Raw genomic sequence first — 51,745 nt, 5'->3', positions numbered from 1 at the left:
GCGAAGTGGAACCACCTGATCCATTCCGAACTCAGTAGTGAAACGCTTCAGCGCCGATGGTAGTGTGGGGCTTCCCCATGTGAGAGTAGGACACCGCCAGGCTTCAAATACGACGAGACCCCGAGCTAACGCTCGGGGTTTTTTCGTTTGGGAAAACCAAAAACGTGACTCGTGGTTCGTGCGCTGCGCTGTTCGTGCGTTCGGCTTCGCCTCTCTGTTCGATAACGAACAGTGCGTAGCACGGACGAGCAGTGAACGAAGTGAACGCACGAATAACGAATAACGAATAACGAATAACGCCCTTCGCTCTTCTAATATCTAATATCCAACAGCTAATATCGTCCTTGCTCTACTTCTCGATTGTGTAGAAGATGTCACCACCTTGCGCTTCACTACTTGCTGTCGTCTCTATAATGAGTTTCTCAGATAACAAATAACGCACTAAAAAGGTATTGGTATCTTCAAATAACCCGACGCCATACTTCACATAAAGTTTAGGTGAAAGGTACTTACCAATATAAAAGGAGGTATCGTTGGGATTCATTGTTGAGTCAATTCCAAACTCATCAAATCCGAAGGTATCTTGCAATGATTCGCCGATAAAATCAGTGCCTTTAGAGCCAAGTAAAATAAGCGCTTGGAGCTGGAGGTTCTCATTACCGGCTGTAGCGGTTCCAGAGCCGCGGCCAAGAATTAAATAAGATAATACTTCACTGTCAGGCATTGCTGGCGTTGAGTACAAACGAAAGTCTGGCTCTTGCAAAGTACCACTGACCTGGGCGCCGACGCGGACATCTTCAGTTGCCAACATGTTCTCTGATGAGCGTTCTACACGCAGATCTAACCCGGGGTTATCAATTGGTCCGCCGTTATAAATAAAGGAACCTCGCTCTATCTCTAAGCGTTGGCCATAAAGCTCATAAAAACCTTTATTAACGGATATATTACCGCTAGCAGTTAATGCACGTTTTGGTGTTTCTGTAAGTCGTAAACTTCCGGCTAAATCGCCTTCAAAGCCAAAGCCTTTAACTTTTACATCATCTCCAAGTGTAACTCGGACATCGGCATATATTGGGTAGAGGCCAGCTTCCTGAGCTCTAAGCGGCTCGCCGTTTTGATAGACTTCGACATCGGTTGATGTTGTAACGCCCATATCAGCGATTTCTGGTTGATCAATACGTACATACGGAATGTCGACTTCGCCTGTTACATCGATGCGTTCGTTAAGTAAGGTGATTTTGATATTAGGACTAATATCAACTGTGGCAGTTGGTATCTGGATTGCACGGAACTCTTCACCTTGAATAGTCAGTGTCAGCTCCGGTTTTAATGGTTCGAGTAACCCAGCAATACTGATCCAACCTTGTCCAGACTGAGCTTGACCGTCGAGCGTAATCCCATTATCGACTTCGGCGGTATCGAATGCTGCAATTCGAACGTTTGTAAGCAACAAACCACTTTGTGCGAAACCGATCTCTTGAGCTGCCAACTCAATTGAACCAGTAACGCTAGGAGCCTGGGTACTTCCACTGATATTTATTTGTGCTAGTGCATGTGCATTCTCGTAACGAAGGTCGGGTAGCGCCCACTGTAGGACAGTGAGATCACGCAATTCGATAATAATATCACCACTTAGGTCAGCGCCATCGGCGATATTACTGGCGACCAGATCGCCAATAACTAACCCTTTATCTTCTTCCAATTCCGCTGTAATAGACGTTTCAAGTTTGTCTAAATTACCCTGCCAATCTAATTGCCAATAGTTAAAGCGTGTGGATATTTCTTCATCAAGCGCAAACAATATAGTCCGCTCGCTGCGAAGTGCACCCTCAGTTTCCACTAACGACCATGTACTGGTATCGTAGCTAATGCTGCTGTTTAAATTTGCAAGTCCCCAAATTCGTTCAGCGACGTCGGATTCTCGGAATCGGTTGAGTAAAGCTAAAGGTAGATTCTGGCCGGTAATTTGCGTGGTCTGTATAGAGTTATTTGCCGTTGTATCAAAGCAAAGATTAGCAGGTGCCCGTTGGGTATTCGCCGTTAGGCATAAGGAGTCTACTGAGGTTGCAAGTGGTGTTGCGACCGGAACCGAAATTAATCCTTGATCGGTATTAGTCCAATTACCAAAGTCAGGATGATTAAGAACCAAATCCTTTACTTGGATATCGATACGTTCATCAATTGTTCCAGTGATGGCTAAGTTAGCTTTAACATCGCCAGAAAAGTATTCGTTATTCGATAATGTAGATAAATCCGGTACGTCTAAGGATAGATTTAATTCTGAGCTTTCAGTCATCGCACCATTCAAATTAATGCTGTTCTCACCCCAGCGAATTAGCAGGTTTTCCGCCGCTAGCCGTTGCTCCTTATAGATAACATTGCCTTGCGCGCGCAGTTCGTAATCGGCTAATTCTTTTAGCTGTTCCAACTGAGCTGAAAACGAATGTATCGACGCTGAAACTGCAAGTTCAGAAGACCAATCAACAGTCGAAGTTATATCGGCAGTAATTGCATCAGAGTTGATTTGTGCGTGTTCAACTGTAAAGTGTGACGCACTCCCATTCCCCGAGAATTTAACCTCTGCAGGCAATTTATTATCATAAGTTGCGTTGATATCTAGATTGTGTGAAAAAGATTCAAGGCTGCCTTCAACGTTACCCGTAAGCTCATTAATATCAAGTTGCAGACCAATCGCCTCATGGGGCAATGATAACTTGGAGCTATTCAGCGCTCCTCTTAAACTGACCTTAGATAAACTTTCGTTAAACGCTAAATAGTTATTAAGAACACCGTCGAATGCCACATAACCTTTATTGGCGCCAATATTTGAAAGTAAGAACTCTTCTATTGCTACTTGCTGATTATCAATCGTTGCATCAAGAGTCAGAGATGAGCTATTCAGCCAGCTATACCATGGTGAATCGTTTGCCAATATTATCGGTATTAATGGCGAGGTAGATAACTGATTAATTGCTACCTCAGCAAGCCACGAGCGGCTATTAGAGAGTGTATCTTTTACTTGCAAATGAATGGTGTGTTGCTCAGTTTGTGGCGGTACTGTAAATGTCGTGACCGCGTCAATGTTGGCAATACTTCCGCGAACATGGGTGTTACCGGTGATACCTTCAATAGCTGATTTGTCAATTGGATCGCTAAGTTGCCATCTTAATTCAAGATTAATTGGATAATCATTTCGAGTTGTTATTGAACCTGCGATGAAGGTGCTAATTTGCTGATAATCGAGGTGCAGTTGTTTCATGTTGAGTTTCGTACCGCGCCAATCTAAGCGACCATCAATGTCTGGCAGTTGTTGGCGATTATTATCGAGAACCAAGTTACTATTAATGGCGCTGAAATCGTTAACCATCAAAGTAATAGGTAACTTTAATTGCGGTAAGGTAATTGCCTCAGATGAAGTTGAGTTGTTATCTGCTGTGGCAATTTCAAATAGTAACGAGCGGGTTTCAATTTTTTTAAAAACGAGCGCCTGATCTAACAGTTGCGATGGTTGCCATTCAAGAGTTAGTGATTCAACACTAGCTTGCCAAGGTGATTTGGCCACTTTGAGGTTCTTAAGGGTCAATTGGCCGACTAAATTGCCACTTAATGAATCAAACTCTAAATCGATATCCGCTAATTGAGCCGACCGCTCAATGATAAACTGTGAGCCAGTGGAGGTCATGACCAATACCGCCAACGTACTCGGTATTAGCACGAATAACGCAACAATTGTCCAGGCGAGATATTTAACAAACTTCATAAATCAGGCCCCAGCGTTAAGTGAAGACGCCACGGTTTACTTGGCTCATCTAATGCCATGGCTAAATCAAGTCTGACTGGACCAATCGGAGAAACCCATCGAAAGCCAAATCCGACCGATTGTTTAAGACCCTCATCCCATTGCATCATACTATTCCCAATATCGGTAAACAGTGCCACGCGCCAGTTTGGTTTGAACGAATAATCAACTTCTACTGAACTCGCGGTCATGTATTTACCACCAACAACTACACCATCGGCGTTCTCGGGCCCCAATTGTTGATAGGCATAGCCTCGGACATTATGATCACCACCCGCAAAAAATCGAAGCGTAGGACCAAGCGCTTCAAAGTTGTCAGCTCGCAAGGCTCCAATTTCGCTACGAACCAGAACACGCCAGCTTTCGTTTAGTCGATGAATCCACTTTGCTCCAACTTTGACTGAAGCAAACGTGGTATCGGAAAGAGCACCGTCATAGCCACCCTGCAACATAATTGATAACCGATAACCGTCATCAATGATGTTACGATTTGCCGGCAGGTTTGAACTTTCAATTAGGCTCCATTCGACGGATGGAATTAAGAAATTCGATGATTCAGTTGGTTCGTCACCAAAGGCAAAGTCTTCGCGTTGATAGGCGAGTTGATAGGTACGGTGCCAACGATCATAATGGCGAAGATCTTTGAAAGAGGTGCGATATAACGTCGAGCGTTGTTCTTCAAAGGACCGATCAGTGATCTCGCCGTTAAAGCTATAAGAGTCTCGTGCTGGATTATTTCCGGGAATGATATAGCTAACAAAACCGGTGTTTTGAACTTCTGATAACCGTATAACACTACTTAAACGATGACCTCGATCATTGACCCAACGTCTATCAAAACCTAACGTGATGCGTGCGCCAGTGTCGGTTCCATAGCCTAAGCCGACTTGATAACGGTCGCGTTCGTTGGGGGTTAGTGCGACATCGATTGGAACATGATGATCACTCGTATTTTGCCACTGAGGCGATACTTCCACACGGTTAAAATAGTCGCTACCGGCTAAATCAACCTGTAAATCCAAGAGTGCACGTGTGTTGAACGGCTCACCAGTTTCGTATTGAATGAATCGATTGAGTAAAGAATCACCAAGGAAGGCGCAGCAAAAGGTCGTTTCGCCAAACAAATAACGCTCACCAGAATCAAAAACAAGCGAGACATCAGCAAGCTGTTGCGACGTTTCTACTTTGACTGAGTGCTCGGTGAAGGTCGCATCATAATAACCGCGCTCAGCTGCGAGATTTCTCAAGCTAGCTTTGAAACGCTCATATGCTTGATGGTTAAATACTTGCCCTGAATATGGCTGTTGCGACTCAATAAGTTTTTGAAAAGCAGTATCGTTTTGTGCGTTTCCGATCAGCCTAACATTCACATTATTGTAGGTTGTAACGGGGCCAACATCGACGACATAACGAACGGTCCAAATGTCTTCGCCTTCATTAATCTCGCTAGTTACACTAGCATTATAAAAGCCAAAGGGTTCAAGTGCGGAACGGATTTCTTGTTCACCGGTTCGACTCAGATAGCGAACTCGAAAAATGGAAGGTACTTTCTCACCTTCGAGGGCGGTGAGACTGAGAAAAATACGCGCGTTTGTTAAAAGTGCCCCTTCAATGCCATCAATTTCAATTGCCAATTTAGCATTAGGTGGTTGCCATGAAGTCTGCGAGAGTGCTGGCAGGCTTAATAGCATGAGGAAGATAGCAAGCAATCCTTGCACATAACGCACACTCATAAATCAGAAATACCTTTCAGTAAGTGTCTAATACAATTTAGTATAACACCGCACTTTGCGATAAGTGGTGAAAAATCCCGCAGTTGGCAATTTGGAGCGCATAAATCGCTTGCCAGTGCCAGATTGGACAGTATAATTCAGACCTTGATTGCAGGGGTGTAGTTCCAATTGGTAGAACAGCGGTCTCCAAAACCGACGGTTGGGGGTTCGAATCCCTCCACCCCTGCCATTTCCTTTCAAGATCTTCCTAAAAGAAGGCGTTTGGGCTAGGCTAAGCGCATGACAGAAAATATCTTCAATAAATCTCAACAAAAAGCGCTTGCTGCACTTGGTTTGCCGTTGTGGAAGCTGCGTGCAAGTGTGGCTGAAGCTCAAGAGAACTTAGCTACAGAAAATCCCGTTGCACAAAATTCCGAAGCAGGCGTATCTCACTGCTATCGTTTAGGTCCGTGGCTATTGTTATTTACTGAACGCCTTCCGGTAAAACATCCACAGTGGCTCGTGGATATTGCACTAGCGTTAGGCCAAGCTTCATCCTCTGCTATCGCTGAAGTTCCAAGCGCAAGCAAAGAGCAATGGGATAGCGCGTTTATAGTAACCTTTAACGTCGATATTCAAGATACTATTCCAGCTTCGATGAAAGCCAAGATATGGAATCAGATTCAAAATCAACTCTCATGAACAGCGCTATAGCTATTGTTGAGTTAAAAACTTGGACTCCCGATGTCGCGGCTATTGAAACCGGAACAAACCAGCTTCCATGGTCGGTAGAGACGCTAAAGTCGTGTTTTTCGAATGGTTATCAAAATTTTGGGTTGTACCGAGATAATGGTCAGCAGTTGCTGGGATTTATTATCGTCCATCAACCAATGCCAGATGAATGGACCATTATGAATGTTGTTGTTTCATCAGCTTTTCAAAGGCAGGGATTAGGCGAGGCGCTCGTTCGACACGTTTGCGAGTTGGCGCAAAATAAGCATGCCAGTGTGTTTCTTGAAGTGCGCGAATCGAACCAACCAGCTATCGCCCTATACACCAAGCTCGGCTTTAAAACTCTTGGGCGTCGTAAGGGATATTATCCAACCGCATCTGGTAAACGCGAAGACGCTATCGTTATGCAAAACTGATGATCTAATCAGTGAATGTCGGGCAGAATTTGCTACGAAGCAACTGCATGAATTGCATTGTATCCGGATCGTTAATTGAATAATAAATTGTTTGCGCCTGCTTACGAAACTTCACTAGACCTTGTTCGCGCAATACAGCTAAATGTTGAGAGAATGCTGATGGACTGAGCGGGAAATGCTTGTTCAATTCACCGACACTCTTTTCGCCACCCGCTAGATGACACAAAATTTGTAAACGGTGTTCATTGGCGATCGATCGCAAAAATGCCGCAGCATTTTGTGCTTCACCTGTTTGCATTTCAGCATCCATCAGCATGCTCATAGCGTTTCTCTCTATTATTTCTGTAGCGCTAACTCGCGCTCGGTTTTTAATTTAAATACTTTCTTTAAAAAGATACTGGCGGGACAAAAGCCAGTGAATGATTGCTGGAATAAATTAGCACCAACAAACACAGTTAACCATACCCAATTTGGATGGACCCAAACAGTCAAGGCGACAGATAATAACACCATAAAGCCGGCAAAGGCAGTTAAAGCTTTTTCAACACTCATGAGAATCTCCTTAATTTAGAAACTACTAAATTAATATAGCTCTAATTTTTCCATTCGGGAAGTGATCAGAGTCATTAATTTAGTAACTCCTTAATTAACCTCCCCCTTTTGGTGTACTTGGATTCGCGCGAATATCGGGGTAAGCTTTACTGCCATACATTAATGTAACGTCTTATGACCATTGAACAAGATAAAATTAGTCCTATTAAGACATTAGCAAAAGCTGCAGCCGAGCATGCTTATGCTCCGTATAGCCAATTTAAAGTTGGCGCCGTTCTAGTCACTGACACTGGCGAAGTAATTAGTGGCTGTAATGTTGAGAACGTTTCTTACGGGCTATCCAACTGTGCTGAACGCACGGCTATATTCGCCGCCATTGCGCAAGGCCTCAACCCTAAGTCAATTAAGCAAGTGGTTATCTATACGCCGAGTGAAAAAGTATATTCACCGTGTGGTGCATGCCGCCAAGTTTTAGCCGAGTTTTTGAACCCCGAAACACCGGTTATATCAACTTGCGACAATGACTTTGAACAGTGGACGGTCGCAAGTTTGCTACCGCAAGCCTTTCATTTTGATATCAACGAATACAGAAATAGCTAATGATGACAATTAAAGAAACTGCCCAGCGTGCAATTCAATTGATGGATTTAACATCGTTGAATAATAACGATTCAGTAGAAGTCATTTCGAACCTATGTGCGGCGGCAAAAACTGATTTTGGCTCGCCAGCCGCTATTTGCGTTTATCCAGAGATGATTGTATGGAGCAAGCTAGAGCTTGCTCGGCTCGGTCTGCACTCGGTTAAAGTTGCTACGGTAACCAACTTTCCAGAAGGCTCTGAGAATGTCGATAGAGCTCAAGCCGAAACCGAGCGAGCTGTTGCTGCCGGCGCCGATGAAGTGGATGTGGTATTTCCATATAAAGCACTTATTGCCGGTAATGCGCAAGTTGGCTTTGAATTGGTCAAGGCTTGTAAAGAGGCGTGCGCGGATAAAGCTAAATTAAAGGTGATTATAGAGAGTGGCGAACTGAAGACCGCTGCGTTGATTCGCCAAGCAAGTGAAATAGCTATTTCTGCTGGAGCAGACTTTATTAAAACGTCGACTGGAAAAGTACCAGTTAACGCAACGCTAGAAGCAACCGAAATTATGCTCAAGGCAATTCAAGCGAGTGGCGCAAAGTGTGGTTTTAAGGCTGCCGGTGGCGTTCGCACCGCAGACGATGCAGCGCAGTATTTAGAGCTTGCGGCCTCGATTATGGGAATAGACTGGATTAGTGCAGATAACTTCCGCTTCGGTGCGAGTAGTTTACTTGGCAATTTGCTCAGTACTTTAAATAATGCCGAGGCAGTGGAAAAGGACGGCTACTAATGTATTTACCGCAAGAAATTATTCGCATTAAACGCGATGGTGGTGTGTTAAGCGATGAACAAATTCGGTTTTTCGTCAATGGGCTTACAACCGGCGCTATTTCAGAGAGTCAAATATCAGCGCTGGCAATGGCTATATATTTTCAGGGAATGACCGCAGATGAACGCGTCGCCTTAACGCTGGCAATGCGCGACTCTGGTACTGTTCTTGATTGGCAGTCGATGGCACTTGATGGGCCAGTGTTAGATAAGCACTCAACGGGTGGGGTTGGCGACGTGGTGAGCTTAATGCTTGGCCCAATTGTAGCTGCCTGCGGTGGTTATGTGCCAATGATCTCCGGTCGTGGCCTCGGTCATACTGGCGGTACACTAGATAAAATGGACTCGATACCAGGCTATCAAACGATACCGACTCTGGATGAATTTCGTCGCGTGGTTAAAAGTACAGGTGTCGCAATTATCGGACAAACGGGTGACTTGGCTCCGGCGGACAAACGTTTTTACGCAACGCGCGATATTACAGCGACGGTTGAATCTGTTCCACTTATCACAGCTTCGATTTTATCAAAGAAATTAGCCGCAGGCTTGGAAGGTTTGGTACTCGACGTAAAAGTTGGTAACGGCGCCGTGATGCAGGATATTGAGCAAGCGACCGAATTAGCAAATAGTCTTGTAACTGTGGCTAATGGTGCGGGTTTGCCGACATCAGCAATTTTGACTGATATGAATGAGGTCCTAGCTAAATCAGCCGGCAATGCGATTGAGGTGCGTGAGGCGATACGATATCTCACCGGTGATTATCAAGCGCCGCGCTTGCATGAAGTAACAGTGGCCCTTTGCGTTGAAATGCTGGTGCTCGGTGGTCTTGTCGATACCGAAGAGCAAGCTCGTAAAAAGGTACTCAATGCCCTTAATAGCGGTGCGGCAGCTGAAAGATTCGCTAAAATGGTAAAAGAACTCGGTGGTCCATCGGATTTGTTGACCAATTACTCAAATCACTTGCCACTTGCACCGATTGTCAAACCGGTGTTTTTGACTGAATCAGGATATGTTGAACACATCGATACCCGTGCAGTTGGCATGGCAGTGGTTGCCTTAGGTGGAGGTAGACAACGTAGTTCTGATGTACTCGATTTTGGTGTTGGCTTGGATAACATTGTTGGGCTTGGTGACTATGTTGATCAGCAAAAACCAGTCGCCATGTTGTACGCACGAGATGATGCATCATGGGACAGTGCCGCTGAACGTTTACGTCGCGCTTTTACTGTCGCTAATGAAGCAAACAATCACAATGTTGTGATTCATCAGTACATTCGCAATTAGTCGATTCGCAAGCAGTAAATTCGTCATAAGAGGTTAATCATATGTCCCGTGCCATCATTGTAGTACTTGATTCATTTGGTATTGGTGCTGCCGCCGATGCAGATAAGTTTGGTGATGAAGGTGCGGACACATTCGGACATATTGCAGCGGAAGCGGCAGCGGGGCGAGCTGATAATGGCCGCTCCGGCGCACTGAAAATACCAAACCTAGTCAAGTTAGGTTTAGCCGAGGCGTATTACGGTGCAACTGGCGAGCAGCCGGCTGGTATTGAGCCAGCGGATGAAATTGTCGGACGTTTTGGCTGGGCGCAGGAATTATCTTCGGGTAAAGATACGCCGTCGGGGCATTGGGAAATGGCAGGTGTACCTGTTTTATTCGACTGGGGATATTTTTTAGAACCCAAGAATTCGTTTCCACAAGATTTGCTCGACAAAATTGTCGAAAAAGCCAATTTGCCGGGATATTTAGGTAACTGTCATGCTTCAGGAACGACAATTATTGCGGAGCTTGGTGAAGAACATATGCGTACTGGTAAGCCGATTTTCTATACTTCGGCAGACTCAGTATTCCAAATAGCCTGTCATGAAGAAAGTTTTGGATTAGAGAAGCTATATCAACTATGTGAGTGTGTACGCCAATTGCTAGAGCCATACAATGTTGGCCGAGTTATTGCGCGCCCGTTTGTTGGTGAGAATAGCGCCAACTTCAAACGCACTGGAAATCGCCGAGATTACGCAGTACCACCACCTGAGCCAACGGTTCTTGACCGGCTGGCTGACGCCGGCGGAGAGGTTATTAGCATTGGGAAAATAGCCGATATCTTTGCGCACCAAGGCATAACCCAAAAATACAAAGCGACAGGTATTCCAGCTTTAGTTGATGCGACAATTGAGCAAATTCAAATCGCACCGGCAGATTCGATTATCTTCACGAATTTAGTCGATTTTGATAGCGATTATGGGCATCGACGCGATGTTAGTGGTTATGCGGCAGCGCTCGAAGAGTTTGATCAGCTTTTACCGGCATTGATGTCATCGTTACAACCGCAAGACATATTAATTTTAACTGCCGATCATGGCTGTGACCCAACGTGGCCAGGAACCGATCATACTCGCGAATATGTGCCAGTTCTTGCCTTTGGTAACGCTATCGAACCTGGTTCAATGGGGCTTCGAGAAAGCTTTGCTGATATTGGTCAATCGATTGCGACGTGGTTAGGGTTACCATCAATGAATTATGGTCAATCATTCATAACGAAGTAGCTAAAACTATGACAACACCTCATATTAATGCGCCGGAAGGTGCCTTTGCCGAATTGTGTTTATTACCTGGAGATCCGCTACGAGCCAAATTCATAGCTGAACAGTTTCTCGAAAACGCGCGGTGTGTCACTGATGTTCGCAACATGCTGGGCTTTACTGGTACCTACAAAGGCCAACCTGTATCCGTTATGGGTACAGGCATGGGTATTCCATCTTGCTCAATTTATACCACTGAGTTAATTCGCCATTATGGCGTGTCAAAGCTAGTTCGCGTTGGTAGTTGCGGCGCGATCATGCCAGAGATTCAGTTGCATGACATTATCGTGGCGCAAGGTGCTTGCACTGATTCTGGTGTTAACCGGCAACGCTTCAATAACTTTGATTTTGCCGCCATTGCAGACTTCGAATTATTGCGCCGAGTTGTCAATCACGCAGAGAGTACCTCGGTTGATGTGCGCGTCGGCAATGTTTTTTCCGCTGATCTGTTTTATCAGGCAGACACAGCATTACGACAACGATTCCAACAAATGGGAATATTAGGCGTCGAAATGGAAGCTGCCGGATTATATGGTGTTGCTGCGGAACATGGTGTTGCAGCGCTAACAGTACTAACTGTATCCGATCATATAATGCGTGGCGAAGCGATGAGCTCGGATGAACGCCAGCTAGGCTTTAAAGCCATGGTCGAATTAACTCTTGATGCACTAATTTAATTGTTAAAAAATAAAATTATCCATAAATTTAACTAATCATTACTCCTCTTTCATACTATCGGTAATAGAGGGTTTAACCTAAAAGTGGTAGCCCTCGTTTACTCCTTCATTTCACTCGTAAAAGCCCGTCAATTCGCTAATCTATAGTCATCAACTAAAGACTTCGAATAAGGGGTATTACGATGACTAACGTTAATAAATTTAAATCAGGCATTTTTGCAGCAGCTTCTGTTCTCGCTTTATTTTCTGCTGGCGTCCACGCCGATGCAGGTGAAGCGGTTTATAAGAAAAATTGCATGGCATGCCATCAGGCTAATGGCCAGGGTATGGCGGCTGTATTTCCTCCACTGGTGGATAACTCAAACATCACCGATAAGCCTGCCTACATTGCAGAAACCATCGTGAAAGGTAAGTCCGGCAAAATCACCGTTAATGGCGCTGAGTTCAACGGCATGATGCCACCAATGGCTTATATGACTGACGCAGATATAGCTGCGGTAGTGAACTACGTCAATACAAAGTTTGCTAGCGGAAGCAAAGAAATTTCAGCGGCTGAAGTAAAAGCAGTTCGCTAACAGTTTTAGATTAAATACATCGGAGAATAACTATGAAAACCTTCATTAAAAGTGCAGTCGCAAGTGCCTTAGTCGTTTCTTTTGCCGGCTTACCCGTTATCGCAGAAGCAAACGTACCATTAAAACACGATAGCGAATATGTTATCGACGGTAAAATCTATGGCATGCCAAAAGCTAAAATCTATCGCGATGATTACAATGGTCCAGCGGTAGTTGGCGACTATGTGACTATGGTTCCGCATTTAGCTGAACTTGACTATAAAGGCAACAAAGAACACGAAGTGCGCATGGACGTGTTTTCACAGAAAGTTGAAGTAGCACCAGGTGTGAGCTACAACGCATGGACTTTCGGTGGCAGCGTACCAGGCCCAGTACTGCATGTTCGCGAAGGTGACCGCGTTGTCTTCAAAATGAAGAACCGTTCAACTGAAGAAGTTGTGATTACCAAACCATTCAAAGGTGCTTCACCATACTTTGATCAAATTGCTGCGAACCAATTGCAGAAGCATCAACCGGTTGTTGCGCCAATGCCACACTCGATGGACTTCCATAGCGGTACTGTAGCGGCAGATGATAAATGGGCAACAATTGCTCCGGGCGAAACCATTGAGTTTGAATGGATTGCGAACTACGCCGGTACTTATATGTATCACTGCGGTACTTCAAGCGTACTTATGCACACTGCAATGGGCCAATACGGTGCCGTAGTTGTATCACCAAAAGAAGGTTACCCAACTGATAAAGAAGTTGACCAAGAGTACGTGATTGTTCAGTCAGAGATGTACCTTGAGCAGATGGGTGATGAATATATCTACGACCACTCAGCGGCGTTAGCACGTGATCCGAGTCATGTTGTCTTCAACGGTCACGTTTCTGCGTTGAGCGAGAATCCGCTGAAATCTAACGCTGGTGACCGTGTGCGTATTCACTTCTTGAATGCTGGTCCATCAGGCACTTCAAGCTTCCACGTTATCGGTGCAATTTTCGATAAAGTTTGGGCTGAAGGCGACCCGCGTAACACTTGGTACGGTATGCAGACTGTGTTGCTGGGTGCTAGCAGTAGCGCAACTGTTGAATTCATTGTTCCTGAAGAAGGCGTTTACAAACTGGTAGACCATGAGTTTGCAGATGCTGAACGTGGTGCTGCTGGCGCGTTATACGCAGGCCCACGTAAGAAATAAGGCAACAGGAGTTGATCATGTATAAGTGGCTGAGTGTTTTGAGTATGGTGGTGGCTGCGCAAGCAGCCGCCGAGCCGGTCATCATTCCCGCCGGTGAATATAAACCTGCGGTACTCCTTGATGAAACCGTTGAGGTTGTGGTGATGCCAGCGTTTAAGCTAGATGCAGCACCAGTCACTTATGCACAGTATCTTGAATTTGTATCGGAAAACTCGAAATGGCAACGCGATAACATTGCTGCCATTTTCCATGATGGTAATTATTTGAAGAGCTGGCCTGGTAATGAACAAGTACCGGCTGAGTACGAAGATAAAGCCGTCACGCAGGTTTCTTGGTTTGCCGCTCGTGCGTATTGTGATGCACAAGGCGGGCGCTTACCGACGCTCGATGAATGGGAATATGCATCGAATTATTACCTGCAACAACAAAACTTGAGCGACAAAGCATACGCGCAGATGTTGTTTGCACGAAACAGCAATCCAACCGCATATAGCAAGCAACATGTAGATGCGAATATTGAGCATCTTGAATACATGCACAACCGTGTTAACGAATGGGTTGAAGATTATCAGTTGTTGCTAACTAACGGCGACGACAATGATTTACTCGCCGGTTCTTGCGGAGATAGCGCAAGATTTATGGCTGATTTTGGTGATGCGAGCTACGCAACGTTTTTTCGGTATCAATCGCGTAGTAACTATCGCCCACAAAGTACAACGAGCACTTTAGGCTTCCGTTGTGCTTACGATATGGAGAAATGATTATGAAAAACATCATGTTTGCTTTATCCGTCATTTTTTTGAGTTCTGGTGTCGCTGTGGCACAAGATCACAGTCAACATAATCATCATGATCATAAAAATCACACAACGTTCAAAGCTGAACCGGTGAATCAAGAACACTCGATTTATCACTTAGATGGTGAGTGGCAAGCACACACTGGCGAGTCATTGACGCTGGCCAACTTCCAAGGGAAACCAGTTGTTGTTTCCATGATTTATGGTAGTTGCACCACCGCATGTCCAGTGCTAGTCAATGATGCACGCCGCATCTTCGAAGCGTTACCGGAAGCTTATAAACGTGAAGTGAAATTAGTCATGATAAGCTTTGACGAAGACCGCGACACCCCAGCAGCATTGGCAGAATATGCGGAGAAATATAATTTGGGAGACGATGTTTGGACATTTCTTCACGGTGAAGACACCAACATTCGCGCCTTAGCTACTTTACTCGGCGTTCGTTACCGTAAACGCGCAGATGGAGATTTTGATCACAGTAATTTAGTTACCGTACTCGATGTCCATGGTCGGGTGGTAGAACGTGTAGAAGGCTTGAACCGACCTGTTGACGATGCAGTGAAGGCTTTGGTGAAAATTATTGACGAGAATCATTTGTTGCACCACTAAACCCGCTGACTCTCTATTTGAGTTAATCGTACAAAAGTGCCGCGAATTCGGTTAGAATTCGCGGCACTTTCGTATTTATTGTCTTTATATTGACTTATCCATTAGGAAAAAGAGTTCAGCATGTCAGATCTGGCCAAAGTTATCGCCAAAGAAGTCGCCAAGCGACGCACGTTCGCTATTATCTCGCACCCTGATGCGGGTAAAACGACCATTACTGAAAAAGTATTGTTACACGGTCAAAAGCTTCAAAAAGCTGGTACGGTGAAAGGCAAGAAATCGGGTCAGCATGCGAAATCTGACTGGATGGAAATGGAAAAAGAGCGGGGGATCTCGGTGACCACCTCGGTGATGCAATTTCCCTATCGAAATGCCTTGGTCAACTTGCTTGATACTCCAGGTCACGAAGACTTCTCTGAAGATACCTACCGCACCCTGACAGCAGTCGACTCTTGCCTCATGGTGATTGACGGCGCAAAAGGTGTTGAGGATCGCACAATTAAATTGATGGAAGTAACACGTCTGCGTGATACACCAATCATCACCTTCATGAATAAACTCGACCGCGATATTCGCGATCCACTTGAGTTATTGGACGAAGTCGAGAATGTTCTGAATATCATGTGCGCGCCAATTACTTGGCCAATCGGTTCTGGCAAGAATTTTAAAGGGGTTTACCACCTTCTTAAAGATGAGGTTATTTTTTACAAAACCGGTCAAGGTCACCGCATTCAAGAGGTCGACGTAATCAAAGGCTTGGATAACCCTGAACTGGATTCGCGAATTGGCGATTTTGCCGACGAATTACGCATGCAAATTGAGTTGGTGAAAGGGGCTTCGAACGGTTTTGATCTTGAGATGTTTTTGGCTGGCGAATTAACACCGGTCTATTTTGGTACAGCATTGGGTAACTTTGGTGTTGACCACATGCTGGATGGCCTTGTGGATTGGGCGCCAACGCCGCTTGCGCGTGAAACCGATGACGGGAAGGCTATTGCAGCGACTCACCCAGATTTCTCTGGTTTCGTTTTCAAAATCCAAGCGAATATGGATCCGAAGCACCGTGACCGTGTGGCATTTATGCGTATCGTTTCAGGCAAGTATGAGAAGGGTATGAAAATGCACCAAGTACGCATTGGTAAAGACGTTCGTATTGCCGATGCGTTAACCTTTTTGGCCGGTGATCGTGAGCAGGTTGAAGAGGCATATCCGGGGGATATTATTGGCTTGCACAACCACGGTACCATTCAAATTGGTGATACCTTTACTGGCGGTGAGCAGTTTAAGTTCAGTGGCATTCCGAATTTTGCGCCAGAACTCTTCCGCCGTATTCGCTTAAAAGATCCGTTGAAGCAAAAGCAATTGCTCAAAGGATTAGTGCAGCTATCTGAAGAAGGCGCGGTACAGGTTTTCCGCCCACTGAGTAATAACGATCTGATTGTTGGCGCGGTGGGTGTGCTGCAGTTTGATGTGGTTGTTCATCGATTGAAGTCGGAATATAACGTCGATGCGGTTTACGAGAATATTAATGTTGCGACGGCGCGTTGGGTCAGTTGTTCTGATGCTAAAAAACTCGACGATTTTCGCCGTAAAGCGGAATCAAATCTTGCTCTCGATGGTGGTGACAATCTAACTTATATTGCACCGACCATGGTGAATCTGAGCTTGGCTACCGAGCGTTACCCAGATATCGTCTTTAGCCATACGCGGGAGCACTAAATAACGGCTCATCAAAGGGGGCGTCGTGAAATTGTTTGATAGTCACTGTCACATTAATTTTGACGCCTTTCAACAGGATCGAGAAGCTGTGATGCAACGGGCTGCGCAGCAAGGTGTAAAGCGGCTTTTCGTTCCTGGTGTCACCCGCCAATTAAGCAGTGATAAACGATGGATTGATGACTGTCTGCCGATAGAGATTATTGAAGGATATGGCCTGCATCCTTATTTTATTGAAGAACATCAAGCTTCAGATCTTGATTGGTTAGCGCGACAACTCGACAGCGCTCCGGGCGCTGTCGTGGGAGAAATTGGCCTCGACGCTAATATGAGCGACTACAAAAAACAATACGAGCTATTCTCTGCTCAAGTTGATTTAGCCGTAACGTTTAAGCGCCGTGTCGTTTTACACCATCGAAAAACCCAGCCCGAATTACTTCGAATTTTAAAACCTGTGCGAGATAAGCTACCTGAAGTTCCCGGGGTCATCCATGCCTTTTCTGGCAGCGCAGAGCAAGCCAATGAATGGATTAATCTAGGATTTATGCTGGGAGTTGGCGGAACCATTACCTATTCACGAGCCAATAAGACACGTCAAGCCATTCAACAAGCCAATATCCATCATCTAGTGCTTGAAACTGACGCACCGGATATGCCATTGAAAGGATTTCAAGGCCAGCGGAACGAGCCTGCACAATGCTTTAGAGTATTGGAACAACTCAGTGAGCTACGAGGCGAGCCGATAGAGCAACTAGCAAAAGTTATCTGGAATAACACCTGTCGTCTATTTGGCGCGTCTATTCGGTAGTTTCAGGAAGCGCAGAACGTCGGTATCGCCAACGATTAAAGGTGATGGCCATAAAAATACCTGCCAGAACCGCAAATCCTAATAAAAACTGACCGTAGAAGGTTAGATAGGCGTGCGTTTTAACCGGCGCTTCAAGCAACAATGACTCATCAACAGTTAACGTCAAATAACCGATAACTCGATCACCATCCATAACTTCTTCAACGAGAACTAGTGCTTGCTCAACTTGGTCACTTTCGGCCTGGGCAAGCGAAGAGGTGATTGCTTGACCAAAGCGGTTTTGAATTTGTGCTGCCGCAATAAACGGTTTAAGTTGCAGTTGTGACACTAATTGTTCGAGACTCTCGGTATCGTCTACCGTTATCCAATAACGAGCTTCGGCAGCGGCTTGTTCAGCGGTTAAACTCATTAATTGGTGGCTGTGTGATTGAAACTCCTGCAGACTAGTGGTGTGCATGGCACTCCACAACTGCTCAATGAGTAATATCAACAGTATCGCGAGCCCGAATCGGCGCCCTCGCCGATAGACAAGTTTGAATAGACTGTTAACATGAGTAGGGATTTTTATCATGCGGCAAATATACGTTGAATTGCTTGTGCTTAGCAACCTACTTAACATTTAAGGCGAACCCTTCATGCCCGATTTTTCAAAACCCGGTCTCGTTGTTTTTGATATGGATTCGACCCTAATCACTATCGAATGTATTGATGAAATAGCGGCACTTGCTGGTTGTAAGGATACGGTGAGCGCAATTACTGAGAGTGCGATGCGAGGTGAATTGGATTTCTCTGAAAGCTTGCGGGCGCGAGTTGCAGCGTTAACTGGAGTGACAGCAAAGCAATTAAGTACACTCTTCGAGCCAATCCCATTCACGCCAGGCGCAGAGGACCTCGTACGTTGGTTGCAGCAGCATCACTGGCATGTCGGGCTGGTATCTGGTGGCTTTACTTGGTTTACAGACAAGGTACAGGAGCAATTGAGCTTACGTTTCTGTCGCGCTAATACGTTGCTGTGGAACGCAGACCGGTTAACTGGGGAGGTTGCGGAGCCGATTGTTGATGCAAAAACGAAAGCTGAATGTCTCGTGAACTGGGCTAATGAACTCGGCATAGACAAACGGCAAACGATTGCAATCGGTGATGGTGCAAATGATATTCCTATGCTTGAAGCTGCCAACTTTGGCATCGCGTTTTGCGCCAAGCCGGCGCTACGAAATGTGGCCGACCTGTGTATCGATGTTCCCGATTTATCAGCTGTTATCGATTATTTTGAGCAACAGACTTTAGCTACGAAATAAGATCGAACAGTTTTAAAGGAAAAATTTAAACGATGGCAAAAACGAAAACAGCATATGTCTGCAATGATTGTGGCGCTGACTTTGCTAGATGGCTGGGGCAGTGTCCTGAGTGCAAAGCATGGAATACCATCACTGAGGTGCGATTAGGAAGCGTCAAAGCAACTGGTGCTGAACGCCGCGGCTATGCTGGCGCTACGCTTGCAAAAGTGCAGACATTGAATGAAGTGGATTTAGAAGAGCTACCTCGATTTAGCAGTAGCTTCACCGAATTCGACCGAGTTCTTGGTGGCGGCATTGTGCCAGGCTCTGCCATTCTTATTGGTGGCTCGCCGGGCGCTGGTAAAAGTACTTTGTTACTACAAACCATGTGTCGCTTGGCAGACCAGATGAATGTTTTGTATATCACTGGTGAAGAGTCATTGCAGCAGGTAGCTTTACGCGCGCAACGTCTATCGTTGCCAACAAACAAACTTCGCATGTTGGCCGAAACTTCGGTTGAGACGATTTGCGACCTTGCTGACCAAGAACAACCTCGGGTGATGGTTATCGACTCTATTCAAGTGATGCATTTGGCTGATATTCAGTCGGCACCTGGCAGTGTTTCACAGGTTCGTGAATGCGCTGCTTATCTCACGCGGTATGCGAAACAAAAGGGCGTTGCGATAATTATGGTTGGCCATGTTACCAAGGATGGCTCGCTAGCTGGACCAAAGGTGCTGGAGCATTGTATCGACTGCTCAATATTGCTGGAAGGCGATACTGATTCCCGGTTTAGAACGCTTCGTGGTCATAAAAATCGCTTTGGCCCTGCCAACGAGCTCGGCGTTTTTGCGATGACAGGACAAGGTCTCAAAGAAGTCACGAATCCATCGGCGATATTCTTACAGCGTGGCGAGCAACACGGTAGCGGTTCGGTGGTGATGGTTATCTGGGAAGGAACGCGTCCCTTGTTGGTTGAATTGCAAGCGCTGGTTGATGTGAGTCAGCTTGCTAATCCAAGACGCGTTGCTGTGGGTATGGAAACAACGCGCTTAGCTATGTTATTGGCAGTGCTGCACCGTCATGGCGGGTTGCACATGTCAGACCAAGATGTTTTTGTAAACGTTGTTGGTGGTGTGCGTGTGATGGAAACTGGCGCCGACCTTGCGCTATTGCTCGCAATTGTTTCCAGTTTTCGCGAAACCGAGTTGCCTCGTGATCTTATCGTGTTTGGCGAGGTTGGTTTGTCCGGAGAAATTCGGCCAGTACCGAATGGTCAAGCTCGACTCCACGAGGCGGCTAAACATGGTTTCACTAAAGCTATCGTTCCGGTCGCCAATAAACCTAAAGATAAAATTGAAGGGATGGAAGTGATCGGTGTGAAAAGTTTGCAAGAAGCGCTTGAGGCAACTTAATTGTGCATTCAAAGCTCGGGCAACGGAAAGTATTAGGCTATATCAGTCTTTTATTAATCGGATTAACAACGGGTACCACTGCCGCAGCACAGCGTTTAGTGTCGCTCAACCCATGCTTCGATGATTGGGTACCTCAATGGCTACCTGCAAATTGGGAGTTCATTCCGAGTACAGCCCATGGAAATCGCTTAGAGCGAGTGCTTCGAGCTTCGCCGGATGTTGTGCTGTACGGAACTTATACGAACCCGCGGTTAGTCGCGCAGCTGACTGCGACAACGCGCGCTGTTCTGGTGGAAGAGCCAAATACGTGGATGCAATGGCAGCAAACGCTTCAGCAAGTTGGTGTAGCGCTTAACCTTGAACAACCTTTGCAGAGCTGGCAACAGCAGCAACAAGAGCAATTAGCTCAGTTACCTAGCTTGATTGAGTCAGTTTTGGTGATTATGCCGAATCAATACAGTTGGGGTGGTGAAAGCTTTATCGTCGACATGCTGAGAACTAACCAGATAACCGTCGTAGTGGCCGATGAGTCGAATCAACTTGTACAGCTCAACTTAGAACAATTACTGCAATTAAAGCCTGAGCGAGTGGTACTTGACGGTTTTTCTAACGACTATGCTCGCGCCAATGAATGGTTGTGGCACGGCGCGCTATCACCATGGCTCGCCAAGCGCAAAGTAGTGCAAATTCCGTCGACCGTGAGTGGCTGCCCAGCCCAGCGAGCCCTTGAATATATTACTCTGGTAGTTATGCCATGATGACTCGTAGTTTCTTAATTCTAGTCTTCGCGTTATTGATGATGTTGTGGCACCTCGGTAGCGGCGGTGAAACTTGGTCGTTATTGCCGAGCAATGAGTTAGAAAGCTTTATTCTTACTGAAATTAGGTTACCTCGCGTATTGTTAGCCTTCTGTAACGGTGTTGCTCTGGGATTAGCGGGAAGCATCTTGCAGCTTTTACTTCGGAATCCACTTGCCGAACCCGGCATTACAGGAATTGCCGGTGGAGCGGCACTTGCAACCGTTGCGACATTGTATTGGGGGGCAGTCGGGCCGGTGTCCTGGTGGCTACCAGCTGTTGGACTACTCGGCGGCATGGTCACATTAGGCCTATTATGGTTATTGTCGGGGCGACAGCCGCAAGGTGTTCGAATCATTTTGGTTGGCGTTGCTCTTTCAGCTATTTCGGGTGCTCTCATTGCGGTGGTGCTTAACTTAGCCCCGAATCCATTTGCCTTTCAAGAATGGGCGCTGTGGTTAATGGGCTCGGTTGCCAACCGTGGCTGGGCATACGTTTGGATAATTCTGCCACTACTTATTGTTAGTCTATTGATACTGGTCACGCAACGTCGTTATATTCAAGCTCAAATTTTTGACGAGCCGACAGCTCAAACTCTTGGATTCAATGAGTATTGGTCGAGGTTTTTGCTGTTACTGGTTACGGCACTGCTTGTATCAGCATCGGTTGTTACCGCAGGTATTATTGGCTTTATCGGTTTGGTGGCGCCGCATTTGGTTCGATTATTGGGGATACGTCGGCCAAACTCGCTTATTTATAGCAGCGGATTTGTTGGTGGAATGCTATTAGTTGGGGTTGATGCGCTCGTACAAACCATCAATACTCGAGTTGAACTACAACTGGGGGTAGTCATTGCCTTAATTGGCGCGCCCTGGCTGTTGTTGTTACTTCATCGCTCAGGACGTATGTAATGCTTGAACTTTCGAATATCTCTTATCCTCGGCGATTACAAAGTGTCTCTTATCGTGCACCTGCTGGGCGATTAGTAGGTGTTATTGGTGCCAACGGCTCCGGAAAGTCGACGTTGTTATCGATATTAGCGGGTGGCCTGAAAAAGGCGAAAGGAGCTGCGTTATGGCACAGTCACGATCTGTTTCGATGGTCGCCTTCAGAACAACGCCAGCAACTCGCATACCTTTCGCAAAAAAATGAATTTCATGAGCCTGTTCGGGTTAGTGATTTGCTTATGACGAGCCAAGTTAATCTTGAGGAATCTTCGCAAACATTAACGGCATGGCGTGAACGAAGTATCGACGACTTTCATTTGCAAACGTTGATGAATCGTTCGATTACCGAATTATCCGGCGGAGAGCAACGCCGTGTGATGCTGGCCTGCGTCAACGCGATGAATCGGCCATTGATTCTGGCTGATGAACCAATAGCAAGCCTCGATTTAAACTATCAGTTGTTAGTGATGGACTGGCTAAAAGCGATGAGCGGGCAGGGTAAACTGGTTCTCGTTGCGCTGCATGACCTCGCACTTGCCGCGCAATATTGCGATGAATTGATGTTGTTACACGAAGGGCAATTACTTGCAAGTGGTGAGCCTAACCAGGTGTTATCCGACACTAACCTTGCACTGGCATACAAGGTTAGTGTGGATTGGTTATGCAATCGAAATGGCGTTGCAATGCTTGCTCGCCGTCTTTAGTGTTCTTGACGCCACAAATCTGGCAGTTTCGTTGGGCGACGTTGCTCATCTAACTGCTGTTCAGTGAGCGAGCGACGTGTGTCTTTGTCAGAAATTGTGGCAGCCGGCTGACACTGTCCGTATGTAATGTGATAAGCCGCAGCTTGCAACATCGGATCATTTTCGTCGCCCCAGTCACCAACGAGTACATCGTCTGCACTACAATTCGGCGCTAAACCGTCATAATAACGACCTTCGTCGATAGCATTCACGGTTTCGAAATTCACCACAAAAGCGCGTTTGTCGCAAATCAACTCAGGAATCTGTCCAACCGGCTTACCACAGGTAGGTTGGCCAATAACAAGGACGTCAATGTACGGATCTAAAGAGTTAATGATTAACTCAGATGAGGAACAACTCGCACCCGTAGTCAAAATATAGACACGGTTCAAATTTAGTTGTTGAATGCCATCATATAGTTGAAATTGCTCGATGAAATTGGAGTCAGTATTATTGGCATTGAACAGATATTTGGTGAATACCTCACCAATGACTGTATCGCCAGCAGCTTGTGTCGATGCTTGGTTTGCATAACGAGTAAGACCACCGCCGTTATAACGAAGGTCAATCACCAACTCATCGACGCCCATAAATTGGTCATAAGCACTATTTAAGTCTTCACCGGTGCGGTTAATAAAGCTGTTCAATACGTAATAACCAACTTCTTTGCCGTCGATTAAGAAGCGCTCAGTCGCTAGTACCGTATTGGTTTCGACAATTTCTTTGGTGAGTACATCGGTGTAGCTGACACCATCCATATCTCGCCAAGTTAATTCAACGCTTACGCCAGTTTCATCGCCACCGAGGGCTTCTTGATAACGATTTTGCTGAATCAGTGTTTGCACCGATTCGCCATTGATATGTGTTATCTCATCGGAACGTTTCATACCGGCAATTTCGGCCGGAGAATCTGCGTAGACATAATTGATGAATACACGGTCATCGAGCGTTAATCTTGAACTGAAACCAAAACCAGCATACTCAGCGTCAACAAAGCGACTTTGATATTCCTCTTCGGTAAGAATAAAGCTGTACCGGTCTTCCGGTACCACCAAAGCTTCCAGCAAATCATAAATATTATTGTAATTATCAGGATTAACATTGGTCGGCATATCTTCGTTCCACAAGTAATCCTCTTGCATATAGTCGTAGAAGGTGTCGACTTGTCCGCGAGCGCTGCACTGTTCAACGATAGGACCTACAGTTACATCGCCGTCACCCCCACAGCCGGCTAAAACTAAACAACTAGCAATACTTGTTAAGACGAGTTTGGCGGATGATTTCATAAGAATAATCTCTATGTTGATAATCGACGTATTCATAAGATGACAGATTTTTAACTAAATCTCCAAGATTTGACTAGTGACGGATGATTTTTATTTTGGCACACTGCCTGCCGACACGGAGATAAGAGATAGCTATATGACCGCAGTAATGATTGATCTTGAAGGCACTGAATTAACCGACTCAGAACGTGAGCTATTAGCTCATCCTGCAGTGGGTGGCGTGATCTTCTTTAGTCGAAACTTCGAAAATCATCAGCAATTGCTGGAACTTGTCCGTCAAACTCGTGCTGCGGCTCGCAATCCACTCATTTTAGCTGTGGATCATGAAGGTGGACGGGTGCAACGTTTCCGCGAAGGTTTTAGTGCTATTCCGGCAATGGCTGAAATTGGTCGCTATGCTGACAGTGAACGGCAAGCCCAACACTGGGCGCAAGAGTTGGGTTGGTTAATGGCGGCTGAGGTCTTAGCGTTGGATATCGATATTAGCTTTGCTCCTGTGCTCGATGTGAACGGCATAAGTGAAGTTATTGGCGATCGCGCATTTGCGCAGAAAGCTGAACAGTTAACGCCAATTGCTCGTGCTTTCATTCGTGGTATGCATCAAGCGGGTATGAAGGCAACCGGTAAGCACTTTCCTGGGCACGGTTCTGTGCGCGCCGACTCGCACATTGAAATACCTGTTGATGAACGTAGTTGGGAAGAAATTTTAGCAACTGATTTGCCGCCGTTTATCGAACTTGCCAGCTGCCTCGATGCTGTCATGCCTGCGCACGTTATCTATCCGGCAGTCGACGATAAGCCAGCTGGGTTTTCAAGTTATTGGCTGCAAGATATTTTGCGCGCGCAATTGCAATTCAACGGTATTATTTTTAGTGACGACTTAGGTATGGCTGGCGCGACAGTTGCAGGAACCATGAGCGAACGCGCCCATGCGGCGCTGGATGCTGGTTGCGATATGGTGTTGGTATGTAACGATAGGGCTGGCGCAATTGAAGTAATCAATGCCATTGAGCCACGGCTTGAACAACTGAAGAAAAACGCGGCTCGTTGTTATCAGCAACTCAGTAAACCCGCCGGTATGACGATGAATGTGTTGCAGAATCATCCTCGCTGGCATGGCGCTCAGGCGGTACTTACTGAAATGAGTAATGCGAAAGACAAACGTTAACTCACGATTCATATTGCAGCGGATCAGTTACCTGATTCGTTGCAAAAGCCTCAAGCCGTTCAACACAGGCTCCACATTTACCACACGCCTTTTCACGACCGTTGTAGCACGTCCAGGTTTGGCTGTAGTCAAGGTTCATGCGTAAACCATCCGCCAATATTTCTGCTTTGTTGTTGCGCAAATATGGTACTTCAATTCGAACTGGCTCGTAGTTAGCAATGAGGCTGACAGCGTTCATTTTTTCGACAAACTCAGGGCGGCAGTCGGGGTAAATGGCGTGGTCGCCTGAGTGTGCACCATAGTAAACGGCTTCGGCGCCCAAACTGACGGCGTAACCAATCGCTAACGACAATAAAATCATATTTCGGTTAGGAACGACTGTTGATTGCATCGATGCTTCAGCGTAATGACCTTCAGGAATTTCAATATCGGAGGTGAGAGAACTTCCTGCTAATAGACTATTTATCGCTGTGATATCGACCACTTTATGCGGAATTCCAAGCTGCTGACAAACACGTGCTGCAGCATCAAGTTCTCGCACATGGCGTTGTCCGTAGTTGAAGCTAAGTGCATAAACTTCATGCCCGTGGCGTACTGCATGGTGCAATACGGTAAATGAATCCATACCACCAGAGTAGATAACGACAACTTTTGCCATGTTACGATCCTAATTTGACTCAATTTACGCTAAAATTCGCTGAATATTGTAACCTAAATTATTTTCAAGATGTTGGAGAATCCTATTAATACGCTCTATCCAATTAATGAAGTGTTCCAAACCATTCAAGGTGAGGGCATTTTCACCGGAGTTCCAGCAGTTTTTATTCGTTTGCAGGGGTGTCCTGTAGGGTGTCCGTGGTGCGATACGCAACATACTTGGGAACAGCATGTGAGTGATGAGGTGGCATTATCGCGGGTTACGGAAAAAACTCAGCCAACAGCGCAGTGGGCGAATGCAACGGCCGAACAGCTGGTCGAGCTTATGCGGCAAAAAGGCTATAGCGCGCGTCATATCGTTATCACTGGTGGTGAACCAGCTATGTATGATTTAACCCAGCTCGGTGAGGCACTCGAACAAGCTGGCTTCAAATTACAGATTGAAACCAGTGGTACTTTTCCATTAAAGGTTACTGATGCAACCTGGGTTACCGTTTCGCCTAAACTCGACATGCCAGGTGGCTATATGGTGCGCCCGGATTGTATGAAAAGAGCCGACGAGATCAAGTACCCAGTGGCGATGCAAAAGCACATTGATCAACTTGACAAGTTATTAGCCAGCTGTCCGCCGCGAGAGGGCGTTAGTATTGGATTGCAGCCAATTAGTCAGCGTCCTCGCGCAACCGAGTTAGCGATGAAAGTTTGTATTGAGCGCAACTGGCGTCTGTCCGTTCAGCTCCATAAGTATCTTAATATTGAGTAAGTGAAAACCGACTACCAAATGCCTCACTAATTTGTAGCGCTACACTGAGTTTCCTAACTAACCTTCGATAAGGAAACTCAGATGCGAACTACCCAAAAGCTTTCCTATCCTTCCGCGTTACGTCGCAGCCTCGGTCAGGGTATGACCGAATACATTATCATCGTTGCGCTAATTGCAGTTGCTGCCATTGGTGTCTATTCGTTGCTTGGGAAAACTGTACGTGGCCAAGTAGCGGGCATGGCCAGCGAAATAACAGGGCAAAGCTCAACCAATCAGCTGAATAGTGCTCGAAGTGCGGCGAGACGAGCAAGTACGCTTGGGCGTCAAGATGTCAGTTTGGGTAATTATGACGAAGTTACTGAGTCTGGTAATTAAGATGCAAGGTGATCGTGGATACGTCAGTGTTCTGATATTACCGGCCATTGCGGGATTGTTAATTTTATTAGTGTTGATAGTGTCGCAGCAGCAACGACTTCAGCAACGTTGGCATCTGCAAAGTGCGGCGGACAATATGGCCATAAGCGCGGCAACCATTATTGCGCGCGAGTTTAACCTCATTGCGATTATCAATCGTGCGTTAATTGCGAATCACGTTGCCCAAGGGCAATTATTGGGATTAGCGAGTTGGTTGAGCAACCTCAACTCAGCTACTGAAAGGCTCGCATTAGTGAGTAGTATCATCCCCTATGTGAATGTCATTACACGTCATTTAGCAACGGCGGTAAACCATATAGAGAGGCCTATAAATAGGATTATTAACAGCGCGTTAATGATGCAGCGAGCGCTGCTAGCCTCGCTACAAACCGCGCAATGGATGATTCGGGCTTCATTCGCCATGATGATACCGAAGAGTCTTGCAGAAATCGCCCAGGTTCAAAAAATTGAGCAGCATTCATGGACGTTATTGCATGCTCCAGGAATTTTAAAGTTTCCATGGTTGTGGTGGCGATACCTGCCGCTCCAACATGCCTCCAGAGATGATGGGTTGTTGTTGGAGATGACACAGAATAGCCGTGACCCTTTCTCTAAAAGCCGCAGCTATAAATGGTTTGATGGCGGTTTAATTAAAGCGCAAAAAGCGGGTGGTAGTGAACTTGTTGCCAGTAAAAATGGGCAGTGGGCATGGCAGTCTATGGATACGGTAGCACTGCATCTGCGCCTACTGTTTAAGCGAGAGGAAATTCCTTGGGGTGACGGCACGACCTATCAGAATAGATTATTAAACAACGTCAATGAAAATCAATTTGGCGAAAGCCGCCGACTTAATCCTCGAGCGACGCAACTGGCGCTGATTAATCAGCAACGATTGGGAACTACAGATACACCTTACTATTTTAGTCGTGAACGGTTAGATCCGAGTGATTGGCCTTCCGTCATTATTAAATTCGATCACGTTATCTCGAAAGCAGGAATTCGATTTTCACGGCCGCAAACAATCATGCCAAGAGCCAAAATCTCAATTGAGCGAGCGAACATGTTTAATGCGCTTTGGGAACCAGAACTACAGTCACTTAGTGCACAAGAAAAACTAATTTTGAGCCGCTTTGCGCAGGATTCTCTATGAAATACACGTCATTAAATAACGAATATGGGCAAGGTATGGTTGAGTTTATTCTAATACTTGGGCTCGTTGCTGTTACTTTGTCCTTCAGTATTGAAAAGGTGCACGGAACTTTGTTTTCGCAGCACCAGGAGCTTAATGAATTACGAGGCAAGATCTTACAGCCGATATCTGACAGCTCCTGGCAACGTCAGCCGTCAGATGCATTTAGTGCGCAAGTCAAGCCGGTACTAGCGCCTTTGAATCGCTATACCGCACTAAATTTAGGTTTGGACAATCTTTATTATGTCGCATCCGAACAATCACCTTATCAATTAGCGCGATTAACAGATGGGTGGCAGCTAGATAACAATGCTGAACTGTTATCTTATCCACAATCGCTAACTTTGAGCCACTATTTAAACCAAGTTGGCTTGAGTAATGTACTCGATGTTGTTGGGGTATTGCCGATTGCCAAGGAGCTTAGTCATGACTCGCTGGTTCTTGGTAAAGTGGATGCGGATATCACGCCCTACGAATTGCGCTGTGTCGACCCAGTATGTCGCTAATTGCATCGTGGATGTTAGCTCATGCGCAATTGGTGGCAGAGAATAGCCATGGCGCACTGTGGCAGTTAAACGAGGCAAACTTGGTGGCGCAGCTTGTGGAACATTTTTCCTGTGAACCAATCGCTGATTTACGCGCGAACTTCTATTGTCGCGCGAGCGAACATGAAATTTGGCACATCCAGATACTTAATGGCGCTTACTTCGCGCAATCGTTTAAATTGCGGGATCAACCATTACAACCGCAAAATACCTGGCTTGGTACGAAGCTTGTGACGCAGCAATTTGAAAAGTATCGGATTGAAATCTTTGCGTCTCCTCACCGGTCAAAAACTTTAGCTGATGGATTTAGCTTTCGATATGGTGCTCGCCTTGCATCTGTTAAGGAAATAGAACATGGACGTTATCACATACTCTTGGAAAACCCAGAAACCTCGGTGCTGTTGGTACAACAGAAAACAGTTACCCATAGCATCCAAATTACAGCAAGGGCAAAGCCTCGTTGAGAGCATAGTGGTGATGTTGTTGGGGAGTATTATTTGGATTATCCCAGTAACATCGGCCGGACACTCAATTGTGACGATGGTTAAGCATATCGTTCAATCGACAGCGGCACACGTTGATTGGATTTGGCAGTATTTTGTCCTGAATCCGTTGGTTTGGTGACGCCTCATGTTGACCTTAACTCCGAAAGCAAAGCTCGCTGCGCTGGTTATGCTGAGTTTGGCTCTGAGTCTTGCAAGCTATCAGTTAGTCACTGGCTATGTTGCCGAGCAAGCGTCGATTGAAGTCGAAGAGCAACGTGAACAAGAGCTTGGCATATTAGTTACCCAACGCGACATTTTAGTTGGGGAAATTATTAATGCTGATACGTTGGTGATTCGAAACTTTCCGCAAAGCTTAGTACAAGATGGATGGCTCCGCCCCGAAGATGCTCCGAGTATACTCGGGTTAGCCTCCAGCCGATTTATTGATCGCGGAGAGCCGCTTACGGCTAATGCAATTGAGCCCTATCAAACACCGCGATTTGCGGCGAAATTACGCCCTGGATTTTATGCTGTAACAAGTCTAGTTTCCGTGCAGCAGTTGCACAACGGACTGGTCAAAATTGGTGACAAAGTAACGCTTCGAGGGAGTAACTTCCAAGAAAATAATAAGCCATTAGTCTTGGTTAATATTCCCGTGATTGCAATGGACAACTTTGATGACCATGCACAGATCGACGTCAACCCCTCGCACTATTTGCCTAGCACAATGACATTTGAATTGACCGCGGAGCAAGCTGCTAAGTTTGAGACGATGAGAATGCAGAATTTTGAAGTTTGGTTGCAACACGCCGAAAGCTCATATGTTTCAGTAGCGCCATCACCCCCAATAAAGATACATCGATTTTTTGCCAAGGAGGTCGAGCTCGATGCGATCTATTAATCTATTTCTCGCGATCATTCTGGTGATAAGTGTCAATTCCGCTCATGCCTTAAATACCTTGAGCCTGAAAGTAGGAGAAACGCAAATTATTTCGCTCAAGGGCGTTTCTGATGTTGTCGTGGGAAATGAAAACTTACTGAAAGTGGAATTATTGCCACCACATGATTTGGTTATTAAAGCTATCTCTTCTGGATATACCGAGCTGCTGGTTCGTTACGAGTCTGGGAGTAATGATAAAATTCCAATAGTCGTTAATGCGCCGTTGGATAAAAAAGAACAGCTTCACTTACAGTGGCTTAAGCAACAGTACTCGCAATTACAGTTTGACGAGAAAGCGGGTACGACAGTCATTTCTGGACAATTACCCCAACTCGAACTGGAGCAATTTAAGCGGGCGATAATTGATTATCCGGATTGGTTAATTCAGGTGAGTGAAGTGCCTGCCGCTATCGATCAAATGATCGAGTTGCAGGTCACCATTCTTGAAGTGAAACGACAAAGCGCTCAACACCTGGGAATTAAGTGGCAGCATTCAATAAGTGGCCCAACCCTTAGTGATGCGAGCGCGCAGTGGGTAACGTTTCCGATTACTTTACTCTCGACGGTAAATTTACTTGTCCAAAATGGACATGCACGAATACTTGCTGAACCGAAGTTGATTGCCGCTAGTGGTGGGCAAGCAGACTTTCTTGTTGGCGGAGAGTTTCCAATCCCCCAAGTTCTGACGCAAGGAGCACAGGATGTCGAGTTTCGTGATTACGGCATCTCTTTATCCATGTCGCCTCATGATCTGGGCGGTGGTCAAATATCAACAGAGATTAAAGCACAGATCAGCACAATAGATCCGGCAACCGCTATTCAAGGAATTCCAGGAATGCTAACTCGACGAGTGAGCAGCCTGATTACTGCCAAGAGTGGCGAAGCCATTATTTTGTCCGGATTACTCAGTCAAGAACAATCGTTGCAGGCGGAATCGTTTCCCTTACTGCATCAAATTCCGATCTTAGGAGAGTTATTTTCATCGCGCGAATTTCGTGATGCTGAAACCGAGTTATTCGTAGTTGTGACGCCGTTGCTGCAATCACACCAACGTCAAACTCAACAATCACATGAGCATGCGAAGTCATTAATTAAATCATTTCGTGATAACGCAACCTGCGTGGGGTTAACCGATGGCTTTTAATAGTGATTTAGCGCGGCAACATCTGCGACAAACTTTGCAACGAAGTGAACAAAATATCGAGCAAATGTCAGCTGCAGAACTGCAACAGCATGCGGTCAATATTTTAGAAAACTATCAGACTAGTTTGTCGGTTAATGATGCGAACGAATTATCATTAGCTATAGAGAATATCGTAAATGACTGCATCGGTTTCGGTCCCTTGACCAGCTTGCTTCATGATAATGCGATTTCCGAGATCATGGTAAATGACTTTCAAACAATCTTCGTCGAGAAGGAAGGGCAACTGTCCCGCTGCCCAATTTCATTTTCAAGTGAAGAAGAGTTGCTGCGCGTTATTGATCGAATTATTACGCCGCTGGGACGTCGATTAGACAGTTCGCAACCGATGGTTGATGCGCGCATGCCTGACGGTTCTCGCATAAATGCGGTGTTATCTCCATTGGCACTTAGAGGCAGCTGTTTAACAGTTCGAAAGTTTCTAGCAAAGCGACTGCAGTTTGATGACTTGGTTCGTCAAGGTGTGCTATCGACTGAAGCTGCTGACTATTTGCTTCGATGTGTGGTTGAGCGCCGGAATATTTTAATCGCAGGAGGTACTGGTACCGGAAAAACGACGCTTCTTAATACGTTGGCAGGCGTCATTCCATCGCATCAACGGGTCATCACGATTGAAGATGCCGCTGAACTACAGCTGTCACATCAAAACTTAATAGCGCTTGAGGCGAGACCTCCAAACGCCGAAGGAAACGGAAAAATATCGATTCGCGACTTATTGATCAATGCGCTTAGGATGCGCCCCGACCGAATCATTGTCGGTGAGTGCCGTGGTATTGAAGCGATAGATATGTTGCAAGCAATGAATACAGGTCACGAAGGCTCATTAACAACCTTACACGCTAACAGTGCTCGTGACGCAATTCGGCGGCTTGAAGTTATGGTTCTTATGGCAGGTCTTGAGATTCCTCTGTCGGCAATTCGGCAACAAATTGCATCGGCGATCGATGTCATTATCCAAATTCAGCGCACAAATGAAGGCGCTCGGGTCATTCGTGAAATTTCCGAAGTGTCGGGAGTTGATGCCGATGTTATCCAAATGAATCAAATGTTTATTCGAGAGATGAATCAGTGTATGGCCACAGGAGTGCTTTCTACATGGCATTAACCGACATGGGGTTAACAATCGGAGCACTCGTAATTGTTGCATTAGCATGCGTTTATTTAACGTCCGTTGTCCTCGTGATTACCATGATTTCGCGGTGGAAAAATCCCGCACAAAAGTGGTTGAAAGATAGTACCGAGCAATCGCTTGCAGATTTCTTAATTTACTTACCGGCTAAAATATTTTGGGAAAGACTAGCGTTGCTCGTTTTGCCGCTATTGATGATCATTGGCTTAATCTCCTCTGCTCTAATCAGTTTTCTAGTCGGATGCGGCATGGCTGTCGCTGCGATAGTGACGAAAAATTATTTGCTGGCGCGACGACATCGTCTTATCACCGTTCAACTTCCAGACGCTATTGATCTTCTGGTAACGGCAATGCAGGCCGGACTTAGCTTCAATGCAGCATTTGAGCGCAGCGGATTGCAGGTTGCAGCGCCACTGAGATACGAATGGCTACTCGTTATTCGCAGAATGCGCACAGGTGAGACGCCAATTGTTGCGCTCAAGAGCTTCTATCTGCGAGTTAATACCGAAGCGGTTTTGCAGATGTTACTAACGATGCAACTCGGTATACAGCATGGCTCTCAGCAAGCGGATATTCTCCAGCGATTGGCGGTAACTTTAAGGCAGCAGCAGTATGCAATAGAGCGGGTAAAGAGTTTATCTGCGCAAGCTCGATTGCAAGGAAAAGTTATGATGCTACTTCCTCTTGGCCTTTTTACAGCGCTACATTTTTTGCACCCTGAAAACACCGTCATGCTAACTCAAACCGAGCCTGGTCATTATTTACTGGCAGCCAGCGCTGGATTGATGATGTTAGGGCATTTCCTCATTCGAAAAATTTTAGGCGATGCCTATGCCAATTGATAATTTAATGTGGGTGGTTTTAATGGTGACCAGCGTGACCATTTCGGCCTTATGGATTGGCGTTATTGGTCTTTGCAATGAAAGTCAGCCTGCTGAAACGAGGGCTCAATGCGTTACTTAACGCATTGCCCGAAAACTTAACCTCGACGATTACTAGGTTGGCGCAGCAGTCAGTTCCCGAACAAAGCCCTTCTGAATGGTTACTCCATCGTATTCTCGTCGTTCTGACGATTTTACTCATTGTGAGTTTGCCAATTGGTTCGTTGATAAAACTCAGTGTTCTTTTGCCGCTAGCCATTGTGGTGATTGAACGCCGTAACCGACGACAAGTCTATCTGAAAAAAGTGTTAAGGCAGTGGCCTAGTGCGCTTGATATGGTTGCCATGTTGATGCACTCCGGATTATCGTTTCGAGCCGCACTCCATGCGCTGCAAAACATCCCGAATGATTTGTCTGCCGCCACCGAAATTTCAAGGCTTCACCGGCTGCAGCAAAGTGGTTATTCGCTGCATCAAGCTGTTGATGGATTGTCTCATCGCATACCCCACCCGTGGATCAGCTTATTTGCTGGCGCTGTGTTACAAGCGCACCAAACCGGCGGTGCATTAGCGAATACTTTAAAAGTGCAAGCGAATCAGTTCCGCCAACAACAGTTGTTAGAAGCTGAAAAGCGTGCGCAAGAAGTTTCAGTCAAATTAATGTTACCCCTTATCTTTTGTTTTTTTCCCGTAACCATGTTGCTGATACTAGGTCCGGTGTTTATCGGGTTTACCCAAGGAGGAGTTATATGAAACAGGGATGTTTCTATCTTAATTCGAGTGGTCGCTGCATTTGGCGTGATGTCAAAGTGATGGAGTATTTCCCCCAGCGTCTGGTAGGAATGCTTTATCTGCGAGTTGCATCACCCCAACGAGCATTTTGGTTTCCTCGGTGTAGCGCTATTCATACCTGGGGAATGCGTTTTGCGATCGATGTAATAGGATTGGATAAGCAACTTAAAATAGTGAAAGTAGTGCGCAATGTTCAACCCGCTAATGTGGTGCGACTGACAGGTGTTGACTCCATCATTGAGTGTGAAGCCGGATGTCCACTTCCTTTAGAATTTTGGCAAGGTCAAACACTCAAGTTCTGTGTAAAGGAGCCGGTTTATGACTAACTACTCCTATCTGTTTATCCTACTCGCCTTGGTCATACTTACGAGTGGCTGCAAAACCACAAACGATGTGAACTTTTCTTCGGTTGAACAACACTATTCAATCGCGAGCGATGTCTACCAGCAAGGTGATTTGCATACCGCAGAGGGTTTTCTGCAAAAAGTCATTAAAGCGCAGCCAAATCACCGCGAAAGTTGGTGTTTGTTAGGGCACGTTTACTATCGATTAAATAGCTACCGAGCGGCCGATAACGCCTACCAAAAATGTTTGTCGCTGCGCGCTGAGCAACCTCAAATTTGGCATAATCTAGCTGCTGTCAAACTGCGCCAAGCAACCGAGTTACTAATAACGGGATTACCTTATTTGGAGCCCAATGAGAGCAATGTAACTTTCAATGCGAATTATCGATTGCTGTTGCAGGAGCTTGCTCATCTGCATGGTGTATCCAGTTTGATTCTGGAGAGCAGCATTGAGCGTTAGACAAGCGGGATTATTTACTCCTCTATTTGTTGCCATCGTACTTATTGTCGCTGCCGCGATGATGCCGTTACCTCCTAGTAAGCAAGTTGTCGAGCTTGAAAAGTTGCGATATGAACACTCAGTCTGGTGGTTTTGGCAACAAGCGGCGGCCCATTATTATCGGAAGTTCGATGTGTGGCCACAATCACTTACCGAATTAGCTCTAACGTTTGATCTGACACCCGCACCGGATTTCTTATCCGGGTTTGCAGAGCAAAACTGCTTCAGATTAAGCTGGACGCAATTAAACGCCACACAAATCGAGTTATTGAGAAATGGGTTAAGTCATCCGCATGTTGAACTATCCGAAGATCAAATTGATGCGGTAATGGGGATGTCGACGCCACTGAATGAAGTTGAAGGTATTTATCGTTTCGAAAGCTCAACCATGGCGTCAAATCTTTCTCTAGATAGTCACAATATAGTTCGCGCTCGAGATGTTTATGTGCGAGAAGCCGAGGTGAAAACACCGAGTGAACCGGATCGATTACGAACGACAACAGCAACGATGGCGTGGCTAGCCATCGATAGCCATGTGACGGTTGATAAAATTGCTCCAAACCCGTTGCGGGTTGACGAATTGACTAAGTTACTTAACGAAATCAATCAACAATATAGTAAGCTTGCAGCGCACATGGAATCTGAACCAGAAGGTCCGACTCCATATCAATCTTCATCAGAATATTGATTAGGTTGTGCGCGCAGGTCACGTGTATTTTCAACACGCTTTAATTCAAGATGAAGACCGGCTTTGGCAAGCAAATGCGCACTAATGGGAGCGGTTAAGAATAAGAAAATGGTGATTAATAATTCATGCCAAGAGAACGTGGCAGTGACAGAAAAATAAACAATAGAACCGAGAATAACACCACCAACACCTAATGTTGTGCTTTTGGTTGGTGCATGTAAACGCGCCATAAAATCAGGTAAGCGCGCAAGGCCTACCGAGCCTATCAAGGCAAAGAGGGCGCCTATAATGATCAGACTTGAAACCAACCAATCTGCCCAGCCAGGGAGTTCTGTCATATTCATATGTTATGCCCTATTCAATGATGTCGCCGCGAAGCAAGAATTTTGCCGCCGCTACCGTGCCAATAAAACCTAACATGGCGATTAAAAGTGCAGCTTCGAAATAAAAAGCGGTGCCGTGCCAGATACCAAACAACACCAATAGCGCAAGTGAATTAATATAAATTGTATCTAACGCGAGTATGCGATCAGGTAAGTCTGGCCCACGAAATAGTCGCCATAAGTTCAGCAACAAAGCCACGCTAAAGGCGACAAAGGCGAATTGAACGGCGAAAACTAACATTTGAAAATCTCCTTTAGACGCATTTCGTAGCGTTGCTTAATTGATGCTATCAATTTTTCATGATCATCAACATTGAGTGCATGAATCATCAGTGCACGACCATCGCGACGAATTTCCGCGGTAATTGTACCCGGTGTTAAGCTTATTGTGCTGGCCAGAACCGTGATTGGTACTTCACCAACAATGTCCAACGGGTATTCAATTAGAGCCGGCTTGATGCGACGCGAAGGCATCAAAATAATCGCCGCAATGTTCAAGTTAGAAATCAGTATATCGACCAAGAGCAAAAAGAAATATTCAATTGCCTTGAACGGTTTACGAATGGTTGCTGGAAAATCTCGCCCACGGTTCGTATAAAGGGGAATTGCCACGGCTAGAATCGCACCAAGCACAACCAAGCCAGGTGTAATCGTGTTTTGCAGCAGTAACCAGAAAACCAGCAGAAACAGGCTGAGAAACGGCGCAGGTAAAATTTTATTCATTGGAATACCCCTCTCCTAACACGGCTTCAATGTACGAAGCAGGGTGCATCACGTCATATGCGATACCATTAATGAACGTACTAATACTTCCCGCGAAAATAGTTAATCCAATAATGGCTAACAGCAATAATCCAATGGCGACTAACTGCCCGGTTGGGTGGCTGACGTCTCCAGGTTTACCATCGAAGGTATGCCAGAACATGCGGCTACCAGCTCGTGATAATGAAATCATCACCAAAAAAGTACTGCCAAGAACTAGTGGCCACAGCAGTGCTACTTGAGCTCCAGTTCTTGCCGCTTCAAGGATAAATAATTTTCCGATGAATCCGGAAAATGGTGGCATACCGATAATCGCAATCGCGGCAGCGAAGAACATCATACCTAAAATGGCGTGTTGTGCCATTTTACGTCCTTTAACTATTCGCGATGCCGTTTTGCCGCGTTGTTTGGCAACCACATCAACAATCAAAAATAGGGCTGCTGTGATAAAGGTTGAGTGCAACATGTAGTACATCACGGCAGTAATAGAGCGTTCAGAATTCATGCTAAATGTGGTTAGCATTGTTCCAACTGAAATTACAACGAGATAGGCGATGACTAAACGCAAATCACGACTACCTATAACGCCAAGAGCCCCAATGGCGAGAGTACCGAGACCTAACCACCAAAGCCATTCGTAACCTAATAATGCGGCGGCACCAGAATCATCGCCAAAGATCAGGGTGAAAACGCGAATAATTGCGTAAATACCGACTTTTGTCATGATGGCAAATAACGCGGCCACAGTTCCTGTTGTCATTGCATAAGCTTGTGGTAACCAAAAATACAGTGGTAATAGAGCTGCTTTAAGTGCGAAAACAATCAATAACAGCAACCCACCAACTCGAGCAATGTGCGCATCGTCTGCTTGCAGGCTTGCGACTTTATGGGCGAGATCGGCCATGTTTAACGTGCCAGTAATGCCATAAATAACGCCAAGTGCGATCAAAAATATTGCCGAACCAGTTAGATTCAGTAGCACGTAGTGCAAAGTCGCTCGAAGTTTTTGCTTCCCACCACCGTGCATTAAAAGTGCATAGCTTGATATCAACAAAATTTCGAAGAATACGAATAAGTTAAATAAGTCGCCGGTCAGAAATGCGCCGAGAATACCAAGCAGCTGGAATTGAAATAGTGCTTGGAAATGCGAACCAAGATTATCTTCTCCGTAGCACGCATACCAAAGTACCGGGAGCGCTAATAATGCGGTTAATAACACCATGAGGGCAGACAGTTTGTCGGCCACGATGACAATACCGTACGGTGCCTGCCAACTTCCTAATGCGTAAACACTAGGACCGTGCTGCGACTGTAATAGCAGTAATATAGCCACCGCTATCAATGCGACACATGAAGTCATTCCAATTGCTCGGCGGTAGCGCTGCGGTTCATCGCCCCAAGGCAACAGTTGCAACAAGGCGGCAAGCATTGGAATAAGTAAGGGAAGTATGACCAAGTGCTGGCTTAACATTAGCGCTGCGCCTCCCCATCATTTTGATTGGGTTCGTTGACTTCATCCGTACCAAGCTCGCCTCGCACTCGCACCGCTAAAATAATTGAATAAGCGGTCATGGCAAAGCCGATAACAATTGCAGTAAGAACTAAAGCTTGCGGTAATGGGTCGGTATATTCCGATTGATTTCCAATAATTGGTAATTGGTTCAATACCAGTCGGCCAGTCGAGAATAGAAATAAATTCACGGCGTAAGACAGCATCGTAATGCCAATGACGATAGGAAACGAGCGACCGCGAAGAATCAGATAAATACTGCAGGCAGTTAGCATGCCTACGGTAACTGCATATAAGGCTTCCATTAATGCTTCTCCTGTCTTGGACGGTGACGTGTAGTCATTTGACCGAAGTTGGCCAATATCATCAAAGTGGCACCAATAACGGTGAGATAGACACCGAGATCAAACAAAATTGCCGTGGCGAACTCGAACTCACCAACAATCGGCCAATGAACATGGGTGAACCACGATGTCAAAAAGTTATGACCAAAGAACCAACTGCCAACGCCGGTGAATAGGGCGATCATAACGCCAACTGACGCTAGGGTTTGGTAATTGTAATTAAATCGATGTTTGACCCAGTCTACACCGTTCGCCATGTACTGTAGGATCATGGCCGATGCAGTAATCAAACCAGCGATAAACCCTCCGCCAGGCAAGTTGTGTCCACGCAAGAAAATATAGAACGACACCATGAGCGCTAAAGGCAATATTGCTTGCGAAACAGTCTGTACCAACAGCGGGTGTTTCACACGGTGCCAAGGTCGTCCATCGACATCGCTAGATGGCATAAATGGACGTAAGTTATTCAGTAACTTATGAATGCCGGCTGCAGCAATGGCGAGTACCGTAATTTCGCCTAATGTGTCAAAGCCACGGAAATCGACGAGAATGACGTTTACTACATTCGTACCGCCGCCACCCGATACCGAGTTCTCAAGGAAAAAGTCTGAGATACTGTTCATTGGACGAGTCAAGAATGCGTAGTTGAGCGAGCCGACTATTCCGCCCACAAATCCCGCAAGTAGAATATCTCGAGCGACACGGCCACCACTTGACGCTTTCGGGATACGTTGTGGCATAAAGAACAGTGCCAATATCATCAAGATAATACTGACCACCTCTACTACCAATTGGGTTAAAGCCAAATCGGGCGCTGAAAAATGGATAAACGTAAGTGATACCATCAAGCCAACCACGGATAACATCATTAACGAGGTGAGCCGTTGATGGTGAAACGCAGCGGTTCCAATCGCGGCCAAAATGGTAATGACTGCACCAGCTAAACTCACTGCGTTAACAGGCAGTTGCTCGCGTGACCCCGTTAACTGATTTATTTGATACAACTCTGGTAACACAAATACCACAGTTATAATGAGCAGGGCGGCGATGTAGCGTTGCAGCGAGCCGGTTTCGACTCGATTCATGAGTCCATCACAAAAGTTGGTCACCGACTTAACAATTTTCGCGAATACTTCTTTCGCGTCGTGGTGGTCAAACTGCCGATTAAACGACAGTAAATCTTCTCGATAGACATAAATTCCCACGCCACCAATGATCGCCAGAATACTCATCAACAGCGCGAGGTTAAAGCCATGCCAAATTGAAATAGCAACGTCAATGGAAGTAGGGCTGACTACCGCTATAGCTGTTTGTAATAAGTCGGAAACAAACAACATGGGCGCGACGCCGACTGCAATACACAGCGTCGCTAAAATGATAACTGGAGCGCGCATCATTAACGGTGGTTCATGTGGTGTTTTGGGTAGGTTCTCTGCGACCTTATCGAAGAACACGCCGTGCACAAAACGAATTGAGTAAGCCACCGACAACATCGCTCCAGCAGTGGCCAATACTGGAACTAACCAAGATAGACCGCCGAACAAGTGTTGTTGATATGACTCAACGAACAACATTTCTTTTGACAAAAAGCCATTGAATAGTGGAATTCCTGCCATGGCTGCCGACGTGATTAGAGCAAGCACCATGGTGTATGGCATAAACTTGCGCAAGCCACTGAGCTTTCTCAAATCGCGGCTGCCAGTTTCATGATCAACAATGCCGGCAATCATGAACAATCCGGCTTTGAACGTTGCGTGGTTCAGAATATGGAACAGTGCCGCAAGTAAGGCACCGGCGCTACCTAAACCAAGTAGCATGGTAATTAATCCAAGGTGACTAATTGTAGAAAATGCCAGTAATCCTTTGAGGTCCGTTTTAAACAGCGCAAAGTAGGCACCGAAGAGCATTGTTGCCAATCCGGTTAACGTAACGATCGTGAACCATTCGGGTGTGCCGCCTAATACAGGAAATAAGCGAGCCATTAAGAAAATACCCGCTTTCACCATAGTCGCTGAATGTAAGTATGCGCTTACTGGCGTCGGTGCTGCCATTGCATGGGGAAGCCAAAACTGAAATGGGAATTGAGCTGATTTGGTAAACGCGCCGAGTAATACCAGCAGTAAAGCGGGAATATATAGCGAATGCTCGCGGATAGAATCAGCTGCGGCAAAGACAGCATCTAATTGATAACTGCCCGCTATATTGCCAATCAACAGAATACCGGCAAGTAACGCCAGCCCACCTGCACCGGTGATGGCAAGCGCCATTCGCGCACCGCGGCGTGCATTGCTTTGATGAAACCAATAACCGATTAACAAGAAGCTTGAAATACTGGTGAGCTCCCAGAACAACCAAAGTAAAATGAGGTTGTCTGCGGTGACGATGCCTAACATCGAGCCCATAAATAATAGTAAACATGCGAAAAAACGGCCGCTATCGTCTTTCTCACTTAAATAATAATGAGCATAAGTGATGATCAGTAGACCAATGCCGAGGATTAAACCGGCAAATAGTAGCGATAACCCATCTAAACGAAAGCTGAAACTCAATCCTAACGCCGGTAACCAATCGACATGGGTTGTTGGAACTAGCCCTTGCAACGTTTGCGGGGCAAGAAACAAGAGAAGAAAGAAGCTTATTGCAGTAATTGTTGCCGTTGTGAGCGTAATGACCCAGCGCGGTCGGCTACTCACCAGTAGAGGTAATACCGCACCGATAAACGGCAACATAACGAGTATAGCTAGATTCATTGGAATCCTTATATTGCAAAAAGTTGATCGTTCCCAAGGTTTATACGATTGAATTTACCACTTAGCTCAAGCGGTTGCCAACAGCTTCGAACGTGACATATCGACGGTTTAACTCTTGTTCTGCGCGATCTGAACTCATAAATAAGTAGAGTGAAAGCGCTCGACATATAACCTTATTCTGTTAGAATTTGTCCCGTTGCTTATAACTCTAAGCAATATGAACTGCGACCCAATTCGCAGTTTGGAAATCAGCAAGCACGAACAAGTAAACTTTTCTTAGTTTATTTCCTACATCGCACTACCATCTCGAAATTTTATCTGTTACAATTCGCCGCCCTTTTTATAAGGGGAAGTCTTTTATTCTCGAAATTTAGGTTCACGAGTTTTGTGGCTTAATTTAGAGGGTAACTGGACAACAGCGACTCGAGAGGGTCTGTTTTTTACATAAAGCGGAGCACTGCAATGATCCAAATGCAAACTACTCTGGAAGTGGCCGATAACAGCGGCGCACGCAGCGTACAATGTATTAAGGTTCTGGGTGGCTCGCACCGCCGTTACGCAAACATTGGCGATATCATCAAAGTTTCTGTTAAAGAAGCGATTCCTCGCGGTAAAGTGAAGAAAGGTGATGTTGTGAATGCGGTGGTCGTTCGCACCAAGAAAGGCGTCCGTCGTCAAGACGGGTCAGTCATCCGTTTTGACCGCAACGCGGCTGTTTTGTTGAACAATAACAAACAACCGATTGGCACTCGTATCTTTGGACCAGTGACTCGTGAATTGCGCTCTGAGCAGTTCATGAAGATTATCTCTCTGGCACCAGAAGTACTGTAAGGAGTCCAGATATGGCGGCAAAAATCAAACGTGATGATGAAGTAGTAGTCCTGGCAGGTAAAGACAAGGGTAAGCGCGGTAAAGTGCTTAAAGTCGATACCGCTTCGAATCGTGTATTCGTTGAAGGCGTAAACATCGTTAAGAAACACCAGAAGCCAAACCCTGCATTGGGCGTAGCGGGCGGTATCGTGGAGCAGGAAGCACCAATCCACGTTTCTAACGTAGCAGTTTACAACCCAGAGACTGGTAAAGCAGATCGTGTTGGTTTCAAGATTGAAGACGGCAAAAAAGTTCGTTTCTTCAAATCTAACAACGCAATCATTTAATTTTTAATTTGGAGTTTTACGATGGCGAAACTGCATGATTTTTACAAAGAATCAGTAGTTCCTGAGCTGCTTAAACAGTTCGGCTACAACAGCGTCATGCAAGTCCCTCGGATTGAAAAAATCACCCTTAACATGGGTGTTGGTGAAGCTCTGGCTGACAAAAAGATTCTCGACAATGCAGTATCTGACCTTGAAGCAATTTCTGGTCAACGTCCGGTACGTACTGTTGCTCGTAAATCTGTCGCTGGCTTCAAAATCCGTGAAGGCTACCCAATTGGCTGTAAAGTGACTCTGCGTGGCGAGCGTATGTGGGACTTTTTGCAACGTTTAATTATGATTGCAATTCCACGTATTCGCGATTTCCGTGGTTTGAACCCGAAATCTTTCGATGGTCGGGGAAATTACAGTATGGGCGTACGTGAGCAGATCATCTTCCCTGAAATCGACTTTGATAAAGTTGATAAGGTTCGTGGTCTTGACATCACTATCACCACTACTGCAGGCACTGATGACGAAGCTCGCGCTTTGCTCGCTGCCTTTAACTTCCCGTTCAAGAAGTAAGGTGTAGAGTTATGGCAAAAGAGTCAATGAAAATGCGTGAGCTGAAGCGTCAAAAGCTAGCAGCTAAATACGCAGAGAAACGCATCGCACTGAAAAATGTGATCAGCGATCCGAATACTTCGGACGAAGAGCGTTGGGAAGCCGTGCTTAAATTGCAAAGTCTTCCTCGTGATTCGAGCCCAAGCCGTCAGCGTAACCGCTGCCGCGTAACGGGCCGCCCACACGGTTTCCTACGTAAGTTCGGCATGAGCCGTATCAAAGTACGTGAGAAAGCGATGCGCGGTGAAATTCCTGGCTTGAAAAAAGCTAGCTGGTAAGCCACGAGTCACGGGAGAAAGCAAATATGAGCATGCAAGATCCAATTGCGGATATGTTCACTCGCATCCGCAACGCTCAGGGTGCTAACAAAGTTGCCGTGCGCATGCCTGCTTCTAAGCAGAAAGTGGCTATTGCCCAAGTTCTGAAAGAAGAAGGTTATATCGCGGACTTCAGCGTATCTGGTGATGTGAAAGCAGAACTAGAAGTTACATTGAAGTACTTTGAAGGTAAGCCTGTTATTGAATCAATTGAGCGCGTAAGTCGCCCTGGTCTGCGTATCTATAAGAAACGCAACGAACTACCTAAAGTTATGGGTGGTCTAGGTGTCGCAGTTGTCTCTACTTCGAAAGGCCTGATGACTGACCGTGCCGCTCGCAAAGCGGGTCTTGGCGGTGAAGTTATTGGTTACGTAGCTTAACGAGGAGTTAGGAAATGTCACGAGTTGCTAAAGCACCGATTGCCATTCCTGCTGGCGTTGAAGTTACGCTAAATGGCCAGGAAGTAACAATCAAAGGTGCCAAAGGCTCATTGAGCCGTGTAGTTAACGATGCGGTTGAAGTTGTTAAAGAAGACAACGTTATCCGTACTATCCCACGTGAAGGCGTTGCAAACGCTACTGCGCAAGCAGGTACAGCACGTGCGTTACTGCAAAACATGGTGGTTGGTGTTGCGCAGGGTTATGAGAAAAAATTACAGCTAATTGGTGTTGGTTATCGTGCTAACACTGCGGGTTCTAAATTGAACCTGACGCTGGGCTTTTCTCACCCGATTGAGTTCGATATCCCTCAGGGAATCACTATCGAAGTCCCAGCACAAACTGAAGTAGTCGTGAAAGGTGTCGACAAGCAGTTAGTTGGTCAAGTTGCCGCTAACATTCGCGCATTCCGTAAGCCTGAGCCTTATAAAGGTAAAGGTGTGCGTTATGCCGATGAGCAAGTGCGCCGTAAAGAAGCCAAGAAAAAGTAAGGTAAGACGATGGACAAGAAATCAGCTCGCTTACGTCGCGCAACTCGCGCTCGTAAGAAAATGCAAGAGTTGGGTGCTAACCGCCTGGTCGTTCACCGTACACCACGGCATATTTACGCACAGCTTATTGCACCGAACGGTTCTGAAGTACTAGCTTCAGCATCAACTGTTGAGAAAACTATGCGTGAGCAGTTCAAATCTGCTGGTAACGTAGAAGCAGCCAAAGCAGTTGGTAAGCTGATCGCTGAACGGGCGATTGAAAAAGGCGTGAAAAGCGTTGCATTCGATCGCAGTGGTTTCCGTTATCACGGTCGTGTCGCCGCTTTGGCTGACGCAGCTCGTGAAGCTGGACTTCAGTTCTAGGAGACGAACATGGCAAATGCAAATGTAGAAGCTCAACAAAGTGACCTGCAAGAAAAGCTGATCACAGTAAACCGTGTAGCGAAAGTAGTTAAAGGTGGTCGCATCTTTAGTTTCACTGCACTGACTGTGGTTGGTGATGGTCAAGGTAAAGTGGGTTTCGGTTATGGTAAAGCTCGCGAAGTTCCAGCTGCTATTCAAAAGGCAATGGAAAAAGCGCGTCGCAACATGGTAACCGTGCAGCTGAAAGGTGATACCTTGCAGCACCCTGTTAAAGGCCGTCACTCAGGTTCACAGGTATTTATGCAGCCAGCTTCTGAAGGTACAGGTATCATCGCCGGTGGTGCGATGCGTGCAGTACTGGAAGTTGCCGGTGTACACAACGTGCTGTCAAAAGCATATGGTTCAACCAACCCAATCAACGTTGTTCGTGCCACTATCAAGGCACTTCACGGTATGAAGTCGCCTGAGCAAGTAGCGGCTAAACGTGGATTGAGCGTTGATGAAATTTTGGGGTAGTGAGCAATGGCGAAAAAGACAATCAAAGTAACCCAGACGCGTAGCTCAATCGGTCGTTTACCGAAACATAAAGCTACACTTCGTGGTCTTGGTCTGCGCCGCATTGGTCACACGGTCGAGCTGGAAGATACTCCAGCCGTCCGCGGCATGGTGAACCAAGTCACTTATATGGTAAAGGTGGAGGACTAAGACATGTACTTAAACACTATCTCCCCTGCACCTGGTGCTAAATCCAGCAAAAAGCGTCTCGGCCGTGGTATCGGTTCAGGCCTTGGTAAAACTGGTGGACGTGGTCATAAAGGTCAAACTTCACGCTCTGGCGGCTCTATTAAGCCAGGTTTTGAAGGCGGCCAAATGCCAATCCAACGTCGTTTGCCAAAGTTTGGCTTTACTTCACGCAAGGCTATGACTACTGCAGAAGTAAACCTGGCAGAGATCGCAAAAGTTGCTGGTGATACTGTTACTCTAGCTTCATTAAAAGAAGCTGGTGTGATTCGTCACGACGTGTTGACGGTTAAAGTTATCAAGTCAGGCGAAATCAGCCGTAAAGTAACGGTTCAAGGCATTAAGGTCACCAAAGGCGCCCGCGAAGCTATTGAAGCTGCTGGCGGCAAAATCGAAGGATAGGGCACATGGCTAAACCAGGATTGGAATCTAACAGAGCTCAAGGTGGCACGTCGGAGCTTAAACGTCGACTGCTGTTTGTACTCGGCGCGTTAATCGTGTTCCGTGCGGGCTCCTTTGTGCCGATTCCTGGTATAGATGCCGCTGTGTTGGCGCAATTATTCGATCAGCAAAAAGATACCATCGTTGCCATGTTTAACATGTTCAGCGGTGGTGCTCTTGAGCGTGCTTCGGTATTTGCTTTAGGTATTATGCCGTACATTTCGGCTTCAATTATTATGCAATTAGCAAGCGTGATTCATCCTCGTCTTGCTGAGCTTAAGAAAGAAGGCGAAAGTGGCCGTCGTAAGATCAGCCAATACACGCGTTGGGGTACGTTGATACTCGCAACTTTCCAATCAATTGGTATAGCCACTGGCTTACCAAATCTGATGCCAGGTCTCGTTATTGACCCTGGTTTTGGATTCTACTTCACGGCTATCGTGAGTTTGGTTACTGGTACCATGTTCTTAATGTGGTTAGGTGAGCAAATTACCGAACGTGGAATTGGAAACGGTATCTCTATTCTAATCTTCACCGGTATTGTAGCAGGGCTCCCGTCGGCCATTGGCCAAACGGCAGAGCAAGCTCGTCAGGGTGATTTACATTTATTACTGTTATTGCTTATTGGTGTTATTGTTCTTGCAGTAACGTACTTCGTTGTGTTCGTAGAACGTGGTCAACGTCGTATTGTTGTGAACTATGCAAAGCGTCAGCAGGGCCGTAAGGTGTTTGCAGCGCAAAGCACTCACTTGCCATTGAAAGTTAATATGGCGGGTGTGATTCCACCAATCTTTGCATCAAGCATTATTTTGTTCCCGGGTACTATCGCTACTTGGTTCGGCCAAGGCGAAGGTGCGGTAGCAAACTTCCTGCAGGAGTTGTCGTTGACGTTGTCACCGGGTCAACCTCTGTATGTCATGCTATATGCAGCAGCAATTATTTTCTTCTGTTTCTTCTATACTGCGTTGGTATTTAACCCACGTGAGACAGCGGATAACTTGAAGAAATCCGGAGCGTTTATCCCTGGTATTCGTCCAGGTGAGCAAACCTCGCGGTACATTGATAAAGTAATGACTCGTTTGACGCTTGCTGGCGCCTTATACATTACCTTTGTCTGTTTGGTTCCTGAGTTCATGATGATTGCGTGGAACGTACAATTCTATTTTGGTGGTACGTCGCTTTTAATTATCGTAGTTGTTATCATGGACTTTATGGCGCAGGTCCAGACTCATCTGATGTCACATCAGTATGATTCGGTCCTGAAAAAAGCTAACCTTAAAGGCTTCGGCCGTTAAGGTTGGATAATTACGGAGTGTAGCAATGAAAGTTCGTGCTTCCGTGAAGAAAATCTGCCGTAACTGTAAAGTTATCAAGCGCAACGGTGTTGTGCGTGTAATTTGCAGTGACCCTAAGCACAAGCAACGGCAAGGTTAATTCGAAGAAGAAGTCCGCAGTCAAAAAATATTTTTGGCTGCGGCTTTGATATGTTTGCAAATTGGCGACCGGTTGAGTATCCTAACGGGCTTTTCAAATCCGGTCACCCATAAACTATAGGAGACGTGTTAGTGGCCCGTATCGCTGGCATTAACGTTCCTGACAATAAGCATGCAGTCATTGCCTTGACTGCGATTTACGGTATCGGCCGTACTCGTTCAAAAGCTATCTTAGCTTCGATCGATCTGCCTGAAGATACCAAAATCGGCTCTTTGTCAGAAGAAAAACTGGATGTACTTCGTGATGCAGTAGCTAAGTTTACTGTTGAAGGCGATCTTCGCCGTGAAGTATCTATGAACATCAAACGCTTGATGGATCTCGGATGTTACCGTGGTCTACGTCATCGTCGTGGCTTGCCTCTACGTGGACAGCGCACTAAAACAAATGCGCGCACCCGTAAAGGTCCGCGTAAACCAATTAAGAAGTAGGGAGTTGAGAAATGGCTAAACAACCAACTCGTACTCGTAAGCGCGTTAAAAAGCAAGTCGCAGATGGCATGGCTCACATCCATGCATCTTTCAATAACACCATTGTGACCATCACTGACCGTCAAGGTAACGCGTTAGCATGGGCAACTGCAGGTGGTTCTGGTTTCCGTGGTTCACGTAAATCAACTCCGTTTGCTGCACAGGTTGCTGCTGAGCGCGCAGGTGAAATGGCGAAGGAATATGGTTTGAAAAACCTAGAAGTGTTCGTTAAGGGCCCAGGTCCTGGTCGTGAATCATCGATTCGCGCATTGAACGCTGTAGGTTATCGCATCACGAACATTACTGATGTGACACCTATTCCTCACAACGGTTGTCGTCCGCCTAAGAAACGTCGCGTTTAATAGGCGCTATACGATAGTTGGAGAAAGAACATGGCTAGATATTTGGGTCCAAAACTCAAACTGAGTCGTCGCGAAGGAACAGATTTGTTCCTGAAAAGCGGCGTACGCGCAATCGATTCGAAATGTAAACTCGAAAGCGCACCGGGTCAGCACGGCGCTCGTCGCGGTCGTTTGTCTGATTACGGTTTGCAGTTACGTGAAAAGCAAAAGGTTCGTCGTATCTACGGCGTACTCGAAAAGCAATTCCGTAACTATTACAAAGAAGCTGCCCGTATTAAGGGTAATACTGGTGAGAACCTGCTGCAATTGCTTGAGCAACGCCTTGATAACGTGGTGTACCGTATGGGCTTCGCGTCAACTCGTGCTGAAGCGCGCCAGTTGGTGAGCCACAAAGCAGTAGTAGTGAATGGTCAGGTAGTCAACATTCCGTCGTTTAAAGTACGTCCGGAAGACGTTGTGTCCGTTCGCGAAAAAGCGAAAAAGCAGGCGCGCATCGCAGCCGCACTGGAACTCGCTGAACAGCGTGAAAAACCAGTATGGTTGGAAGTAGACAGCACTAAGATGGAAGGTCAGTTCAAACGTCTTCCAGAGCGTGCAGATTTGTCTGCTGAAATTAACGAACAGTTGATCGTAGAGCTTTACTCTAAGTAAAGCTTAAGCATAAAGAGAGGACACAATGCAGGGTTCTGTTACCGAATTCCTAAAGCCAAGGCTAGTCGATATCGAACAAATTAGCCCGACTCACGCTAAAGTGACGTTGGAGCCTCTTGAGCGTGGCTTTGGTCACACGCTGGGCAACGCGTTGCGCCGTATTTTGCTTTCGTCAATGCCAGGTGTGGCAGTGACTGAAGTAAAGATTGACGGTGTTCAACACGAATACAGCAGCAAAGAGGGTGTTCAGGAAGACATCATCGAGATTCTGTTGAACCTTAAAGGTTTGTCAGTAGTCATGGAAGGCAAAGATGAAGCGATTCTGACCTTGAAAAAATCCGGAGCGGGCCCTGTCAAGGCTGGCGATATCACTCATGATGGTGATATCCAGATCATTAATCCTGATCACCTCATCTGTACTCTTACAGGTGACACTGAGATTGACATGTCAATCAAAGTTGAGCGTGGTCGTGGTTATGTTCCAGCCTCGGCACGTCAGTCTGCTGACGATGAAGAGCGTCCGCTCGGTCTACTATTAGTTGACGCCTCTTTCAGTCCAGTTGAGCGTATTGCTTACAGTGTAGATTCTGCACGTGTTGAGCAACGCACCGACTTGGATAAACTGGTTATCGATATGGAAACCAATGGTACATTGGATCCAGAAGAAGCGATTCGTCGCGCAGCAACCATTCTTGCTCAACAGCTAGAAGCGTTTGTTGAATTACGTGACATGAGCGAGCCAGAAGAGAAAGAAGAGAAGCCGGAATTCGATCCGATTCTTTTACGTCCGGTAGACGATTTGGAATTAACTGTGCGTTCTGCGAACTGTTTGAAAGCAGAAGCTATTCAGTACATTGGTGACTTAGTGCAGCGTACCGAAGTTGAGTTGTTGAAAACTCCAAACTTGGGTAAAAAATCGCTCACCGAAATCAAAGACGTGCTTGCGTCACGTGGTTTGTCTTTAGGCATGCGTCTAGAGAACTGGCCACCAGCAAGCCTCGTTGATCGCGACTAAGTTATCTTTTACAGAGATTTACTGAGAAGGGTATAGGTATGCGCCATCGTAAGAGTGGTCGTCAACTCAACCGCAACAGCAGCCATCGCAAAGCGATGTTCAGCAATATGGCAAGCTCACTGGTTCGTCACGAAGTGATTAAAACCACTTTGCCAAAAGCGAAAGAACTGCGCCGTGTAATCGAGCCGCTAATCACATTAGCGAAGCAAGATAGTGTTGCAAATCGCCGTTTGGCTTTTGCACGTACACGTGACCAAGAAGTGGTTGGTAAGTTGTTCAATGAATTAGGTCCGCGTTATCAAGAGCGCGCAGGCGGTTACACTCGTATCATGAAGTGTGGCTTCCGTGCTGGCGACAATGCACCTATGGCATATGTTGAACTAGTTGACCGTCCAGAAGTAGACGCTACTGTTGCTGAAGAAGTAGCAGTAGAGGAATAAGCGAAGTATTTCGCTAAGAAAAAAGCCGCTCAATGAGCGGCTTTTTTGTTTCTTAGTTTCTAAATTTGACTATTGATTAACGATCGAATCTAACTCTTGTGAAGTGAGTTCATGCCGAGCAGCAATCGCATTGAGTTGCTCTTTAGTTAAACCACCAGCATTGTATGCGCTTCGTAGTAATGTAATCGCACGTTGCCGTTCCTGATCTTGCTTAATCTCACCGCTTTCTTCGGCCTCTGCAGAACCAATGATGTCGCTTATCGTATCAGCTAAATAGCCGCCCACTGCTGGAGCTGCTGCTAATACGGCTTGAATGATTGATTCTAGTTTTCCTACTTCGGCTTCTTTGTTGGCGCGAAGAATTCCGTCGGCGGTATATGGTTCGGTTGTTACTGCAACGCGAATCACCTCATTTAAGTGAGCAGGATCTATCTCGTCGACAGTGCCGACTATAGCTTCTGCATAACTTGGCTCGGTTTCAACTGCAATTCTTACAATTTCGGCGGGATCAGCGACACGTAAATTGAGTGCGGCTGAAATCACGTCGCGAGTGAATGCAGGTTCAGCATCTATAGCTGCTTTAATAATGTGCCGGTAATGACGAGGGTAGCGATCAAAAGCGGCGTAGAGAATAGGTTCAACATGATGAGGATAATTACTCATCAATACCCTAACTGACCGAGTAGAGGAAAAATTTCGTTGTTCATAATATCGAAGCATCCGTGCGTATGTATCTGCGAGTCGTTGGTTCTCTTCATCTAAAACATAAACGCTAGGTTTGGTCGTTTCGACCACAGCAGAGTCTGCTGCGTAACTTGCGTAAGTCATAAATACGCTCGCAGCCAATAAAGTTGGTAAAACTTTCATAGGCGCACCCCGATTTAACAATGTGTCTTTCTAGTAATTATTAGTGACGACCTTGAACAATAGCAGTGTTTATAGACAATCAATAGTTAAACTTTGTTCAATTTGAGTAAAAATAAACCAATTAGAAAAAAATGCAAAAAAAGATCTTGCACCGTAGGCGGCGATCCTTATAATTCGCCGCCGTTGTCACCGAGTGATGACGCGGGTTCAGAAAGTGACGTAGGTCACAAAAAAAGATCCAAAAGGATCTTGACCTGAACCAAGGATGGCGTAAAATACGCATCCCGCTTCACGAAGAAGCGAACGTTCTTTAACAATATACCAAGCCAAGCAAACTGTGTGGGCACTTACCGGATTCAGGCAGAGAAAGCATCTTCGGATGCACAAAAGGTCTTTAAATAGACCACCTGACTGATTGGAAAAGTGCTTAACAA

Annotated in this window: 64 protein-coding genes, 1 tRNA gene and 1 rRNA gene; 51 read left to right on the top strand and 15 right to left on the bottom strand. The window is 46.0% G+C overall.

The features are described from left to right. Positions 1–102: ribosomal RNA gene (rrf, locus tag CWI76_RS11535) — 5S ribosomal RNA — on the top strand; the annotation flags it as partial. 247 nt (positions 103–349) lie between these two features. Here the strand turns inward: rrf and CWI76_RS11530 are convergent. Together CWI76_RS11530 and CWI76_RS11525 are read right to left on the bottom strand one after the other, a co-directional pair. Then, the gene (locus tag CWI76_RS11530; protein ID WP_126760496.1) at positions 350–3,760 is read right to left on the bottom strand and encodes a translocation/assembly module TamB domain-containing protein; all 3,411 of its coding nucleotides are present in this window, start codon (positions 3,758–3,760) and stop codon (positions 350–352) included. Continuing rightward, on the bottom strand, positions 3,757–5,532 hold the full coding sequence (locus tag CWI76_RS11525; RefSeq protein ID WP_126760495.1) for an autotransporter assembly complex protein TamA: 1,776 nt from the start codon (positions 5,530–5,532) through the stop codon (positions 3,757–3,759). Before CWI76_RS11525 ends, CWI76_RS11530 begins: the two co-directional genes overlap by 4 nt. 152 nt (positions 5,533–5,684) lie before the next feature. On the opposite strand from CWI76_RS11525, the gene CWI76_RS11520 reads away from it, so the two are divergent. The 3 genes from CWI76_RS11520 to rimI all read left to right on the top strand — a co-directional run bounded on the left by CWI76_RS11520 (position 5,685) and on the right by rimI (position 6,659). Beyond that, positions 5,685–5,761: transfer RNA gene (locus CWI76_RS11520), tRNA-Trp, on the top strand. Positions 5,762–5,811: 50 nt separating this feature from the next. Further along, entirely contained in the window at positions 5,812–6,213 is a 402-nt protein-coding gene (locus tag CWI76_RS11515) for a hypothetical protein (protein WP_126760494.1), read from the top strand. Continuing rightward, the gene (gene rimI / locus CWI76_RS11510) at positions 6,183–6,659 is read left to right on the top strand and encodes a ribosomal protein S18-alanine N-acetyltransferase (protein WP_126760493.1); all 477 of its coding nucleotides are present in this window, start codon (positions 6,183–6,185) and stop codon (positions 6,657–6,659) included. The genes CWI76_RS11515 and rimI overlap by 31 nt, the downstream gene beginning before the upstream one ends. A gap of 4 nt (positions 6,660–6,663) precedes the next feature. Here rimI and CWI76_RS11505 read toward each other — a convergent pair whose 3' ends face one another. Both CWI76_RS11505 and CWI76_RS11500 read right to left on the bottom strand, forming a co-directional pair. Further along, positions 6,664–6,981 carry an ArsR/SmtB family transcription factor gene (locus tag CWI76_RS11505; RefSeq protein WP_338068865.1) on the bottom strand — a complete coding sequence of 106 codons (318 nt, stop codon included), beginning with the start codon at positions 6,979–6,981 and terminating at the stop codon, positions 6,664–6,666. Positions 6,982–6,995: 14 nt separating this feature from the next. Next, positions 6,996–7,211 (bottom strand): YgaP family membrane protein, encoded by a 216-nt coding sequence (locus CWI76_RS11500; protein WP_126760492.1) that lies wholly within the window; start codon positions 7,209–7,211, stop codon positions 6,996–6,998. 174 nt (positions 7,212–7,385) lie between these two features. Here CWI76_RS11500 and CWI76_RS11495 point away from each other — a divergent pair, with 174 nt between their 5' ends. The 11 genes from CWI76_RS11495 (at position 7,386) to CWI76_RS11445 (ending at position 17,560) form a co-directional block, all read left to right on the top strand. Then, positions 7,386–7,811 (top strand): cytidine deaminase, encoded by a 426-nt coding sequence (locus CWI76_RS11495; RefSeq protein ID WP_126760491.1) that lies wholly within the window; start codon positions 7,386–7,388, stop codon positions 7,809–7,811. Beyond that, on the top strand, positions 7,811–8,581 hold the full coding sequence (gene deoC, locus CWI76_RS11490) for a deoxyribose-phosphate aldolase (protein ID WP_198678622.1): 771 nt from the start codon (positions 7,811–7,813) through the stop codon (positions 8,579–8,581). Before CWI76_RS11495 ends, deoC begins: the two co-directional genes overlap by 1 nt. Continuing rightward, entirely contained in the window at positions 8,581–9,903 is a 1,323-nt protein-coding gene (deoA, locus tag CWI76_RS11485) for a thymidine phosphorylase (protein ID WP_126760490.1), read from the top strand. Before deoC ends, deoA begins: the two co-directional genes overlap by 1 nt. A gap of 41 nt (positions 9,904–9,944) precedes the next feature. After that, complete coding sequence (locus CWI76_RS11480; protein WP_126760489.1) at positions 9,945–11,165, top strand: phosphopentomutase; 1,221 nt, start codon at positions 9,945–9,947, stop codon at positions 11,163–11,165. Between the two features lie 8 nt (positions 11,166–11,173). After that, complete coding sequence (gene deoD, locus CWI76_RS11475) at positions 11,174–11,878, top strand: purine-nucleoside phosphorylase (RefSeq protein WP_126760488.1); 705 nt, start codon at positions 11,174–11,176, stop codon at positions 11,876–11,878. A 182-nt stretch (positions 11,879–12,060) separates the two neighbouring features. Further along, positions 12,061–12,453, top strand: a complete 393-nt coding sequence (locus CWI76_RS11470; protein ID WP_126760487.1) for a c-type cytochrome — start codon at positions 12,061–12,063, stop codon at positions 12,451–12,453. Positions 12,454–12,485: 32 nt separating this feature from the next. After that, positions 12,486–13,634 (top strand): multicopper oxidase domain-containing protein, encoded by a 1,149-nt coding sequence (locus tag CWI76_RS11465; RefSeq protein ID WP_126760486.1) that lies wholly within the window; start codon positions 12,486–12,488, stop codon positions 13,632–13,634. Between the two features lie 17 nt (positions 13,635–13,651). After that, positions 13,652–14,395: a formylglycine-generating enzyme family protein gene (locus CWI76_RS11460; RefSeq protein WP_126760485.1), complete on the top strand. Its 744-nt coding sequence runs from the start codon at positions 13,652–13,654 to the stop codon at positions 14,393–14,395. A gap of 2 nt (positions 14,396–14,397) precedes the next feature. Next, positions 14,398–15,039 (top strand): SCO family protein, encoded by a 642-nt coding sequence (locus CWI76_RS11455; RefSeq protein ID WP_126760484.1) that lies wholly within the window; start codon positions 14,398–14,400, stop codon positions 15,037–15,039. 120 nt (positions 15,040–15,159) lie between these two features. Beyond that, positions 15,160–16,755 carry a peptide chain release factor 3 gene (gene prfC / locus CWI76_RS11450; protein WP_126760483.1) on the top strand — a complete coding sequence of 532 codons (1,596 nt, stop codon included), beginning with the start codon at positions 15,160–15,162 and terminating at the stop codon, positions 16,753–16,755. A gap of 25 nt (positions 16,756–16,780) precedes the next feature. Continuing rightward, a complete protein-coding gene (locus CWI76_RS11445; protein WP_157980832.1) occupies positions 16,781–17,560 on the top strand; it encodes a TatD family hydrolase in 780 nt (259 codons plus the stop codon). On the opposite strand, the gene CWI76_RS11440 is transcribed toward CWI76_RS11445, so the two are convergent. Further along, positions 17,550–18,017: a hypothetical protein gene (locus CWI76_RS11440; protein ID WP_126760481.1), complete on the bottom strand. Its 468-nt coding sequence runs from the start codon at positions 18,015–18,017 to the stop codon at positions 17,550–17,552. The two genes, CWI76_RS11445 and CWI76_RS11440, sit on opposite strands and share 11 nt — an antisense overlap. A 178-nt stretch (positions 18,018–18,195) precedes the next feature. On the opposite strand from CWI76_RS11440, the gene serB reads away from it, so the two are divergent. The 5 genes from serB to CWI76_RS11415 are packed head-to-tail and all read left to right on the top strand — an operon-like array spanning position 18,196 to position 22,700. After that, positions 18,196–18,858, top strand: a complete 663-nt coding sequence (gene serB / locus CWI76_RS11435) for a phosphoserine phosphatase SerB (RefSeq protein WP_126760480.1) — start codon at positions 18,196–18,198, stop codon at positions 18,856–18,858. A gap of 32 nt (positions 18,859–18,890) precedes the next feature. Beyond that, on the top strand, positions 18,891–20,252 hold the full coding sequence (gene radA / locus CWI76_RS11430) for a DNA repair protein RadA (protein WP_126760479.1): 1,362 nt from the start codon (positions 18,891–18,893) through the stop codon (positions 20,250–20,252). 2 nt (positions 20,253–20,254) lie between these two features. Then, positions 20,255–21,010 (top strand): TroA family protein, encoded by a 756-nt coding sequence (locus CWI76_RS11425; protein WP_157980831.1) that lies wholly within the window; start codon positions 20,255–20,257, stop codon positions 21,008–21,010. Next, positions 21,007–21,960, top strand: coding sequence for a FecCD family ABC transporter permease (locus CWI76_RS11420; protein WP_126760477.1), 954 nt, complete (start codon positions 21,007–21,009; stop codon positions 21,958–21,960). Before CWI76_RS11425 ends, CWI76_RS11420 begins: the two co-directional genes overlap by 4 nt. Then, entirely contained in the window at positions 21,960–22,700 is a 741-nt protein-coding gene (locus tag CWI76_RS11415; protein WP_126760476.1) for an ABC transporter ATP-binding protein, read from the top strand. Before CWI76_RS11420 ends, CWI76_RS11415 begins: the two co-directional genes overlap by 1 nt. Here the strand turns inward: CWI76_RS11415 and CWI76_RS11410 are convergent. Next, complete coding sequence (locus CWI76_RS11410) at positions 22,697–24,025, bottom strand: S41 family peptidase (protein WP_198678621.1); 1,329 nt, start codon at positions 24,023–24,025, stop codon at positions 22,697–22,699. The genes CWI76_RS11415 and CWI76_RS11410 overlap by 4 nt on opposite strands. Before the next feature lie 136 nt (positions 24,026–24,161). Here CWI76_RS11410 and nagZ point away from each other — a divergent pair, with 136 nt between their 5' ends. Beyond that, a complete protein-coding gene (gene nagZ, locus CWI76_RS11405) occupies positions 24,162–25,193 on the top strand; it encodes a beta-N-acetylhexosaminidase (protein ID WP_126760474.1) in 1,032 nt (343 codons plus the stop codon). A 1-nt stretch (position 25,194) separates the two neighbouring features. Here nagZ and queC read toward each other — a convergent pair whose 3' ends face one another. Beyond that, positions 25,195–25,851 (bottom strand): 7-cyano-7-deazaguanine synthase QueC, encoded by a 657-nt coding sequence (gene queC / locus CWI76_RS11400; protein ID WP_126760473.1) that lies wholly within the window; start codon positions 25,849–25,851, stop codon positions 25,195–25,197. A 69-nt stretch (positions 25,852–25,920) separates the two neighbouring features. Here queC and queE point away from each other — a divergent pair, with 69 nt between their 5' ends. The 13 genes from queE to CWI76_RS11335 all read left to right on the top strand — a co-directional run bounded on the left by queE (position 25,921) and on the right by CWI76_RS11335 (position 35,719). After that, positions 25,921–26,613 (top strand): 7-carboxy-7-deazaguanine synthase QueE, encoded by a 693-nt coding sequence (gene queE, locus CWI76_RS11395; RefSeq protein ID WP_126760472.1) that lies wholly within the window; start codon positions 25,921–25,923, stop codon positions 26,611–26,613. A gap of 81 nt (positions 26,614–26,694) precedes the next feature. Next, positions 26,695–26,988, top strand: coding sequence for a Flp family type IVb pilin (locus tag CWI76_RS11390; RefSeq protein WP_126760471.1), 294 nt, complete (start codon positions 26,695–26,697; stop codon positions 26,986–26,988). Next, entirely contained in the window at positions 26,960–28,177 is a 1,218-nt protein-coding gene (locus tag CWI76_RS11385) for a hypothetical protein (protein ID WP_126760470.1), read from the top strand. Before CWI76_RS11390 ends, CWI76_RS11385 begins: the two co-directional genes overlap by 29 nt. Further along, entirely contained in the window at positions 28,174–28,722 is a 549-nt protein-coding gene (locus CWI76_RS11380; RefSeq protein ID WP_126760469.1) for a hypothetical protein, read from the top strand. The genes CWI76_RS11385 and CWI76_RS11380 overlap by 4 nt, the downstream gene beginning before the upstream one ends. After that, entirely contained in the window at positions 28,713–29,225 is a 513-nt protein-coding gene (locus tag CWI76_RS11375) for a hypothetical protein (RefSeq protein WP_126760468.1), read from the top strand. The genes CWI76_RS11380 and CWI76_RS11375 overlap by 10 nt, the downstream gene beginning before the upstream one ends. A 166-nt stretch (positions 29,226–29,391) precedes the next feature. Beyond that, positions 29,392–30,147: a Flp pilus assembly protein CpaB gene (gene cpaB, locus CWI76_RS11370; RefSeq protein ID WP_126760467.1), complete on the top strand. Its 756-nt coding sequence runs from the start codon at positions 29,392–29,394 to the stop codon at positions 30,145–30,147. Continuing rightward, positions 30,134–31,330, top strand: a complete 1,197-nt coding sequence (locus CWI76_RS11365; RefSeq protein WP_126760466.1) for a type II and III secretion system protein family protein — start codon at positions 30,134–30,136, stop codon at positions 31,328–31,330. Before cpaB ends, CWI76_RS11365 begins: the two co-directional genes overlap by 14 nt. Next, positions 31,320–32,492 (top strand): TadA family conjugal transfer-associated ATPase, encoded by a 1,173-nt coding sequence (locus CWI76_RS11360; RefSeq protein WP_126760465.1) that lies wholly within the window; start codon positions 31,320–31,322, stop codon positions 32,490–32,492. Before CWI76_RS11365 ends, CWI76_RS11360 begins: the two co-directional genes overlap by 11 nt. Further along, a complete protein-coding gene (locus CWI76_RS11355) occupies positions 32,483–33,358 on the top strand; it encodes a type II secretion system F family protein (RefSeq protein ID WP_126760464.1) in 876 nt (291 codons plus the stop codon). Before CWI76_RS11360 ends, CWI76_RS11355 begins: the two co-directional genes overlap by 10 nt. Before the next feature lie 77 nt (positions 33,359–33,435). Further along, positions 33,436–34,149, top strand: a complete 714-nt coding sequence (locus tag CWI76_RS11350) for a type II secretion system F family protein (protein ID WP_126760463.1) — start codon at positions 33,436–33,438, stop codon at positions 34,147–34,149. Further along, positions 34,146–34,514 carry a DUF192 domain-containing protein gene (locus CWI76_RS11345; RefSeq protein WP_126760462.1) on the top strand — a complete coding sequence of 123 codons (369 nt, stop codon included), beginning with the start codon at positions 34,146–34,148 and terminating at the stop codon, positions 34,512–34,514. Before CWI76_RS11350 ends, CWI76_RS11345 begins: the two co-directional genes overlap by 4 nt. Next, positions 34,507–34,992: a tetratricopeptide repeat protein gene (locus CWI76_RS11340; protein ID WP_126760461.1), complete on the top strand. Its 486-nt coding sequence runs from the start codon at positions 34,507–34,509 to the stop codon at positions 34,990–34,992. The genes CWI76_RS11345 and CWI76_RS11340 overlap by 8 nt, the downstream gene beginning before the upstream one ends. Further along, positions 34,982–35,719 (top strand): hypothetical protein, encoded by a 738-nt coding sequence (locus CWI76_RS11335; protein WP_126760460.1) that lies wholly within the window; start codon positions 34,982–34,984, stop codon positions 35,717–35,719. The genes CWI76_RS11340 and CWI76_RS11335 overlap by 11 nt, the downstream gene beginning before the upstream one ends. On the opposite strand, the gene CWI76_RS11330 is transcribed toward CWI76_RS11335, so the two are convergent. Genes CWI76_RS11330 through CWI76_RS11305 form a run of 6 tightly spaced genes read right to left on the bottom strand, consistent with a single transcriptional unit; the run spans position 35,698 to position 41,468 of the window. After that, positions 35,698–36,063, bottom strand: a complete 366-nt coding sequence (locus CWI76_RS11330) for a Na+/H+ antiporter subunit G (protein WP_241968030.1) — start codon at positions 36,061–36,063, stop codon at positions 35,698–35,700. The genes CWI76_RS11335 and CWI76_RS11330 overlap by 22 nt on opposite strands. A 10-nt stretch (positions 36,064–36,073) precedes the next feature. Beyond that, positions 36,074–36,343: a K+/H+ antiporter subunit F gene (locus tag CWI76_RS11325; RefSeq protein ID WP_126760459.1), complete on the bottom strand. Its 270-nt coding sequence runs from the start codon at positions 36,341–36,343 to the stop codon at positions 36,074–36,076. Then, a complete protein-coding gene (locus tag CWI76_RS11320; protein ID WP_126760458.1) occupies positions 36,337–36,825 on the bottom strand; it encodes a Na+/H+ antiporter subunit E in 489 nt (162 codons plus the stop codon). Before CWI76_RS11320 ends, CWI76_RS11325 begins: the two co-directional genes overlap by 7 nt. Beyond that, entirely contained in the window at positions 36,818–38,335 is a 1,518-nt protein-coding gene (locus tag CWI76_RS11315) for a monovalent cation/H+ antiporter subunit D (RefSeq protein WP_126760457.1), read from the bottom strand. The genes CWI76_RS11320 and CWI76_RS11315 overlap by 8 nt, the downstream gene beginning before the upstream one ends. After that, on the bottom strand, positions 38,335–38,679 hold the full coding sequence (locus CWI76_RS11310) for a Na+/H+ antiporter subunit C (RefSeq protein WP_126760456.1): 345 nt from the start codon (positions 38,677–38,679) through the stop codon (positions 38,335–38,337). The genes CWI76_RS11315 and CWI76_RS11310 overlap by 1 nt, the downstream gene beginning before the upstream one ends. Beyond that, complete coding sequence (locus tag CWI76_RS11305) at positions 38,679–41,468, bottom strand: monovalent cation/H+ antiporter subunit A (RefSeq protein ID WP_126760455.1); 2,790 nt, start codon at positions 41,466–41,468, stop codon at positions 38,679–38,681. The genes CWI76_RS11310 and CWI76_RS11305 overlap by 1 nt, the downstream gene beginning before the upstream one ends. Before the next feature lie 462 nt (positions 41,469–41,930). Between CWI76_RS11305 and rplN the strand changes: the two genes are divergently transcribed. The 17 genes from rplN to rplQ all read left to right on the top strand — a co-directional run bounded on the left by rplN (position 41,931) and on the right by rplQ (position 50,444). Beyond that, the gene (gene rplN / locus CWI76_RS11300; protein WP_092593899.1) at positions 41,931–42,299 is read left to right on the top strand and encodes a 50S ribosomal protein L14; all 369 of its coding nucleotides are present in this window, start codon (positions 41,931–41,933) and stop codon (positions 42,297–42,299) included. A gap of 11 nt (positions 42,300–42,310) precedes the next feature. Next, positions 42,311–42,625, top strand: coding sequence for a 50S ribosomal protein L24 (gene rplX / locus CWI76_RS11295; RefSeq protein ID WP_092858682.1), 315 nt, complete (start codon positions 42,311–42,313; stop codon positions 42,623–42,625). A 21-nt stretch (positions 42,626–42,646) separates the two neighbouring features. Then, positions 42,647–43,186, top strand: coding sequence for a 50S ribosomal protein L5 (rplE, locus tag CWI76_RS11290; RefSeq protein WP_092858680.1), 540 nt, complete (start codon positions 42,647–42,649; stop codon positions 43,184–43,186). An 11-nt stretch (positions 43,187–43,197) separates the two neighbouring features. Next, positions 43,198–43,503 (top strand): 30S ribosomal protein S14, encoded by a 306-nt coding sequence (gene rpsN, locus CWI76_RS11285; RefSeq protein ID WP_092858678.1) that lies wholly within the window; start codon positions 43,198–43,200, stop codon positions 43,501–43,503. A gap of 26 nt (positions 43,504–43,529) precedes the next feature. Continuing rightward, on the top strand, positions 43,530–43,922 hold the full coding sequence (gene rpsH, locus CWI76_RS11280; RefSeq protein WP_126760454.1) for a 30S ribosomal protein S8: 393 nt from the start codon (positions 43,530–43,532) through the stop codon (positions 43,920–43,922). A gap of 14 nt (positions 43,923–43,936) precedes the next feature. Further along, complete coding sequence (gene rplF, locus CWI76_RS11275; RefSeq protein ID WP_126760453.1) at positions 43,937–44,470, top strand: 50S ribosomal protein L6; 534 nt, start codon at positions 43,937–43,939, stop codon at positions 44,468–44,470. Positions 44,471–44,479: 9 nt separating this feature from the next. Further along, positions 44,480–44,833, top strand: a complete 354-nt coding sequence (gene rplR, locus CWI76_RS11270) for a 50S ribosomal protein L18 (RefSeq protein WP_126760452.1) — start codon at positions 44,480–44,482, stop codon at positions 44,831–44,833. A gap of 9 nt (positions 44,834–44,842) precedes the next feature. Then, entirely contained in the window at positions 44,843–45,349 is a 507-nt protein-coding gene (gene rpsE, locus CWI76_RS11265; RefSeq protein ID WP_055439826.1) for a 30S ribosomal protein S5, read from the top strand. 6 nt (positions 45,350–45,355) lie between these two features. Further along, on the top strand, positions 45,356–45,538 hold the full coding sequence (gene rpmD, locus CWI76_RS11260; RefSeq protein WP_055439827.1) for a 50S ribosomal protein L30: 183 nt from the start codon (positions 45,356–45,358) through the stop codon (positions 45,536–45,538). Positions 45,539–45,541: 3 nt separating this feature from the next. Then, a complete protein-coding gene (gene rplO / locus CWI76_RS11255) occupies positions 45,542–45,976 on the top strand; it encodes a 50S ribosomal protein L15 (protein WP_126760451.1) in 435 nt (144 codons plus the stop codon). A 5-nt stretch (positions 45,977–45,981) separates the two neighbouring features. Beyond that, positions 45,982–47,310, top strand: a complete 1,329-nt coding sequence (gene secY / locus CWI76_RS11250; protein ID WP_092858668.1) for a preprotein translocase subunit SecY — start codon at positions 45,982–45,984, stop codon at positions 47,308–47,310. Positions 47,311–47,335: 25 nt separating this feature from the next. Next, a complete protein-coding gene (gene rpmJ / locus CWI76_RS11245) occupies positions 47,336–47,449 on the top strand; it encodes a 50S ribosomal protein L36 (RefSeq protein ID WP_055439830.1) in 114 nt (37 codons plus the stop codon). A gap of 131 nt (positions 47,450–47,580) precedes the next feature. Next, positions 47,581–47,937, top strand: coding sequence for a 30S ribosomal protein S13 (gene rpsM / locus CWI76_RS11240; protein ID WP_055439831.1), 357 nt, complete (start codon positions 47,581–47,583; stop codon positions 47,935–47,937). A gap of 11 nt (positions 47,938–47,948) precedes the next feature. Next, positions 47,949–48,338, top strand: a complete 390-nt coding sequence (rpsK, locus tag CWI76_RS11235) for a 30S ribosomal protein S11 (RefSeq protein WP_034734070.1) — start codon at positions 47,949–47,951, stop codon at positions 48,336–48,338. Positions 48,339–48,368: 30 nt separating this feature from the next. After that, on the top strand, positions 48,369–48,989 hold the full coding sequence (rpsD, locus tag CWI76_RS11230; protein ID WP_092858666.1) for a 30S ribosomal protein S4: 621 nt from the start codon (positions 48,369–48,371) through the stop codon (positions 48,987–48,989). Positions 48,990–49,014: 25 nt separating this feature from the next. Beyond that, positions 49,015–50,004: a DNA-directed RNA polymerase subunit alpha gene (locus CWI76_RS11225; RefSeq protein WP_092858664.1), complete on the top strand. Its 990-nt coding sequence runs from the start codon at positions 49,015–49,017 to the stop codon at positions 50,002–50,004. Between the two features lie 38 nt (positions 50,005–50,042). Continuing rightward, positions 50,043–50,444: a 50S ribosomal protein L17 gene (gene rplQ, locus CWI76_RS11220; RefSeq protein WP_126760450.1), complete on the top strand. Its 402-nt coding sequence runs from the start codon at positions 50,043–50,045 to the stop codon at positions 50,442–50,444. A gap of 69 nt (positions 50,445–50,513) precedes the next feature. Here rplQ and CWI76_RS11215 read toward each other — a convergent pair whose 3' ends face one another. Both CWI76_RS11215 and CWI76_RS11645 read right to left on the bottom strand, forming a co-directional pair. Further along, positions 50,514–51,311 carry a hypothetical protein gene (locus CWI76_RS11215; protein WP_126760449.1) on the bottom strand — a complete coding sequence of 266 codons (798 nt, stop codon included), beginning with the start codon at positions 51,309–51,311 and terminating at the stop codon, positions 50,514–50,516. Positions 51,312–51,518: 207 nt separating this feature from the next. Next, on the bottom strand, positions 51,519–51,745 hold a 227-nt coding region (locus CWI76_RS11645; RefSeq protein WP_206750231.1), incomplete at its 5' end, for a hypothetical protein.

The sequence above is a fragment of the Pseudidiomarina marina genome (assembly GCF_003987045.1).
Classification (GTDB): Bacteria; Pseudomonadota; Gammaproteobacteria; order Enterobacterales; family Alteromonadaceae; genus Pseudidiomarina; species Pseudidiomarina marina.
The sequence above is the reverse complement of the archived record's forward strand: the minus strand, read 5'-3'. Positions and strand labels throughout refer to the sequence as shown.

Coding starts and splice junctions, on each gene's coding strand:
- CWI76_RS11225 (WP_092858664.1), top strand. CDS start 49,015: ATGCAGGGTTCTGTTACCGAATTCCTAAAGCCAAGGCTAGTCGATATC.
- CWI76_RS11495 (WP_126760491.1), top strand. CDS start 7,386: ATGACCATTGAACAAGATAAAATTAGTCCTATTAAGACATTAGCAAAA.
- radA (WP_126760479.1), top strand. CDS start 18,891: ATGGCAAAAACGAAAACAGCATATGTCTGCAATGATTGTGGCGCTGAC.
- CWI76_RS11340 (WP_126760461.1), top strand. CDS start 34,507: ATGACTAACTACTCCTATCTGTTTATCCTACTCGCCTTGGTCATACTT.
- CWI76_RS11315 (WP_126760457.1), bottom strand. CDS start 38,335: ATGTTAAGCCAGCACTTGGTCATACTTCCCTTACTTATTCCAATGCTT.
- queC (WP_126760473.1), bottom strand. CDS start 25,851: ATGGCAAAAGTTGTCGTTATCTACTCTGGTGGTATGGATTCATTTACC.
- CWI76_RS11325 (WP_126760459.1), bottom strand. CDS start 36,343: ATGTTAGTTTTCGCCGTTCAATTCGCCTTTGTCGCCTTTAGCGTGGCT.
- CWI76_RS11480 (WP_126760489.1), top strand. CDS start 9,945: ATGTCCCGTGCCATCATTGTAGTACTTGATTCATTTGGTATTGGTGCT.
- rplE (WP_092858680.1), top strand. CDS start 42,647: ATGGCGAAACTGCATGATTTTTACAAAGAATCAGTAGTTCCTGAGCTG.
- prfC (WP_126760483.1), top strand. CDS start 15,160: ATGTCAGATCTGGCCAAAGTTATCGCCAAAGAAGTCGCCAAGCGACGC.
- CWI76_RS11380 (WP_126760469.1), top strand. CDS start 28,174: ATGAAATACACGTCATTAAATAACGAATATGGGCAAGGTATGGTTGAG.
- CWI76_RS11310 (WP_126760456.1), bottom strand. CDS start 38,679: ATGGAAGCCTTATATGCAGTTACCGTAGGCATGCTAACTGCCTGCAGT.
- rpsD (WP_092858666.1), top strand. CDS start 48,369: ATGGCTAGATATTTGGGTCCAAAACTCAAACTGAGTCGTCGCGAAGGA.
- CWI76_RS11215 (WP_126760449.1), bottom strand. CDS start 51,311: ATGAAAGTTTTACCAACTTTATTGGCTGCGAGCGTATTTATGACTTAC.
- CWI76_RS11465 (WP_126760486.1), top strand. CDS start 12,486: ATGAAAACCTTCATTAAAAGTGCAGTCGCAAGTGCCTTAGTCGTTTCT.
- rplR (WP_126760452.1), top strand. CDS start 44,480: ATGGACAAGAAATCAGCTCGCTTACGTCGCGCAACTCGCGCTCGTAAG.
- rplX (WP_092858682.1), top strand. CDS start 42,311: ATGGCGGCAAAAATCAAACGTGATGATGAAGTAGTAGTCCTGGCAGGT.
- deoA (WP_126760490.1), top strand. CDS start 8,581: ATGTATTTACCGCAAGAAATTATTCGCATTAAACGCGATGGTGGTGTG.
- deoD (WP_126760488.1), top strand. CDS start 11,174: ATGACAACACCTCATATTAATGCGCCGGAAGGTGCCTTTGCCGAATTG.
- CWI76_RS11530 (WP_126760496.1), bottom strand. CDS start 3,760: ATGAAGTTTGTTAAATATCTCGCCTGGACAATTGTTGCGTTATTCGTG.
- CWI76_RS11525 (WP_126760495.1), bottom strand. CDS start 5,532: ATGAGTGTGCGTTATGTGCAAGGATTGCTTGCTATCTTCCTCATGCTA.
- CWI76_RS11365 (WP_126760466.1), top strand. CDS start 30,134: ATGCGATCTATTAATCTATTTCTCGCGATCATTCTGGTGATAAGTGTC.
- CWI76_RS11410 (WP_198678621.1), bottom strand. CDS start 24,025: ATGAAATCATCCGCCAAACTCGTCTTAACAAGTATTGCTAGTTGTTTA.
- rpsN (WP_092858678.1), top strand. CDS start 43,198: ATGGCAAAAGAGTCAATGAAAATGCGTGAGCTGAAGCGTCAAAAGCTA.
- rimI (WP_126760493.1), top strand. CDS start 6,183: ATGGAATCAGATTCAAAATCAACTCTCATGAACAGCGCTATAGCTATT.
- rplF (WP_126760453.1), top strand. CDS start 43,937: ATGTCACGAGTTGCTAAAGCACCGATTGCCATTCCTGCTGGCGTTGAA.
- CWI76_RS11420 (WP_126760477.1), top strand. CDS start 21,007: ATGATGACTCGTAGTTTCTTAATTCTAGTCTTCGCGTTATTGATGATG.
- CWI76_RS11350 (WP_126760463.1), top strand. CDS start 33,436: ATGAAAGTCAGCCTGCTGAAACGAGGGCTCAATGCGTTACTTAACGCA.
- rpsE (WP_055439826.1), top strand. CDS start 44,843: ATGGCAAATGCAAATGTAGAAGCTCAACAAAGTGACCTGCAAGAAAAG.
- CWI76_RS11460 (WP_126760485.1), top strand. CDS start 13,652: ATGTATAAGTGGCTGAGTGTTTTGAGTATGGTGGTGGCTGCGCAAGCA.
- CWI76_RS11355 (WP_126760464.1), top strand. CDS start 32,483: ATGGCATTAACCGACATGGGGTTAACAATCGGAGCACTCGTAATTGTT.
- rpmD (WP_055439827.1), top strand. CDS start 45,356: ATGGCGAAAAAGACAATCAAAGTAACCCAGACGCGTAGCTCAATCGGT.
- CWI76_RS11345 (WP_126760462.1), top strand. CDS start 34,146: ATGAAACAGGGATGTTTCTATCTTAATTCGAGTGGTCGCTGCATTTGG.
- nagZ (WP_126760474.1), top strand. CDS start 24,162: ATGACCGCAGTAATGATTGATCTTGAAGGCACTGAATTAACCGACTCA.
- CWI76_RS11470 (WP_126760487.1), top strand. CDS start 12,061: ATGACTAACGTTAATAAATTTAAATCAGGCATTTTTGCAGCAGCTTCT.
- CWI76_RS11455 (WP_126760484.1), top strand. CDS start 14,398: ATGAAAAACATCATGTTTGCTTTATCCGTCATTTTTTTGAGTTCTGGT.
- CWI76_RS11515 (WP_126760494.1), top strand. CDS start 5,812: ATGACAGAAAATATCTTCAATAAATCTCAACAAAAAGCGCTTGCTGCA.
- CWI76_RS11320 (WP_126760458.1), bottom strand. CDS start 36,825: ATGAATAAAATTTTACCTGCGCCGTTTCTCAGCCTGTTTCTGCTGGTT.
- CWI76_RS11305 (WP_126760455.1), bottom strand. CDS start 41,468: ATGAATCTAGCTATACTCGTTATGTTGCCGTTTATCGGTGCGGTATTA.
- CWI76_RS11440 (WP_126760481.1), bottom strand. CDS start 18,017: ATGCACACCACTAGTCTGCAGGAGTTTCAATCACACAGCCACCAATTA.
- CWI76_RS11505 (WP_338068865.1), bottom strand. CDS start 6,981: ATGAGCATGCTGATGGATGCTGAAATGCAAACAGGTGAAGCACAAAAT.
- rplQ (WP_126760450.1), top strand. CDS start 50,043: ATGCGCCATCGTAAGAGTGGTCGTCAACTCAACCGCAACAGCAGCCAT.
- CWI76_RS11330 (WP_241968030.1), bottom strand. CDS start 36,063: ATGAATATGACAGAACTCCCTGGCTGGGCAGATTGGTTGGTTTCAAGT.
- rplO (WP_126760451.1), top strand. CDS start 45,542: ATGTACTTAAACACTATCTCCCCTGCACCTGGTGCTAAATCCAGCAAA.
- CWI76_RS11385 (WP_126760470.1), top strand. CDS start 26,960: ATGACGAAGTTACTGAGTCTGGTAATTAAGATGCAAGGTGATCGTGGA.
- CWI76_RS11390 (WP_126760471.1), top strand. CDS start 26,695: ATGCGAACTACCCAAAAGCTTTCCTATCCTTCCGCGTTACGTCGCAGC.
- cpaB (WP_126760467.1), top strand. CDS start 29,392: ATGTTGACCTTAACTCCGAAAGCAAAGCTCGCTGCGCTGGTTATGCTG.
- CWI76_RS11415 (WP_126760476.1), top strand. CDS start 21,960: ATGCTTGAACTTTCGAATATCTCTTATCCTCGGCGATTACAAAGTGTC.
- rpsH (WP_126760454.1), top strand. CDS start 43,530: ATGAGCATGCAAGATCCAATTGCGGATATGTTCACTCGCATCCGCAAC.
- secY (WP_092858668.1), top strand. CDS start 45,982: ATGGCTAAACCAGGATTGGAATCTAACAGAGCTCAAGGTGGCACGTCG.
- queE (WP_126760472.1), top strand. CDS start 25,921: ATGTTGGAGAATCCTATTAATACGCTCTATCCAATTAATGAAGTGTTC.
- CWI76_RS11360 (WP_126760465.1), top strand. CDS start 31,320: ATGGCTTTTAATAGTGATTTAGCGCGGCAACATCTGCGACAAACTTTG.
- rpsK (WP_034734070.1), top strand. CDS start 47,949: ATGGCTAAACAACCAACTCGTACTCGTAAGCGCGTTAAAAAGCAAGTC.
- rpmJ (WP_055439830.1), top strand. CDS start 47,336: ATGAAAGTTCGTGCTTCCGTGAAGAAAATCTGCCGTAACTGTAAAGTT.
- serB (WP_126760480.1), top strand. CDS start 18,196: ATGCCCGATTTTTCAAAACCCGGTCTCGTTGTTTTTGATATGGATTCG.
- deoC (WP_198678622.1), top strand. CDS start 7,811: ATGATGACAATTAAAGAAACTGCCCAGCGTGCAATTCAATTGATGGAT.
- CWI76_RS11500 (WP_126760492.1), bottom strand. CDS start 7,211: ATGAGTGTTGAAAAAGCTTTAACTGCCTTTGCCGGCTTTATGGTGTTA.
- CWI76_RS11375 (WP_126760468.1), top strand. CDS start 28,713: ATGTCGCTAATTGCATCGTGGATGTTAGCTCATGCGCAATTGGTGGCA.
- rplN (WP_092593899.1), top strand. CDS start 41,931: ATGATCCAAATGCAAACTACTCTGGAAGTGGCCGATAACAGCGGCGCA.